Source organism: Acinetobacter sp. Brlt_5, from assembly GCF_051949055.1.
Classification (GTDB): Bacteria; Pseudomonadota; Gammaproteobacteria; order Pseudomonadales; family Moraxellaceae; genus Acinetobacter; species Acinetobacter indicus.
In genome coordinates this window covers 1-57671 of sequence record NZ_JAYJLP010000010.1, presented here as the reverse complement: position 1 = coordinate 57671, position 57671 = coordinate 1, and the positions used below count along the sequence as shown (strand labels likewise).

Annotated in this window: 47 protein-coding genes and 1 pseudogene; 30 read left to right on the top strand and 18 right to left on the bottom strand. The window is 46.1% G+C overall.

Annotated elements, in window-relative coordinates; genetic code table 11:
* The first annotated feature begins 278 nt into the window (after positions 1 to 278).
* The 6 genes from rpoD (at position 279) to VF685_RS08375 (ending at position 6840) form a co-directional block, all read left to right on the top strand.
* A complete protein-coding gene (rpoD, locus tag VF685_RS08400) occupies positions 279 to 2165 on the top strand; it encodes an RNA polymerase sigma factor RpoD (protein WP_163142590.1) in 1887 nt (628 codons plus the stop codon).
* Between the two features lie 113 nt (positions 2166 to 2278).
* On the top strand, positions 2279 to 2572 hold the full coding sequence (locus tag VF685_RS08395) for a YbeD family protein (RefSeq protein ID WP_019837061.1): 294 nt from the start codon (positions 2279 to 2281) through the stop codon (positions 2570 to 2572).
* Between the two features lie 139 nt (positions 2573 to 2711).
* Positions 2712 to 3371 carry a lipoyl(octanoyl) transferase LipB gene (lipB, locus tag VF685_RS08390; protein WP_163142595.1) on the top strand — a complete coding sequence of 220 codons (660 nt, stop codon included), beginning with the start codon at positions 2712 to 2714 and terminating at the stop codon, positions 3369 to 3371.
* An 81-nt stretch (positions 3372 to 3452) separates the two neighbouring features.
* Entirely contained in the window at positions 3453 to 3986 is a 534-nt protein-coding gene (locus VF685_RS08385) for a hypothetical protein (RefSeq protein ID WP_005176124.1), read from the top strand.
* A gap of 1 nt (position 3987) precedes the next feature.
* On the top strand, positions 3988 to 5172 hold the full coding sequence (locus tag VF685_RS08380; protein ID WP_005176121.1) for an iron-containing alcohol dehydrogenase: 1185 nt from the start codon (positions 3988 to 3990) through the stop codon (positions 5170 to 5172).
* Positions 5173 to 5442: 270 nt separating this feature from the next.
* Positions 5443 to 6840 (top strand): APC family permease, encoded by a 1398-nt coding sequence (locus VF685_RS08375; RefSeq protein WP_005176119.1) that lies wholly within the window; start codon positions 5443 to 5445, stop codon positions 6838 to 6840.
* Positions 6841 to 6995: 155 nt separating this feature from the next.
* Here VF685_RS08375 and VF685_RS08370 read toward each other — a convergent pair whose 3' ends face one another.
* The 7 genes from VF685_RS08370 to rplU all read right to left on the bottom strand — a co-directional run bounded on the left by VF685_RS08370 (position 6996) and on the right by rplU (position 13562).
* Positions 6996 to 7475, bottom strand: coding sequence for a tRNA (cytidine(34)-2'-O)-methyltransferase (locus VF685_RS08370; protein WP_005176117.1), 480 nt, complete (start codon positions 7473 to 7475; stop codon positions 6996 to 6998).
* 241 nt (positions 7476 to 7716) lie between these two features.
* Positions 7717 to 9099 carry a siroheme synthase CysG gene (gene cysG / locus VF685_RS08365; protein ID WP_005176113.1) on the bottom strand — a complete coding sequence of 461 codons (1383 nt, stop codon included), beginning with the start codon at positions 9097 to 9099 and terminating at the stop codon, positions 7717 to 7719.
* Between the two features lie 81 nt (positions 9100 to 9180).
* A complete protein-coding gene (gene serS / locus VF685_RS08360; RefSeq protein ID WP_016659896.1) occupies positions 9181 to 10452 on the bottom strand; it encodes a serine--tRNA ligase in 1272 nt (423 codons plus the stop codon).
* 119 nt (positions 10453 to 10571) lie between these two features.
* Positions 10572 to 11486, bottom strand: coding sequence for an RsiV family protein (locus VF685_RS08355; RefSeq protein WP_440203606.1), 915 nt, complete (start codon positions 11484 to 11486; stop codon positions 10572 to 10574).
* Positions 11487 to 12068: 582 nt separating this feature from the next.
* Complete coding sequence (lolA, locus tag VF685_RS08350) at positions 12069 to 12761, bottom strand: outer membrane lipoprotein chaperone LolA (protein WP_286384968.1); 693 nt, start codon at positions 12759 to 12761, stop codon at positions 12069 to 12071.
* Positions 12762 to 12979: 218 nt separating this feature from the next.
* A complete protein-coding gene (gene rpmA, locus VF685_RS08345) occupies positions 12980 to 13231 on the bottom strand; it encodes a 50S ribosomal protein L27 (RefSeq protein WP_005176106.1) in 252 nt (83 codons plus the stop codon).
* A gap of 19 nt (positions 13232 to 13250) precedes the next feature.
* Positions 13251 to 13562 carry a 50S ribosomal protein L21 gene (rplU, locus tag VF685_RS08340; protein ID WP_005176105.1) on the bottom strand — a complete coding sequence of 104 codons (312 nt, stop codon included), beginning with the start codon at positions 13560 to 13562 and terminating at the stop codon, positions 13251 to 13253.
* Positions 13563 to 14005: 443 nt separating this feature from the next.
* Here rplU and sdsA point away from each other — a divergent pair, with 443 nt between their 5' ends.
* The 6 genes from sdsA (at position 14006) to adeK (ending at position 23765) form a co-directional block, all read left to right on the top strand.
* Positions 14006 to 14983 carry an All-trans-nonaprenyl-diphosphate synthase gene (sdsA, locus tag VF685_RS08335; RefSeq protein ID WP_127799648.1) on the top strand — a complete coding sequence of 326 codons (978 nt, stop codon included), beginning with the start codon at positions 14006 to 14008 and terminating at the stop codon, positions 14981 to 14983.
* An 18-nt stretch (positions 14984 to 15001) separates the two neighbouring features.
* The gene (locus VF685_RS08330; RefSeq protein ID WP_160241549.1) at positions 15002 to 17053 is read left to right on the top strand and encodes a site-specific recombinase; all 2052 of its coding nucleotides are present in this window, start codon (positions 15002 to 15004) and stop codon (positions 17051 to 17053) included.
* Positions 17054 to 17205: 152 nt separating this feature from the next.
* Entirely contained in the window at positions 17206 to 17820 is a 615-nt protein-coding gene (locus tag VF685_RS08325; protein ID WP_005176089.1) for a phosphatase PAP2 family protein, read from the top strand.
* Positions 17821 to 17849: 29 nt separating this feature from the next.
* Positions 17850 to 19115, top strand: coding sequence for an efflux RND transporter periplasmic adaptor subunit (locus tag VF685_RS08320; protein ID WP_005176086.1), 1266 nt, complete (start codon positions 17850 to 17852; stop codon positions 19113 to 19115).
* A gap of 13 nt (positions 19116 to 19128) precedes the next feature.
* Entirely contained in the window at positions 19129 to 22308 is a 3180-nt protein-coding gene (locus VF685_RS08315) for an efflux RND transporter permease subunit (protein ID WP_016659891.1), read from the top strand.
* Positions 22308 to 23765 (top strand): multidrug efflux RND transporter AdeIJK outer membrane channel subunit AdeK, encoded by a 1458-nt coding sequence (gene adeK / locus VF685_RS08310; protein ID WP_005176082.1) that lies wholly within the window; start codon positions 22308 to 22310, stop codon positions 23763 to 23765. Before VF685_RS08315 ends, adeK begins: the two co-directional genes overlap by 1 nt.
* Here the strand turns inward: adeK and VF685_RS08305 are convergent.
* Positions 23756 to 24064, bottom strand: a complete 309-nt coding sequence (locus VF685_RS08305; protein ID WP_127799654.1) for a hypothetical protein — start codon at positions 24062 to 24064, stop codon at positions 23756 to 23758. The two genes, adeK and VF685_RS08305, sit on opposite strands and share 10 nt — an antisense overlap.
* Positions 24065 to 24067: 3 nt before the next feature.
* On the opposite strand from VF685_RS08305, the gene VF685_RS08300 reads away from it, so the two are divergent.
* Complete coding sequence (locus VF685_RS08300; protein WP_005176080.1) at positions 24068 to 24424, top strand: YbjQ family protein; 357 nt, start codon at positions 24068 to 24070, stop codon at positions 24422 to 24424.
* Positions 24425 to 24427: 3 nt separating this feature from the next.
* On the top strand, positions 24428 to 24862 hold the full coding sequence (locus tag VF685_RS08295; protein ID WP_127799656.1) for a YbjQ family protein: 435 nt from the start codon (positions 24428 to 24430) through the stop codon (positions 24860 to 24862).
* Positions 24863 to 24909: 47 nt separating this feature from the next.
* On the opposite strand, the gene VF685_RS08290 is transcribed toward VF685_RS08295, so the two are convergent.
* Together VF685_RS08290 and VF685_RS08285 are read right to left on the bottom strand one after the other, a co-directional pair.
* Positions 24910 to 25713 (bottom strand): SDR family NAD(P)-dependent oxidoreductase, encoded by an 804-nt coding sequence (locus tag VF685_RS08290; RefSeq protein ID WP_075167550.1) that lies wholly within the window; start codon positions 25711 to 25713, stop codon positions 24910 to 24912.
* A 20-nt stretch (positions 25714 to 25733) separates the two neighbouring features.
* Entirely contained in the window at positions 25734 to 26429 is a 696-nt protein-coding gene (locus tag VF685_RS08285) for a hypothetical protein (RefSeq protein WP_045795821.1), read from the bottom strand.
* A gap of 184 nt (positions 26430 to 26613) precedes the next feature.
* Here VF685_RS08285 and VF685_RS08280 point away from each other — a divergent pair, with 184 nt between their 5' ends.
* The 3 genes from VF685_RS08280 (at position 26614) to VF685_RS08270 (ending at position 31265) form a co-directional block, all read left to right on the top strand.
* Positions 26614 to 29508, top strand: a complete 2895-nt coding sequence (locus VF685_RS08280; protein WP_163146065.1) for a valine--tRNA ligase — start codon at positions 26614 to 26616, stop codon at positions 29506 to 29508.
* Between the two features lie 241 nt (positions 29509 to 29749).
* Positions 29750 to 30574: a PAAR domain-containing protein gene (locus VF685_RS08275; protein ID WP_127799662.1), complete on the top strand. Its 825-nt coding sequence runs from the start codon at positions 29750 to 29752 to the stop codon at positions 30572 to 30574.
* Positions 30575 to 30581: 7 nt separating this feature from the next.
* Complete coding sequence (locus VF685_RS08270; protein WP_127799664.1) at positions 30582 to 31265, top strand: hypothetical protein; 684 nt, start codon at positions 30582 to 30584, stop codon at positions 31263 to 31265.
* A gap of 45 nt (positions 31266 to 31310) precedes the next feature.
* Here VF685_RS08270 and VF685_RS08265 read toward each other — a convergent pair.
* From VF685_RS08265 to VF685_RS08255, 3 genes and pseudogenes are all read right to left on the bottom strand, one after another.
* Positions 31311 to 31415, bottom strand: a pseudogene (locus VF685_RS08265) (DUF559 domain-containing protein); the annotation flags it as partial.
* A gap of 71 nt (positions 31416 to 31486) precedes the next feature.
* Positions 31487 to 32620 carry a molecular chaperone DnaJ gene (locus tag VF685_RS08260; protein WP_168396346.1) on the bottom strand — a complete coding sequence of 378 codons (1134 nt, stop codon included), beginning with the start codon at positions 32618 to 32620 and terminating at the stop codon, positions 31487 to 31489.
* A gap of 93 nt (positions 32621 to 32713) precedes the next feature.
* On the bottom strand, positions 32714 to 33745 hold the full coding sequence (locus VF685_RS08255) for a molecular chaperone DnaJ (protein WP_205779549.1): 1032 nt from the start codon (positions 33743 to 33745) through the stop codon (positions 32714 to 32716).
* Positions 33746 to 33999: 254 nt separating this feature from the next.
* Between VF685_RS08255 and VF685_RS08250 the strand changes: the two genes are divergently transcribed.
* The 5 genes from VF685_RS08250 (at position 34000) to VF685_RS08230 (ending at position 38213) form a co-directional block, all read left to right on the top strand.
* Complete coding sequence (locus VF685_RS08250; protein ID WP_005176055.1) at positions 34000 to 34677, top strand: DUF421 domain-containing protein; 678 nt, start codon at positions 34000 to 34002, stop codon at positions 34675 to 34677.
* 361 nt (positions 34678 to 35038) lie between these two features.
* Positions 35039 to 35983, top strand: coding sequence for a transporter substrate-binding domain-containing protein (locus VF685_RS08245; RefSeq protein ID WP_440203605.1), 945 nt, complete (start codon positions 35039 to 35041; stop codon positions 35981 to 35983).
* 63 nt (positions 35984 to 36046) lie between these two features.
* Entirely contained in the window at positions 36047 to 36790 is a 744-nt protein-coding gene (locus VF685_RS08240; protein ID WP_005176049.1) for an amino acid ABC transporter permease, read from the top strand.
* A complete protein-coding gene (locus VF685_RS08235) occupies positions 36790 to 37473 on the top strand; it encodes an ABC transporter permease subunit (protein ID WP_005176046.1) in 684 nt (227 codons plus the stop codon). The genes VF685_RS08240 and VF685_RS08235 overlap by 1 nt, the downstream gene beginning before the upstream one ends.
* 14 nt (positions 37474 to 37487) lie before the next feature.
* Entirely contained in the window at positions 37488 to 38213 is a 726-nt protein-coding gene (locus tag VF685_RS08230; RefSeq protein ID WP_171457064.1) for an amino acid ABC transporter ATP-binding protein, read from the top strand.
* Positions 38214 to 38278: 65 nt separating this feature from the next.
* Here the strand turns inward: VF685_RS08230 and VF685_RS08225 are convergent, their stop codons facing one another.
* Entirely contained in the window at positions 38279 to 39016 is a 738-nt protein-coding gene (locus VF685_RS08225) for a carbonic anhydrase (RefSeq protein WP_127798721.1), read from the bottom strand.
* A gap of 922 nt (positions 39017 to 39938) precedes the next feature.
* Entirely contained in the window at positions 39939 to 41195 is a 1257-nt protein-coding gene (locus VF685_RS08220; protein WP_168396348.1) for an MFS transporter, read from the bottom strand.
* Positions 41196 to 41348: 153 nt separating this feature from the next.
* On the opposite strand from VF685_RS08220, the gene VF685_RS08215 reads away from it, so the two are divergent.
* The 5 genes from VF685_RS08215 to putP all read left to right on the top strand — a co-directional run bounded on the left by VF685_RS08215 (position 41349) and on the right by putP (position 46109).
* Complete coding sequence (locus VF685_RS08215; protein ID WP_286384970.1) at positions 41349 to 41975, top strand: 1-acyl-sn-glycerol-3-phosphate acyltransferase; 627 nt, start codon at positions 41349 to 41351, stop codon at positions 41973 to 41975.
* A gap of 63 nt (positions 41976 to 42038) precedes the next feature.
* Positions 42039 to 42956: a patatin-like phospholipase family protein gene (locus VF685_RS08210; protein WP_168396349.1), complete on the top strand. Its 918-nt coding sequence runs from the start codon at positions 42039 to 42041 to the stop codon at positions 42954 to 42956.
* Between the two features lie 110 nt (positions 42957 to 43066).
* Positions 43067 to 43546, top strand: a complete 480-nt coding sequence (locus VF685_RS08205; RefSeq protein ID WP_005176030.1) for an NfeD family protein — start codon at positions 43067 to 43069, stop codon at positions 43544 to 43546.
* A gap of 10 nt (positions 43547 to 43556) precedes the next feature.
* Positions 43557 to 44411 carry an SPFH domain-containing protein gene (locus tag VF685_RS08200; RefSeq protein ID WP_005176027.1) on the top strand — a complete coding sequence of 285 codons (855 nt, stop codon included), beginning with the start codon at positions 43557 to 43559 and terminating at the stop codon, positions 44409 to 44411.
* A gap of 204 nt (positions 44412 to 44615) precedes the next feature.
* Positions 44616 to 46109 (top strand): sodium/proline symporter PutP, encoded by a 1494-nt coding sequence (gene putP / locus VF685_RS08195; protein WP_075167564.1) that lies wholly within the window; start codon positions 44616 to 44618, stop codon positions 46107 to 46109.
* Between the two features lie 207 nt (positions 46110 to 46316).
* Here putP and bfmS read toward each other — a convergent pair whose 3' ends face one another.
* Both bfmS and bfmR read right to left on the bottom strand, forming a co-directional pair.
* Positions 46317 to 47972, bottom strand: a complete 1656-nt coding sequence (gene bfmS, locus VF685_RS08190; protein WP_286384972.1) for a sensor histidine kinase BfmS — start codon at positions 47970 to 47972, stop codon at positions 46317 to 46319.
* Positions 47973 to 48005: 33 nt separating this feature from the next.
* Positions 48006 to 48722: a response regulator transcription factor BfmR gene (gene bfmR, locus VF685_RS08185; RefSeq protein WP_005176018.1), complete on the bottom strand. Its 717-nt coding sequence runs from the start codon at positions 48720 to 48722 to the stop codon at positions 48006 to 48008.
* Positions 48723 to 49316: 594 nt separating this feature from the next.
* Here bfmR and VF685_RS08180 point away from each other — a divergent pair.
* From VF685_RS08180 to VF685_RS08170, 3 genes are all read left to right on the top strand, one after another.
* Positions 49317 to 52148 (top strand): ribonucleoside-diphosphate reductase subunit alpha, encoded by a 2832-nt coding sequence (locus tag VF685_RS08180; RefSeq protein WP_075167565.1) that lies wholly within the window; start codon positions 49317 to 49319, stop codon positions 52146 to 52148.
* A 148-nt stretch (positions 52149 to 52296) separates the two neighbouring features.
* Positions 52297 to 52428, top strand: a complete 132-nt coding sequence (locus VF685_RS08175; RefSeq protein WP_075167566.1) for a preprotein translocase subunit YajC — start codon at positions 52297 to 52299, stop codon at positions 52426 to 52428.
* 141 nt (positions 52429 to 52569) lie between these two features.
* On the top strand, positions 52570 to 53853 hold the full coding sequence (locus VF685_RS08170; protein WP_005175999.1) for a ribonucleotide-diphosphate reductase subunit beta: 1284 nt from the start codon (positions 52570 to 52572) through the stop codon (positions 53851 to 53853).
* Between the two features lie 83 nt (positions 53854 to 53936).
* On the opposite strand, the gene VF685_RS08165 is transcribed toward VF685_RS08170, so the two are convergent.
* Positions 53937 to 57632 carry an Ig-like domain-containing protein gene (locus VF685_RS08165; RefSeq protein ID WP_440203604.1) on the bottom strand — a complete coding sequence of 1232 codons (3696 nt, stop codon included), beginning with the start codon at positions 57630 to 57632 and terminating at the stop codon, positions 53937 to 53939.
* Positions 57633 to 57671: the final 39 nt, after the last annotated feature.

The window sequence follows — 57671 nt, the reverse complement described above, 5'->3', positions numbered from 1 at the left end:
CCCGACTATTTTTGGCTTGTATTTCGCGCTAAAATTTGTGTATTTATGAAGACCTTATCTGAATAAGTATAGTTTAAAGCATATGACAAGAATATTTCGCGGACAAAACGGATGCCAGACTTGAAAACCGGGCAAGATGCCCCATATTCCTATTCAGTTTTGCTTTCAAACATTTTTATAAAATCATGCTTGATTGATCAAATCAGAAACTTTTACAGCAAATTGTGCTATCATGCACGGTTTTTCACTGCCACAGATTCAACGAAGAGTAAGCAAAGATGAGCGATATGACTTCCCCTACTTCGCAAGTAGCGGCTCTGATTAGCCGAGGCAAAGAGCAAGGTTACCTAACTTATGCCGAGGTTAACGATCATCTCCCAGACTCAATCACGGAAAGCGAACAGATTGAAGACATCATCCAGATGCTTCAGGACGTGGGCATTCCTGTGCATGAACGTGCACCTGAATCTGATGATGCGATGTTCGAAGACACCACAGAAGCTGCAGATGAAGTCGCTGAAGAAGAAGCAGCGGCAGTACTGGCTTCTGTAGAAAATGAGCCTGGCCGTACCACGGACCCTGTGCGTATGTATATGCGTGAAATGGGGACTGTTGAGCTGTTAACGCGAGAAGGCGAAATTAGTATCGCGAAACGTATTGAAGAAGGCATCCGTGATGTGCTGCATTCAATTGCGTACTGGCCAAATGCCGTTGAAGTGGTTCTACAAGAATACAAAGATTATGAAAATGGCGAACGCCGCCTGGCCGATCTGCTTTCAGGTTACTTAGATCCTGAAACCGATGAAGAAATTCCGGAAGTACAGGAAGATGAAGCCGTGCTCGACGATGAAGAAGAATCGAGCAGCAAGAGCACCAAAGATGTCAAACTTGATGACGACGATGAAGAAGAAGAGTCAGAATCGGATGATGATTCTGAAGCGGATTCTGGTCCGGACCCTGAAATTGCCAAAGTACGTTTTGCCGAGCTGACTGAAGCCTGGAAAAACACCAAAGACGTCATTGCAAAGCATGGCCGTAACAGCAAAGAAGCGGAAGCTGCGTTACAGGCTCTGGCCAGCGTGTTCATGATGTTCAAATTTGCGCCGCGCCTGTTTGATATTATTTCAGAAATGATTCGTGGCACGCATGACCAGATTCGTGCAGCAGAACGTGAAGTGATGCGTTATGCAGTACGTCGTGGCCGTATGGACCGTACCCAGTTCCGTACGACTTTCCCGGGTCAGGAATCTAATCCGGCATGGTTAGACGAACAGATTGCCAAAGCTCCTGCAGAGATGAAAGGCTACCTGGAAAAAGTGCGTCCTGACGTACTGGCCTTCCAGCAAAAAATTGCCGACATCGAAAAAGAGTTGGGTCTGAATGTTAAAGACATTAAAGACATTGCCAAACGTATGGCGGTGGGTGAAGCCAAAGCACGTCGCGCCAAGAAAGAAATGGTCGAAGCCAACTTGCGTCTGGTGATCTCGATTGCCAAGAAATACACCAACCGCGGCTTGCAGTTCCTGGATCTGATTCAGGAAGGTAACATCGGTCTGATGAAAGCGGTAGACAAGTTTGAATACCGTCGTGGTTACAAGTTCTCGACTTATGCGACTTGGTGGATTCGTCAGGCGATCACACGTTCGATTGCCGATCAGGCACGTACCATCCGTATTCCGGTACACATGATTGAAACCATTAACAAGATTAACCGTGTTTCTCGTCAGTTGTTGCAGGAAATGGGCCGCGAACCGACACCGGAAGAACTCGGTGAACGTCTGGAAATGGACGAAGTGAAGGTACGTAAAGTCCTGAAAATTGCCAAAGAACCGATTTCCATGGAAACGCCAATTGGTGATGATGAAGATTCGCATTTGGGTGACTTTATTGAAGACAGCAACATCACCTCTCCAGTCGATGCAGCGACTTCAGAAGGCTTAAAAGAAGCAACACGCGAAGTGCTTGAAAACTTGACTGAACGTGAAGCCAAAGTTCTGAAAATGCGTTTTGGTATTGATATGCCAACCGATCATACTTTGGAAGAAGTTGGGAAGCAGTTTGATGTGACCCGTGAACGTATCCGTCAGATTGAAGCCAAAGCCTTACGTAAACTTCGTCACCCTTCTCGTTCTGAACACTTACGCTCGTTCTTGGAAAATGACTAAGATTGCTGCATAAATGAGCTATTGAAATTTTTAAATTCAGCCTCATTTATTCAACAAGACAAAAAACGCCTGCCCTATGCAGGCGTTTGATATAGAGATAGAGACACACGCTTATGACGTTATTCAACCGTACCCCATCTCGTGAACTACAAGAGCATCTTTGGGTGTTTCCAATGGATTACCCAATTAAACTCATTGGTGACGCGGGTGATGAACTGCGTATTGCTGTGGTTGAAATTTTAGTGAAGCACTTCCCTGAGTTTGATGCACAAAGCATCAGCATTACCCCATCACGCACAGGCAAGTATCATTCAATTACAGCACAATTGCGTTTTGAAGAATTGGAACAAGTGCATGCCATTTATGCAGATTTGGCAGCTTGCCCACTGATTAAAACCGCGCTTTAAGTTTCAAAAAAACACGCTTCATGCGTGTTTTTTTATGGCGTGCCGTGCAAGCGCAGTAATTTAAAGCAGGCACACTCCTATTCCTATTCTGAATCATTATAATTCACATCAGCAGATTTCATTTTTAAGGACGCAGCCTGTGACCGATGCGCTTCAAAAACCGACCCTCATTATTCGCCAGTATTCGCAATTAACACCGTATCAAGACCGCTTTTTAGAGATGAAGCAGTTGACTGAACAGCGTGATGCCAATACCCCCGATGAGCTCTGGATTTTGCAGCATCATGAGGTGCTGACCCAAGGTCAGGCCGGCAAGGCAGAACATATTCTGATTCCCAGCCATATTCCGGTGGTACAAACCGACCGCGGAGGACAGGTGACTTGGCATGGTCCGGGCCAGCTGGTGGCGTATTTCCTGTTTGACCTGAACCGTTTGGGCTGGAATGTCCGCACACTGGTGTCGTATGCCGAAAACCTGATGATTGCGCTGCTCAAAAAATATAGCATTGAAGCTTATGCCAAAGCAGATGCGCCGGGTGTATATGTCGCGGAGCGTAAAATTGGCTCATTGGGCTTTAAAATCCGCAAAGGCCGTAGTTACCATGGCTTGGCGCTGAATATTGACTGCGATTTAAGCGGTTTTCAAACCATTAACCCCTGTGGGTATGCCGGTCTGGAAATGGTGCGCATTCAGGATTTAGTCCCAGACTATCCATCGTTTGAAACTTTATGCCGAGATATCATTGAAACTTTAGAGCACAGTGGTTACTTTAGTGAGGTTCAAACCATTCAAGCCTAAATGACTTTACTTTTGAATAAGAAATAAATTAGAGTATTTACTCTAAACCCAATAATAGATGTTAACAAAGGGACTCAGCGAGTGATTTCAAGCAAAACCGTGAAGCCCGCTTTGCAACAGGCCTATGTCAAACTCATGATGGATGTGATTGGCAGAGGTCTGGTGATGGCAAGCCAGGTCGATCAAGAAATAAAACAGGAAGTTGCAAAGTTTCCCGCAAATTTTATCCTGTCCATGAAAGTGTTTCCCAATGGACCTGCGTTCATTGCCCGGGTGACTGAAGATCATCAGCTCGAACTGCTGCCTGAACTGGATGGCAAACCCGATCTGGTCATTACCTTCAAGCATCTAACCCATGCCTTTTTGGTGTTCTCGTTTCAGGAAAGTACGGCACAGGCCTTTGCTCATGACCGCATGATTGCCGATGGTGACCTGTCTTATGCGATTCGTCTGGTGCGTTGCCTGAACAAAATGGAAGCCCTGATTTTACCTAAACTGCTGGCAGAGCTGGCTGTCAAACAATACCCATCCGAACTTAGCTTAAAAGAAAAACTCAGCGGAGCTGCCCATATTTACCTGAAAGTGGCTCAGTCCTATTTCCAACGGAGTGCATAACATGGCGAAGCCTTATTACGAATTTTTTTGTCCAGTCAAAGTCATTGCCGGCAATGCCGCACTGGAACACATTCCGTTTGAATTGGTGACTTTAGGCGCGAAACGCCCGCTGATCATTACCGATAAAGGGGTACGTGGTAACAACCTGCTGGCCCCGGTTGAAGCGGCTTTTGAATCAACCGATGCTGAAATTGGCTATATTTTTGATGATGTGCCACAGGATTCAAGTCTGGACACGGTACGTAAAGCCGCGCAGCTGTATCGTGACCACAACTGTGATGCCATTATTGCTGTCGGTGGTGGTTCGGTGATTGATACCTCCAAAGCCACCAATATTCTGGTAACGGAAGGCGGCGATGACCTGCTGAAATATTCAGGTGCGCACAACCTGCCAAAACCATTAAAGCCCTTCTTCGTGATTCCGACCACATCAGGCACCGGTTCAGAAGTCACCATGGTCGCTGTGGTGTCAGATACTGAAAAGAATGTCAAAATGCCATTCGCTTCTTATTACCTGATGCCACATGCCGCGATTCTGGACCCGCGCATGACCCAGACCCTGCCACCGCATTTAACGGCAATGACAGCTATGGATGCCATGACCCATGCGGTTGAAGCTTATAGCTGCATGGCCTCGAATCCGATTTCGGATGCCTATGCCACCGCCGCAATCAAGAAAATCAGCAATAACCTGTTTAAAGTGCTGGACAATCCAAGCGATGCCTATGGCCGTCTGGAACTGGCACAGGCCTCGACCATGGCTGGTATTGCCTTCTCCAATTCGATGGTGGGTCTGGTACATTCCCTCGGGCATGCCTTAGGTGCAGTGGCTCATCTGCCGCATGGACTGTGCATGAACCTGTTCTTACCCTATGTGCTGGAATACAACAAAGATGTCAATGGCGACAAAATTGCCGAACTGCTGCTGCCATTGGCCGGCCCGGATATTTATGCCCAGACTCCGGCGCATCTGCGTGCCGATAAAGCCATTGCTACCCTGCTGACCATGCGCGACCGTCTGTATGCCATGACCAAATTGCCACGCACCTTGAGTGAAACCGGCAAGGTTACAGAAGCACAGCTAGATGAAGTGGCCGAAAAAGCCCTAAACGATGGCTCGATCATTTACAACCCGAAAGAAGCCAGTCTGGAAGATTTGAAATCTATCTTAAAAAAGGCTTGGTAATTTCCAGCAAATAGGCGAATATAGCCAAAATTTCTAGAAGCCTGATGTTTTTTTAAGCATCAGGCTTTTACTATACCCAAGAAAAAGTTCTTATTTATTCAGATGATTGGCATATTTTCTGCTAAAAATTTCTGAAAAAGTTACTGACAAAAGCAACCATTTTGGAGTAGATTGGCGGACTTTTGTTTTATTGATAGGGGGGATCGTTCGTCTCAAACGATCCTTAGGAACATGACTGATCCTTGATCAACGATTAAGAGGATAACGCCGTTGACAAATATCTCTGGGACTCAATCGGCAGCTAAACTGCAAAAAACGCTAGGGCTCTGGCACATCATTATTATTGGTTTAGCATATATTCAGCCAATGACCTTATTTGACACTTTCGGTTTAGTATCGGAAGAAAGTCATTTTCATGTACCCACCTCGTATATTTTTGCCTTGGTTGCAATCTTGCTGACCTCGTTAAGCTATGGTCACATGATTCGCCGCTACCCATCTTCGGGTTCTGCCTATACTTATGCGCAGAAATCCATTCACCCCAATGTTGGCTTTATGGTGGGCTGGTCATCCTGGCTCGACTACCTGCTGTCGCCAATGGTGAATATTATTCTGGCCGTGATTTATCTGGAAGCGCTGTTCCCGGATGTTAATCATTGGGTCTGGGTCATTGTACTGACCGCGTTTATGACCGGCATCAACCTGCGTGGTGCGCGTTTTGTCGCCAACTTCAACAGTCTGATCGTATTTATCCAGCTTCTGGTCATCGCGATCTTTACCTGGATGGTATTTACCAAACTGCAGGCCGGTTTTAATGCCGATGGCCCGATTAGTGCCGAACAGCGTTATCAGCTCTGGAGCCTGGAACCATTCTGGAATGAGCTGACCTCAGTCGGTGCGCTGATTACCGGTGCTACCTTACTGTGCTTCTCCTTCACCGGTTTTGACTCGTTAAGCTCGCTGGCAGAAGAAACCAAAGATACCGAAAAGACCCTGCCAAAAGCGATTTTCCTGACTGCGTTAATTGCCGGGATCATCTTTATTGTCAGCACCTACTTCATGCAGATTTACTTCCCGAATGAACCGGGCAGCTACTTCAAAAATATTGCTGAAACTCAGCCAGAAATTCTGATGCTGGTGGGTGGTTCACTGTTCCAGTCCTATGTACTGACCTTTGCAATTGTAACGGTGATGGCTTCGGGTATTTCTGCACATGCTGGTGTATCCCGCTTAATGTACGTGATGGGCCGTGATGGCGTGATTAACAAGAAAATCTTTGGTCATATCAGCCCTCGTAACTTCACACCGTCTTATAACATTCTGATTGTGGGTGCGGTGGCCTTAACTGCGGGCTTTATGGATCTGGATTTCGTGATTTCCCTGATCAGCTTTGGTGCCCTGACTGCATTCAGTTTCGTTAACCTGTCAGTCATTTCACGCTATGCGCTACGTGATGGCCGTACCCGCAATGTTAAAGACATTCTGAACTTTGTGGTGGTGCCGCTCTGTGGTTTTATCGCGGTGTTTGCACTGTGGCTTGAAGTTGATGAAACATCATTGAAATATGGTTTATGGTGGGCAATGGCCGGTATTTTATACCTGGGTTATAAAACCAAAGGCTTTAAACACCCTGCGCCACAACACAATGAATTTGACGATAAACTCTAAGTTTAAGTCATTTAAAAAGGTGCTTCGGCACCTTTTTTTGTTTCTACGTTTCAGGTCAGGTTTTGACGGCTTGATCCTGCTCACTGAAAAATAATTCATCATAAAAAAACCAAGATCAGTGATCTTGGTTTTTTTATTCATCTTGATGGTCTGCCCTAGCTTAAAGGCTGAAAACCCTGCTGACGCCAGGCTTCATAAACAATAACTGCTGTGGCATTTGACAGGTTCAGACTGCGGGAGTTTTCTGCCATCGGCAAGCGAATCCAGTGCTCTTGTGGGAACATCAAACGCACATGCTCAGGCAAACCGCGGGTTTCTGGTCCCATCAACAAGGCCACAGGACGGTTTAAATCCGAAGTATGCGGGGTTTCTGTACCCTTGGTGGTTAATGGATACACCGCATCCACGCCTATGCCTTTGCTGGCCAAATTGGCCAGACAGTCTTCAATTGAATCCCACAGTTGCATCCGTGCCCATTCGTGGTAATCCAGACCGGCACGTTTCAGCTTTTTATCATCCAGCTCAAAACCCAGGGGCTTGACCAGATGTAACTGAGCACCGGTATTGGCACAAAGCCGGATAATATTACCGGTATTGGCAGGAATTTCAGGCTCATATAACACAACGTGGATCACTTTTTACTCACTATCTGGTTGATTTAAGCAATTAAACTTTCTTGATGGGACAAGGATGCTGTCAGGGTTAAAGCGCTATGCGGTATTGCCCTTTTGTATCTCAGGCAACCATGATTCATCATGGCCACCGCTTGACTCAGGCGCAGCCTTCACCTTGCGCTCGGGCAACGCAGTGCGTTGCTTTATCCTCTTTACTCAGGCGCAGCCTTCGCCTTGCGCTCGGGCAACACGTTGTGTTGCTTTATCCTCGCTCATGCCATTGCAGTTGTTCGCGCAGCTTCACCACTTCACCAATAATGGTCAGAGTGGGTGCCTGAATTTGATGTTCAGTAACTTTAGATGCAATATCCGCCAAAGTCCCGACCACCACTTTCTGCTCCGGTGTGGTGCCTTTAGACACCAAGGCCACTGGCATATCCGGACGCTGGCCATGGGCAATCAGTTTCTGGCAGATTTTTTCCAGTCCCACCAGTCCCATATACAGCACCAGAGTCTGGTTTTCATAGACCAGCTCGCTCCACGGCAGTTCCGGTGAACCTTCTTTTAAATGCCCGGTCAGGAAACGTACGCTTTGCGCATAGTTGCGATGGGTTAAAGGAATACCAGCATAAGCTGAACAGCCCGATGCTGCGGTAATGCCCGGCACCACCTGAAAAGCCACGCCTGCAGCAAACAGCTCTTCAATTTCTTCACCGCCACGGCCAAAAATAAACGGATCACCGCCTTTTAAACGACAAACACGTTTACCTTCCTGCGCATACTTGACCAGCAAGGCATTAATGCCCTCTTGTGGCACAGCATGGTTGGAACGTGCTTTCCCAACATAAATTTTTTCAGCATCACGGCGGCACAGCTCCATAATCGGATCAGACACCAGACGGTCGTAAATCACCACATCGGCCTGCTGCATCAAGCGTAGTGCTTTTAAGGTCAACAGTTCTGGATCACCCGGACCGGCACCGACCAGATACACTTCACCTTTTGGCGTGGTCCATTCCTGCAAAGCCTGTTCAATCAAACGATTGGCTTCTTGCAGATTGTCATTAAAGACCTGCTCTTTGAGCGGACTGGCATACAGGTTTTCCCAGAAAATCCGGCGTTCATCCGGATTCTGGATTTTGGCCTTAACCGCAGCACGCCATTGACCGGAAAAACTCACCAGTTTGCCCATGCCGTGCGGAATACTGGTTTCCAATTGGGTGCGAATCTGGCGCGACAACACCGGCGATGCACCATTCGTGGCCACTGAAATCAGCAAAGGCGAACGGTCGACAATAGCCGGCACCATAAAGCGGCAATGTGGCGGATCATCCACACTATTGACCAGCACATTTTCAGCTTCACAGGCCTCAAACACCTGACGGTTGATTGCTGCATCATCAGTGGCGGCGATCACCAGACGATACTGGCGCAGCGGAATTTCAGTATTGAAGGCAGCAGCCTCATAGTGCCCCTGGCTCTGCTGGACCAGTTCCAGTAAAGCGGCATCAATGTCCGGCGCCACCACATCAATAATAGCGCCTGCTTTTTGCAGTAAACCGGCTTTACGGTAGGCAATATGGCCGCCACCGACAATCAGACAGCGTTGCTGTTGCAACTTTAACGAGATTGGAAAAATATCCACACACTACCTCAGTAATTTAGTTCTGATTGTCTTAAGCAAATTTTGTGCACAAATTGGTGCATCCTGTACATCGACCTGAATTTAGTCGATATATTCTGCACCACCCATGTACGGACGTAGCACTTCAGGCACTTCAATTGAGCCATCCGCGCGCTGATAGTTCTCCATCACGGCCAATAAGGTGCGTCCAACCGCCAGACCTGAACCATTCAAAGTATGTACAAATTCAGTTTTCTTCTGGTCAGCACGATAACGCGCTTTCATACGACGCGCCTGGAAATCACCCATGTTGGAACACGAAGAAATTTCACGATAGGTATTCTGACTTGGCACCCACACTTCCAGGTCATAGGTTTTGGTCGCACCAAAGCCCATATCACCACCACACAGGATGATTTTACGGTACGGCAAGCCCAGCGCCTGCAAAATGCCTTCTGCATGACCGGTCAACTCTTCCAGTGCCTGCATAGAATCTTCAGGTTTAACGATTTGCACCATTTCTACTTTATCAAACTGGTGCTGACGGATTAAACCACGCGTATCACGGCCATAAGAACCGGCTTCACTGCGAAAACATGGGGTATGCGCAGCATATTTCAGCGGTAAACGGTCGGCATCAATAATTTCGTCACGGACAAAGTTGGTGACTGGCACTTCCGCGGTTGGAATTAAATAGAACTCTTTTTCGCCCTGCAGCTTAAACAGGTCTTCTTCAAATTTTGGTAATTGACCGGTACCACGTAAAGAATCGGCATTGACCAGGTACGGCACATAGGCTTCGGTATAGCCATTTTTCAGGGTATGCGTATCCAGCATAAACTGGGTTAAAGCACGTTGCAAACGCGCCAATGGCCCTTTTAAAACGCTAAAGCGAGAACCGGTCAGCTTGGTCGCGGTTTCAAATTCTAGACCACCCATCCATTCGCCTAAGTCGGTATGATCTTTAATTTCAAAATCAAATTCGCGCGGTGTGCCCCAGGTCAGGATTTCCACGTTATCGGCTTCATCTTTACCTTCCGGCACAGATTCATGTGGCAGGTTAGGAATAGTCAGTGATTTGGTTTCAATTTCCGCCTGTAATTCATTTAAAGCCACTTCGGCTGCTTTAATTTCATCACCAATGGCTGACATACGTGCCATAATTTCTGAAGCATCACCACCGGCTTTTTTAATCTGACCGACCTGTTTAGCACCGGCATTACGCTCGGCCTGTAGAGCTTCCGTTTTGGACTGGATTTCTTTACGGCGAGCTTCCAATGATGCCCATTCTTCTACATTGAGTTGCACACCACGTTTTGCCAAGGCTAAATTTACAGCCTCAATATTATTTCTGAGTAATTTCGGGTCGATCATAGCCAATCTTTTGTAAAGAAAAAAACTGGCTATAGTGTAAGCGCTTCGGGTTAAAAAATACAGTAATCCGCTTCACGGCTGGGGCTTATTACAGCAATCTGGCGCAGTTTTTTCACAATTTACTGGGCCGGATACTTCGGCAAACTTGGCAGATATTCAGCTTTAATCAGTTTGTCCACCGCATAATACGGCAGCTCCAGTTCCGGCATGCCTTCTGCATAGGAAGCCAGCTCATACAATGGATAGACAAACACCAGACCATTGGCACCATAATAGAAATTGTCACTCAGTCGCAGTTTGTCACGCTGGATGTCGTGCTCATTCAGCCAGTTGTAATTATGGTTAAACAGTTCTTGTACTAGTTTGGCTTCATTATTCGGCAGTAGAATATCCTGCAAGGCCAGACGTTTCTTGCTGTTTAAATCAAAGGTCACAAATTCCTGATGATGCATACCATGCGCCGCCCCGGCCGGATAACTATAGCTTTGCATGCTAAAGGTAGCCAGACGGCCATGCTGGCCAATATAACGTACATAGGTAGAACTCAGGCTAAGACGGTTAGGCTCCTCTGTGCTATTGGCCTCTGATGCTGACGATGCTGACGATGCTGACGATGCTGACGATGCTGACGATGCTGACGATGCTGACGATGCTGACGATGCTGACGATGCTGACGATGCTGACGATGCTGACGATGCTGACGATGCTGACGCAGTAGAAGCGGCATCTTCACTAAATGCAATCGGGTCAGCCTTTTTAATCCGCTGCATAAAATACGCATTGATCCACGGCACATTGGTATTGACCGTCTGAATATCGTATTCGGTACAGCCCTCTTCATCACAGCGCTGCTGCTGTTTCAATTCCACCGGCACCACTTTGGCCTGAATCACGGGAATGGCAGCTGCCTGAGTCTGACTTTGCTCGGCCTCCACCTGAGGTGCGGCATCCTGCTTCGGCTGACAGGCGCTTAACATTAATGCCGTGGTCAGTGCGATGGTCGTGGTGAGCAGATTTGATTTCAGATGTTGCATTGCATTTCCCCTATGTTCATGCTGCAATTTTCAGCAGTTTTCACCCCGCTAAGGCGTTGTATACGCTCAATTTAGCTATTTACCACTATATAAAACTCCTGCTGTTCGATCCTAGAGCAGTTCTGTAACCTGCAATAGAAAATGAAAAATCAACCAAAAACCATCCGCAGCGGTACATACCAAAATTTATAATATTCCATTAAAATTCATAATGATAATTTTAAAATAAAATCAAATCCTGACTGCACCCTAATCGTGCATCTGCGGCCCATTCAACGGGAAAAATAAATTATCCCAAGATTTATCCACAGAAATTGTGGATTCTTTCACAGAGCAAAAGCAGACAGATCAGCCGTGATTCTGGTTAACCCTTATTTTTGGTTAATTTTTAACCATTTTCAGGGAGGGCAATTTTTATTGCCATTTCATGCATGTCCGCATGGCTCAACTCGCTCAATTGACTTTCCGTTCAATCCTACCATTGGACGATTATTCACCTAAAAATAAAGGAGCCATTAAAATGGCTCCTCTATGTTTTTGCTTTCACAGATAAAATCTTTTTTAAGAAATGATCATCATCCCTTATTGATCAATAATATCTGTGCCTTTTGGCGAGGTGAAATTAAAGGTCGAGTTGGCAATGTTCGGGTTCACCTTCACATTGTTAAAACGTACATAGGTGGTTTGACCTAAAGAATCTTCCAGAATCATCAGGCTTGGTGCTTTGTTGGCACCGAAACTGATGGTCAGACTCTGGAAAGCACCGTCATCACTTTTTGGATACAGGGTGTAATAGGTTTTGCCTTTGTTTGGCTGGGTCACCCGGTATGACTGCATAATCTGGTTGGTATTGCCCGATAATAACAGTGCTGGCGTATTGGCAACCTGCTCATCCAGGTTTTGACGCACGGCCTGCTGCAAGTCCGGGTCATAAATCCAGACGGTTTTCCCTGAGGTCACAATGGTCTGTTTGGCCGGACTGGTGGTTTCCCAATAGAATTTACCCGGGCGCGCCACTTTCATTACGCCTTTAAATTCCTGATTCATATGCTGGGCAGTCAGGCCCTTGTTTTTAGGCGCTTTGCCGCTGGTTTTGGTGATCTGCTCAAAGTTAGCGGTCATACTTTTAATATGACTCAATTGTTTGACCAGATTGGCAGTGGCTTGCTGCTCCGATGCTGCCACAGGCGCAGCATACACAGTCGTACTCATCACTGGTGCCAGCGTTGCAGCACCCAATGCCATAGCACACATGGTTTGACGAAGCATTTTCATAGATTCACCTTTTATTGTTGCATATCGCAATGTATTCATGGACTCATCTTAAACCAAATAAAGTGCCTAAATTTAGAGAAAATAAGAAGTTTTGTATGTTTATTAATATCAAATGTTCTTTTTTATCCATCATCATGAAGATCAGGGTTGCTCTCTTTCCCGATGCGACATGCATAAAAAAACCCACAGAAAACTGTGGGTTTTTGTTCTATTGAATCTTATTCAACAGATACGTAGCGACGGCCAAATTGACCTTTCACTTCGAATTTTACTACGCCGTCAGCAGTAGCAAATAAAGTATGGTCACGGCCCATACCTACATTTGCACCAGCGTGGAATTCTGTACCACGTTGACGAACGATGATGTTACCTGCAGTTACAGTTTGACCACCGTAAACTTTAACACCTAACATCTTAGGATTCGAATCACGACCGTTCTTAGTAGAACCACCGGCTTTTTTAGATGCCATGTCTCATTACTCCTAGTGATTAGCCTGAAATACCAGTAATTTTCAACTCGGTGAACCATTGACGGTGACCTTGTTGCTTACGGTAGTGCTTACGACGACGCATTTTGATGATGCGGATTTTGTCGTGACGGCCATGGCCAACCACTTCTGCAGTTACTTTAGCGCCAGCTACAACTGGAGCACCGATTTGAATGCTATCACCGTTTACAAGCATTAATACGTCATCAAACGTAATAGTTGCGCCAGTTTCAGCTTTCAATAATTCAACTTTAAGGGTTTCACCCTCAACTACACGGTGCTGTTTACCACCGCTTTGGATTACTGCGTACATAATGTACTCCAAACATGCCCGTGTCGTCGTGCCGGTAAAGGGATATACCGATCTTAAAACGAACGCCACTGGGGTTATACAAGGGCAGAGATTTTAAGGGATAACGCTTCAAACAACAAGAGATTTAGCCAAAATATTGCATCAGCCGGCTGTTTATTTTATAAACATGCAACGAAAAGCAACAAAAATGTTCAAAACCCTACATTTTTCATTGATCTAATCAAATTGCTTGTTAGAATCGAAAACGCCAGCATGCTGATGCTATCACCGCTGCCTGTCACCGGGAGGCCATTAGCGCCAGCACGAACAGGAAAGCAGACCATTGCCTCGTACTTCATAACGACAACCACAATGGCCGCACCGCAGATTGCAGATTTCCTGTCCAGACGTTTTTCATTGTTACACTATCGTTGTTACTTGACACAATTGAGGTTCTCCTTCACATGACCATCGACTTTAAGCAAGATATTCTCGCGCCTGTTGCTTCCGATTTTGCCGCGATGGATCAGTTTATTAATGAAGGCATTACCTCAAAAGTCGCACTGGTTATGGCGGTCAGCAAGCATGTGGTAGAAGCCGGTGGCAAACGTATGCGTCCGATTATGTGTTTACTGGCAGCCAAAGCCTGCGGTGCAGAAGATCTGGAACAGGCGCGCAGACTGGCGGCGATTATTGAAATGCTGCATACCGCAACCCTGGTGCATGATGATGTGGTCGATGAATCCGGCTTGCGTCGTGGTCGTCCAACCGCCAATGCCACCTGGAATAACCAGACCGCCGTATTGGTCGGTGACTTCCTGATTTCGCGCGCCTTTGACCTGCTGGTCGATTTAAACAACATGACCTTGCTGAAAGATTTCTCGACCGGTACCTGTGAAATTGCCGAAGGTGAAGTACTACAGTTGCAATCACAGCATCAACCGGACACCACCGAACAGACGTATTTAGATATTATTCACGGCAAAACCTCGCGCCTGTTTGAACTGGCCACCGAAGGTGCCGCCATTTTAACCAACAAGCCGGAATACCGTGAACCTTTACGTGTCTTTGCCGGCCATTTTGGCAATGCCTTCCAGATCATTGACGATATTCTGGATTACACCTCAGATGCCGAAACCCTGGGTAAAAATATCGGCGATGACCTGATGGAAGGTAAACCGACCTTGCCTTTAATTGCCGCCCTGAAAAATACCACAGGTGCGCAACATGAAATTATCCGCCGCAGTATTGCTACGGGCGGAACCTCCGACCTGGCGCAGGTTATCGAGATTGTACAGACGTCAGGTGCATTGGATTATTGCCAGCAACGTGCCACGGAAGAAACCGAAGCCGCAATTGCGGCCTTAAATGCCTTGCCAGATACAATCTATCGTCAGGCCTTGGTCAATCTGGCCAAGCTGGCCCTGCACCGAATTCAATAAATAGCTTCATCCTTGCCTATGCATATAAAATTTTATGACCTATTCCTGAACATGCAGGATCAGCTGGAAACCACGCCCGCTGATCTTGACGAGCAACTGCTCATTGAGCTGGTCAACCGTATTCGACCAGCCAACACCGAAAATAGCGAAGAAATACAAGAAAAGTTTCAGGCCTTTTTACATGCCCTGCTGATTACGCCCAATGCCGCCAATACCTTACAAAGTTTTGTGCTCTGCTTAATCAGCCAGTACAAACAGACCAGCCTGTATGCCGATACCGGCATCCTGTCTTTAGATGGTTTCTGGAGCCAGCTGTTTCAGCGCCTAGGGGCGCATTTTTTACCGCTGATTAATGATCAGAGCCAGCTGCAGGACTTGCTGCGCCGCATTTTCCATCAGCGCAGTGATAAATACTGGCTGGATGATATTGAAGATCAGCAGTGGCAGCAGCTGTTTCGCCTGCTGAATCAGGGCCATCGTAATCAGGATGATAAAAAACTGATTCGTCAGGAAATCATTAAAGCCATTACCGTTCTGTCCTATCGGGTCAGCGGAATTGGTTTATATCCGGAATTTATTAATGCCCATCCGGAACTGACCGAATACGAATCACCATTTTTAGTGCAGAACCGTGAAATCAACGATTTCATTGTGCAGTATAAAAACCTGCATCAAAGTGCCGACAAATTTGAAGCGGTAATTCCACCGGATGCCTCACAGGCGCTGGTGATGATTGACCAGTGCCGTAACGTCAGCCATAAAATTCGCCGGGCCACCAAACGGATTGGGGTCAGTGTCAGCCTGACCTATTTGCTGTCCTTACTGGAACAGTGTCTGGACCGGATTGAACTGCTGCTGAACCTGATTGTTGAAGAAGATGATGTGCGTTATAGCGCCATGGGCGAGCTACTGGTCGATATTACCACCGCGCTGTATAGCGAACGCAGTGTCCGCTCCCTGCTGGCTACCAACAGTGAATTGATGGCCTTGCAGGTGACTGAAAATGCCAGTAAAACCGGTGAACATTATGTAAGTACCGACAAGGCCGGCTTTCTGGAAATGTATAAATCGGCTGCCGGGGCCGGGGTGATTATTGCCACCATGGCCACCCTTAAGGTGCTGGCGGCACGTTTAACCTTGGCGCCGCTGATGCAGGCCTTTATTAACAGCATGAACTACTCGCTGGGCTTTATGCTGATTCATGTGCTGCACTTTACTGTGGCCACCAAACAGCCGGCGATGACCGCTGCCGCACTGGCTTCGACCGTACAGCATCGCAAAGGCTCGAAAATGGCGCAAATTGCCGAGCTGGCCGCGCTGATTATCAATATTATCCGGACCCAGTTTATTGCCATTCTGGGCAATATCTCGATTGCCATTCCGGTGGCCGCCCTAATTGCCTTTATGTGGGATGCGGCGTTGCATGAGCCTTTAATGAACCATGCCAAAGCCAGCAAAATGCTGCATGACCTGAATCCGTTTACCTCTCTGGCAATTCCACACGCAGCCATTGCCGGTGTGTGTCTGTTTTTATCGGGCCTGATTGCTGGTTACTTCGATAATATGGCGGTGTATCGCAAAGTCGGACCACGGCTACAGGCGCATGCCAAACTGAAAAAATGGATGAGTCAGGAACGGCTGGACCGTTTTGCCGCCTATATTGAACGGAACTTGGGCGCACTGGCCGGTAATTTCCTGTTCGGGGTTATGCTCGGCAGTATGGGCACAATTGGTTATATTCTGGGTCTGCCTTTAGATATCCGGCATATTGCCTTTGCCTCGGCCAACTTTATTCAGGGTTTGATGAACGTCAACGGTAGTCCGGAAATTGGCCTGATTATTGTGTCTTTCCTGGGTGTACTGTTAATTGGCCTGACCAACTTATTTGTCAGCTTTACCCTCACCATTATTGTGGCCCTGCGCGCACGTCGGGTACGTTTTGAACAGTGGAAGCCATTGGCCAAACTGGTCATGACCCATTTCCTGACCCGGCCCAGTGACTTTTTCTGGCCACCGAAGCAACCTGTTGAAGTTGAAGAACAATCTGGCCCGGCCAAGGGTCATCATTAAGGAATTTGTTAATTTATTTTGTCATGTGTTAAAAAGAATTGAAAAAGAAATTAGCATAATTTATACAGGCTTGAAATGAAGTGTACTGGCGAGTACACTTTAATCCATTACCGGACTGCGCTCGGATCAGCTAAACTAACCAGGATTTCGGCATGCCTAATTTTTTGCTTTATCTCGGTGGTTTGTTGTGTTTTTTCAGCGTGTTAATGCTTTATGTTCCAGCGCTCACTGCCCTTGATTCGGCAATTGTAGACTGGTTCAGCCAGCACCGTAACGAGATGTTGAATTCACTAATGACGGGATTATCTGTCGTTGGTGGCATGCCATTTGTATTATTTTTATCCAGTCTTTGGTGTCTGTATCTGGCCAGGCAGAAGGAATATGCAAATATCGTGCTGGTCAGCATTGGACTGATGGGGAGTTTTGCCACTGCCTGGATACTCAAGTATCTGATTGCAAGAGAGCGCCCGCCAGAAATGTATCATCTGGTCAATAGCTATGGTGCCTCATTTCCCAGCGCACATAGTTTTTATGCCGCAACGCTGGGCTGTCTTGCAATTTATGTGTCAATGCAACATCCCGCACATAAAGCCATTGTAATATGTGCTGTTATGTGGATGTTGCTGATGGGAATTTCAAGAGTGTATCTTGGCGTACATTTTCCCTCAGATGTCCTGTCAGGCTGGAGCATAAGTTTTATCTGGATCACGCTGCTCTATCTGATCTTGATCAAGTACAGCCAGCGCAAACCAATGAATAATTTTTAGATAGATAAAAATCTAATTGAGGTGGAAGAATGATGTCTGCAAAGCTTTGGGCCCCTGCCCTCACTGCTTGCGCATTGGCCACAAGCATCGCGCTTGTGGGTTGTAGCAAAGATCCAAATGATGCGCAGCAAGCTGCAGCCCAGCAGCAAATGCCTCCAACAGAAGTTGGGGTCATTGTTGTACAGCCACAAAGTGTCGAGCAGTCTGTTGAACTTTCCGGCCGTACCACTGCCTTTGAAATTTCTGAAGTTCGCCCGCAAACCAGCGGTGTGGTGCAGAAACGTCTGTTTACCGAAGGCAGCTATGTACGTGAAGGTCAGGCCTTATATGAAATTGATTCACGGACCAACCGTGCATCGGTAGATAGCGCCCGTGCAGCATTGGCACGTCAGCAGGCCAATCTGAACGTCTTACGTGTCAAAGAAGGCCGTTATCGTCAATTGGTGGGCAGCAATGCCATTTCCAAACAGGAATATGATGACATTGTGGCGCAGGTGAAACTGGCAGAAGCAGATGTCGCGGCCACCCGTGCCGAACTGCGCAATGCAGAAATTAACCTGGGTTACTCAACCGTACGTGCGCCAATTTCAGGTCAGACCAACCGTTCTACCGTGACTGCAGGTGCGTTAGTGACTGCCAGCCAGCAGGAACCGCTGGTGACGATTCAGCGTCTGGACCCGATTTATGTGGATATCAACCAGTCAAGTGCTGAACTGCTACGTTTACGCCAGCAACTCAGCAAAGGTGATTTAAACAGCAGCAACAACACCACAGTCAAACTGAAACTGGAAGACGGCAGCTATTATCCGGTTGAAGGCCGTCTGGCGTTCTCCGATGCCAGCGTCAATCCGGATACGGGTACCGTGACTTTACGTGCGGTATTCCCGAATCCAAACCATCTGTTATTGCCTGGCATGTTTGCCACTGCACAAATTGTGCAAGGGGTAATTCCAAATGCCGTGCTGATTCCGCAAGCTGCCATTACCCGTACCCCAACCGGTCAGGCCATGGCGATGCTGGTCAATGCCAAAGGTGTGGTTGAACCACGTCCAGTGACCACAGCCGGTATTCAGGGTAAAGACTGGATTGTGACTGAAGGTCTGCAAACTGGCGATAAAGTTATTGTAGAAGGTATTGCCAAAGTCAAGCCGGAACAGAAAGTGGTAGCCAAACCATATCAACCGCAAGCTGCCGCGCCACAAGGTGCCCAGCAACCTGCTGCATCAGATAAGGCAAAACAACCAGCAGATCAGGCGGATGCTCAGGCTGAACAAAAAGCTACTTCAAATACATAAGGGGTAGACTTCAATGGCTCAATTTTTTATTCATCGCCCGATTTTTGCATGGGTGATTGCACTGGTGATCATGTTGGCGGGTATTCTGACCCTGTCCAATATGCCCATTGCCCAGTATCCGACCATTGCGCCGCCAACGGTCACCATTTCTGCGACTTATCCGGGTGCTTCGGCTGAAACAGTTGAAAACACAGTGACCCAGATTATTGAACAGCAGATGAATGGTCTCGATGGCTTGCGTTATATTTCATCGAACAGTGCCGGTAACGGTTCTGCGTCTATTGCGCTGAACTTTGAACAAGGCGTCGATCCTGACATCGCCCAGGTTCAGGTACAGAACAAATTACAGTCTGCCACCGCCCTGCTGCCGGAAGATGTCCAGCGTCAAGGGGTGAGGGTCACCAAATCAGGCGCCAGCTTCCTGCAAGTTCTGGCCTTCTATTCGCCTGATGGCAGCATGTCAGCAAATGACATCAAAGACTATGTTAACTCCAATATTTCTGAACCCTTAAGCCGTGTGGCGGGGGTCGGTGAAGTTCAGGTGTTTGGTGGTTCCTATGCAATGCGCATCTGGCTGGACCCAGCCAAAATGGCCAGCCTGCAAGTCACCCCAAGTGATATTGCCACAGCCATTCGTACCCAGAATGCCCAGGTCGCTGTCGGTCAGTTAGGTGGTGCACCCGCCATAGAAGGTCAGGTGCTCAACGCAACCGTAACGGCACAAAGCCTGCTGCAAACCCCAGAACAGTTCAGCAATATCTTCCTGAAAAATACTGCTTCAGGTGCACAGGTGCGTCTGGGTGATGTAGCTCGTGTAGAACTCGGTGCAGACAACTATCAGTTTGATTCCAAATTCAACGGCAAACCTGCCGGTGGTGTTGCGATTAAACTGGCAACTGGTGCCAACGCGCTGGATACCGCCCAAGCCGTTGAAGAGCGCTTAAAGCTGTTACGTCCAAACTACCCGCAAGGGATGGTCGATCAGCTGGCCTTTGACACCACACCATTTATTGAATTGTCGATTAAGAGTGTTGTTAAAACCTTAATTGAAGCGATTATTCTGGTATTCCTGGTGATGTTCCTGTTCCTGCAGAACTGGCGCGCCACTATTATTCCAACCATGGCCGTACCGGTGGTGGTCTTGGGGACCTTTGCCGTCATCAACATGTTCGGCTTCTCGATTAACACCCTGACCATGTTTGCGATGGTTCTGGCGATTGGTTTGCTGGTCGATGACGCGATTGTCGTGGTGGAAAACGTGGAACGTGTCATGGTCGAAGAACATCTCGACCCTGTGGCAGCCACTGAAAAGTCAATGAAACAGATTTCTGGCGCGTTAATCGGGATTACCTCGGTGCTGTCTGCGGTATTCGTACCAATGGCATTCTTCGGTGGTACGACCGGGGTGATTTATCGTCAGTTCTCGGTGACCCTGGTCACGGCAATGGTACTGTCGCTGATTGTAGCCTTAACCTTTACCCCTGCCCTGTGTGCGACCATGCTGAAACAGCATGATCCGAACAAGCCAGAAAGCAACGGTCTGTTTGCGCGTTTCTTCCGCTGGTTTAACCGCAGCTTTGACAAGCTGTCGGTGAAATATCAGGGCGGTGTGAACCGTATGACCCACAGCAAGATTTTCTCCGGAATTATTTACGGTGCAGTGCTGGTTGTGATTGTGCTGTTATTCCAGAAACTGCCATCTTCATTCCTACCGGATGAAGACCAAGGTGTGGTGATGACACTGGTGCAATTGCCACCAAATGCCAGTCTGGAACGGACTGACAAAGTCGTCAGCACCATGACCAACTACTTCCTGGAAAATGAGAAAGAGCATGTCGAGTCTGTGTTTAGTGTGGCCGGCTTCTCCTTCACCGGGGTTGGACAAAACGCAGGTCTGGCCTTCATTAAGCTGAAAGACTGGTCAGAACGTACTTCGCCAGAATCTCAGGTCGGTGCGATTATCCAGCGTGGTATGGCACTGAACATGATTGTTAAAGATGCTTCTTACATCATGCCACTGCAATTGCCTGCCATGCCTGAACTGGGCGTGAGTGCCGGCTTTAACCTGCAGCTGAAAGATGCCAGCGGTCAGGGTCATGAAAAACTGACCATGGCACGTAACATCATTTTAGGTGAAGCAGCCAAAGATCCACGTCTGGCCGGGGTTCGTCCAAATGGTCAGGAAGATACACCACAGTACCGCGTGATTGTGGACCATGCGCAGGCCGGTGCCTTGGGCGTGAGTATTGCTGAAATTAACAGCACCATGGGCATGGCCTGGGGTGGTTCGTACATCAATGACTTTATCGACCGCGGTCGTGTCAAGAAAGTCTATGTTCAGGGTGAAGCAGGCTCACGTATGATGCCGGAAGACCTCGATCAATGGTATGTACGTAATAACCGCGGCGAAATGGTACCATTCTCGGCCTTTGCAACCGGTGAATGGACTTATGGTTCACCACGTTTAGAGCGTTATAACGGCGTATCCTCCATGAACATTCAGGGTACACCAGCGCCTGGCGTCAGCTCGGGTGATGCGATGGTGGCCATGGAAGAAATTATTGCCAAGCTGCCAGACATGGGCTTGCAAGGTTTCGACTATGAATGGACCGGTCTGTCACTGGAAGAACGTGAATCGGGTGATCAGGCACCATTCCTGTATGCCCTGTCATTGTTAATTGTCTTCCTGTGTCTGGCAGCGCTGTATGAAAGCTGGTCAATTCCGTTCTCGGTATTACTGGTCGTACCATTAGGTATTGTCGGTGCCCTGTTCCTGACCTTCAGCGGGATGGTGCTGTTCCAGAACCCGAACCTGTCCAATAACATCTACTTCCAGGTGGCGATTATTGCGGTGATTGGTCTGTCTGCGAAAAACGCGATCCTGATTGTCGAATTCGCCAAAGAGTTGCAGGAAAAAGGTGAAGACCTGTTTGAAGCCACTTTACATGCGGCAAAAATGCGTTTACGTCCAATTATCATGACCACTTTAGCCTTCGGTTTTGGTGTACTTCCGCTGGCCCTGTCTTCAGGTGCCGGTGCAGGTAGCCAGCACTCGGTCGGTTATGGTGTTCTGGGCGGCGTAATCAGTTCGACCTTGTTGGGTATCTTCTTTATCCCGGTATTCTACGTGTGGATTCGAAGTATCTTTAAATACAAACCAAAACAACAAAATCATCAGGAGCATGTATCGTGATGCAAAACTTATGGTCTCTTACAGGCCGTGGTATTGCGGTTTCTGCCCTTGCGCTTGCTTTGACAGCCTGTCAGAGTATGCGCGGGCCAGAGCCGGTTGCTCAGGCGAATATTCCGAGCAGCTATAGCAATGCTTCCGGAAGCTCTGTTGCAGAACAGGGTTATAAAGATTTCTTTGCCGATCAGCGCCTGCTACAGGTGCTGGATCTGGCCTTAACCAATAACCGTGATTTACGTACTGCGGCGCTGAACATCCAGCGTGCCCAGCAACAGTACCAGATTACTGAAAATAACCAGTTACCGACCATTGGCGCCAGTGGCAGCGTGTTACGTCAGGACACCATGAGCAATCAGGGTCGTGGCCCAAGCACCTCCTATAACGTAGGTTTAGGGGTCACCGCCTATGAGCTGGATTTCTGGGGTCGGGTCCGCAGCCTGCGTGACAATGCACTGGATAATTTCCTGGCCACCCAAAGTGCCCGTGATGCCACGCAAATTGCCCTGATTGGTCAGGTGTCTCAGGCCTGGCTCAGCTATTCCTTTGCCAATGCCAACCTGAAACTGGCCGAGCAAACTTTAAAGGCCCAGCTTGAATCGTATAACCTGAACAAAAAACGTTTTGACGTTGGCATCGACAGTGAACTTCCGGTACGTCAGGCGCAAATTTCAGTCGAAACCGCACGTAATGATGTGGCCAACTATAAGACTCAGGTGGCGCAGGCACAGAACCTGCTGAATCTGCTGGTGGGTCAACCGGTTCCGGCCAATCTGCTGCCGGCACAGCGTATTACCCGCATTACCTCCAATACTGCAATTGGTGCCGGCTTACCAAGTGATCTGCTGGTAAACCGTCCCGATGTTCGTGCAGCGGAATACCGTCTGTCTGCCGCAGGTGCCAATATTGCCGCAGCGCGTGCCCGTCTGTTCCCGACCATCAGCCTGACCGGTTCAGCCGGTTATGCCTCGGCCGATTTAAGTGACCTGTTCAAATCAGGCAACTTTGTCTGGTCAATTGGTCCAAGTCTGGATATTCCAATCTTTGACTGGGGCACACGTCAGGCCAATATCCGCATTTCAGAAACCGATCAGCAGATTGCGCTATCAGATTATGAAAAGTCGATTCAGACCGCTTTCCGTGAAGTGAATGATGCCTTGGCAGTGCGTGAAAATATTGGTGACCGGATTGCCGCACAGCGCCGTCTGGTGGAAGCCACCAATACCACCTATCGTCTGTCGGAAGCCCGTTTCCGTGCCGGCATTGACAGCTATCTAACCGTACTGGATGCACAGCGTGCCTCTTATGCGGCCGAGCAAGGGCTATTATTGCTGGAACAGGCCAATTTGAACAATCAGGTGGAACTGTATAAAACCTTAGGTGGCGGCCTGAAAGCTAACACTTCAGATCAAGTGACCCAGCAGCCGTCTGTGGCAGAACAACGCCGCGCTGCTCAGCAATAAGATTGTCTGAGTTGTAGCCTCAAGCAGCAGGGTGATTTCATTCTTATCGCTTGATAATCAAGCCAGTGAGCCCCGCGCTGACTGGCTTTTTCTTTGCCTGATGATGTGCCTGGATCATCCATTAAATAAAAGTAGCTCGATAGAGTGATGAGCAAAGCAAAGAAATCCTGTTTTGCTTGTAGTGACTCGCCAAAGGACTGGATACACATCTGCCCGTATAAAACTGTAAAAGAGATGTTTTGATTGCATTTTGCCCGCAGTTTTTCTATCTTCATCAGCAATCTATTGTTATTGGTCATCACATGTTACTGAGTAATTTGGAATCTGTACCCGGACACACCATTCGCCAGCAAATTGATGTGGTATATGGCAGCACGGTACGCAGCAAGCATGTCGGCCGTGACCTGCTGGCCGGATTGAAAAATATTGTCGGTGGTGAGCTGACAGCCTATACCGAACTGCTGGAAGAATCGCGTCAGGAAGCCATGAACAGGATGATCGACAAAGCGCGCAGCATGGGGGCCAATGCGATTGTCGGAATCCGTTTTTCCACCTCCAACATTGCCCAAGGTGCATCTGAACTTTTTGTTTATGGCACGGCGGTGATTGTCGATCCAATCATGCCAAAACTGCCTGATCCCTTCCCTGCACAGGACTAAGTCATGGATGGATTGCTTCTGCAGCTGCTGATTTTTGCGGTACTGTTTGCCGTTGGCTTTGGTTTTGGCCGTTATAACGAACGCAAGCATTTTCAATATCTGGCCGAACAGGAACAGCAACTGACCTATATCCAGCTCGACAGTAGCCGCTTTAAAAGCACTGACCTACCCGGCCAACTGGTCAGCAGCAATGTAGTGATTTCACATGATTACTTTAAATATGCGATTGCCAATGTACAGAATTTACTCGGTGGCCGCCTGACCAGTTATGAAAGTGTGGTGGAACGTGCGCGCCGCGAAGCAATTGTACGCTTAAAGCTGGAAGCCGAGAAAATGGGCGCCACCCAGATTTTAGGCCTGCGTTTAAGCACCACCGAACTGGGGATGCAAGGTGGGATGGTGGAAGTGTTTGCGTATGGGACGGCCATCAAGAAATAAGCTGATGGCCTGATCTGTCTTCATCTCGTCAAATGCTCTGGAACGTATTACTTCACCTTCATTTTACGGATCATTTTATACAGCGTACTTGGCGATAAACGCGACACCCAAACCCCCAGTTTTTCCTTGGCGCCACCAACCACAATATATTCCTCTCCCGCCAGCAAGGCACTGACCGTGGTCTGAGCAAACAGGTCCGGCTCCAGACCATTTTCAATTGCTTCATCCTGATGGCCCTGCGGTTTGCCTTCGCCATTTAAGGCATTAAAGGACACATTGGTTTTGACAAAGCCGGGGAAAATTACCGAAACTTTGACACCCTCTTGCGCCACTTCCGCACGCAAACTGTTGGCCCACATATGAATTGCGGCTTTGGCCGCCGAATAAGAGGCACGGTACTGGGTGCCGAGCAAACCGGCGACACTAGAGACAAAGGCAATCCGTCCCGATTTCTGGGCAATAAAGGTCGGTAACACGGTTTTGGTCAGGAACACCTGCGAGAAATAATCGACTTCCATAATGGCACGTTCTGTCTGCATGGTGGTGTCCTGAATCAGCGCGCGCTGGCTGAGACCGGCATTGTTAATCAGCCAGTCTATCCGGCCTTTGGCCGCTAACACCTGCGCATAAGCATGCCGTACCTGTGATTCATCGGTAATATCGGCACAAACTGACACATGGCGTTCCGGGTTCAGTAAAGTCACGCGCACCTTTTCCAGTTCTTCATAACGGCGTGCGGTCAGAATGACGTCGGCACCTTGCAAGGCACATTCTTTGGCCAAGGCTTTGCCCAATCCGGAAGATGCCCCGGTAATCCACACCACTTTTCCTGTTAAATCCTGCTTGGCCATGAATCTGTCCCTCTATACGTTCATTTGTTGTGATGAATATCAGTGTAACCGCGCTCTGGCTGCGGGTCATTGCCCACAAAGCCCAGAAAATGATTGAAATACTGTTCCGTTACACGGGTATCAAACTGGGTGCCGAGTTTTTCCAGCCGCTTATAGCCAAGCTGGGTAGTCAACTGAATCACCCCGGTCAGGGTTTTATCGACCATAAAATTAAACTTCAGCATTTTCTTTGGCTCGCGGACCAGACTGGTCACGCCCTGATCGACAATCTGGGTAAAAGCCCGAAAGGCCGGCTGAATATAAGCACTATTGCCCTGCCGGATTTGTTCGACACAACCCAAGGTTTCTTTAATCAGCACATTATCGACCGGATAGGCCACATAGGCCTGCCCCTCTTTTTCATAGGTTTTCTGTTGCAGATAATTCACCATCGGCACCAGACGGTCATTGCCAAAAAATGACACCGACCATGGCATATATTTTTGCACGGTATCCATCACCTGCTGCACAATCTTTTCCGATTCACGGTCGGGCGAGCTGCTGGTCCGGGCAATTTCACCAAACACCTGATCGACAATTTCACAGGAAATATGTGACAGCACCTCGCCTAAAGGCTTGGCCAGACTGTGCGGATTACCCTGGTTAAACTGTTGATGTAACTGCTGAAAACGCTGATAGGTAGCTGGGCTTAATTTTAGTGCGATTGAATAGGTCATTGTTGTTCTCGCTTTTTTTCGTCGTTGTTCTGCGAACTTTGCGCATTGTTATTTGCCTACATCATACGACGAGTAAGTGCAGATGCCAATTGCTTAAACAAGCCAATGATTCAGGCTGCCTAAGTCGCCATTTTTTTTGCTACAATAGATGCAATTTTTTATCTACTTTTGATCTGTTCGAACTATGACTGATTCAGCGCAAAATATTGCTACAACTTACGATCCGACCGAGATCGAGAAAAAATGGTACCAAACGTGGGAAGAGCGCGGTTACTTCAAACCGTCTGAAAAAGGCGAGTCTTTCTGTATCATGATTCCGCCACCAAACGTCACCGGTAGCTTGCACATGGGTCATGGTTTTAACAATGCCATCATGGATGCCTTAACCCGTTATAACCGTATGTCAGGTAAAAATACCTTATGGCAACCGGGGACTGACCACGCCGGTATTGCAACACAAATGGTGGTAGAGCGTCAGCTCGGTGCACAAGGCATTAGCCGTCATGATTTAGGCCGTGAAAAGTTCATTGAAAAAGTATGGGAATGGAAAGAACAATCTGGCGGTAACATTACCCGTCAAATCCGTCGTTTAGGTTCTTCTGTGGACTGGTCACGTGAACGCTTCACCATGGATGAAGGTTTATCCAACGCAGTGAAAGAAGTGTTTGTGAAACTGCACGAAGAAGGTTTGATTTACCGCGGTAAACGCCTGGTCAACTGGGATCCTAAATTACAAACTGCCCTTTCTGACCTAGAAGTTGAGTCTGATAAAGAAGAACAAGGTTCACTTTGGCACTTCAAATATTTCTTTGAAGATAAGTCACTTCGCACTCACGATGGTAAAGATCACATTGTAGTGGCAACCACGCGTCCTGAAACATTGCTCGGTGATACGGCGGTTGCGGTTGCCCTTGATGATGAACGTTATGCGCACTTGGTCGGTCAAAATATCATCCTGCCAATTACTGGTCGTGCGGTTCCAATCGTTAAAGATGAATATGTCGACAAAGAATTCGGTACCGGCTGTGTAAAAATTACCCCTGCGCATGACTTCAATGACTATGAAGTGGGTAAACGCTGCGAATTGCCAATCATCAACATCTTCAACAAAAATGCTGAAGTGTTGGCTGAGTTTGAATACATCGCGAAAGCGGGCGAGCAAATTTCTAAAACCATTCCTGCCCCTGTAGACTACATTGGTTTAGAGCGTTTTGAAGCACGTAAAAAGTTAGTCGAACAAGCAGAAGCTGAAGACTGGTTAGACCAAATTCAACCATACACCTTGAAACCACCTCGCGGTGACCGTTCAGGTGTCATCGTTGAACCGTTATTGACGGATCAATGGTATGTAAAAATTGCACCGCTTGCGAAACCTGCTATTGAAGCGGTTCAAGACGGTCGTATCAAATTCGTGCCTGAGCAGTACAGCAACATGTACATGGCGTGGATGAATAATATTCAAGACTGGTGTATCTCGCGTCAATTGTGGTGGGGTCACCGTATCCCTGCTTGGTACGATGCAGAAGGTAATGTTTACGTGGGTCGTAACGAAGAAGAAGTTCGTGCGAAAAACGGTATTGCCCCTGAAGTTGAATTGAACCAAGACGAAGACGTATTGGATACATGGTTCTCTTCTGGTCTTTGGACATTCTCAACTTTAGGTTGGACAGGTGACGAAGCGAAAGACAAAGAAAACTATTTCTTAAATACTTTCCACCCGACTGATGTATTGGTGACAGGTTTTGACATCATCTTCTTCTGGGTTGCTCGTATGATCATGCTTACGATGCACTTCATGAAAAATGAAGATGGCACGCCACAAGTACCATTCAAAACTGTGTATGTACACGGTTTGGTACGTGATGGCGAAGGTCAGAAGATGTCTAAATCTAAGGGTAACGTGCTTGACCCATTAGATTTGATTGATGGTGTTGATCTTGAAACTTTAGTACAAAAACGTACCACAGGTTTGATGAACCCGAAACAAGCGGCGAAGATTGAAAAATCGACCCGTAAAGAATTCCCTGAAGGGATTCAGTCTTACGGTACAGATGCGGTTCGTTTCACATTCTGTGCGCTTGCCAACACCGGTCGTGACATCAAGTTCGACATGAAGCGTGTTGAAGGTTACCGTAACTTCGCCAACAAAATCTGGAACGCAACCCGTTTCGTAATGATGAACTGCGAAGATCAAGTAATTGGTCAAGACGTTCGTCAAGACCTTTGGGAATTGCCTGAGCAGTGGATTGTCAGCCGTCTACAAAAAGCGGAAGCTGCGGTTCAACAAGCCTTTGCGACCTATCGTTTAGACTTGGCTGCACAAGCGATTTACGAGTTCATTTGGAATGAATACTGTGACTGGTATGTTGAATTAACCAAACCGGTTCTGAACGATGAAAATGTGTCTGAAGAGCGTAAAGCTGAAGTACGTCGTGTATTGCTCGCGGTCATGGAAGCGTCTTTACGTTTGGCTCATCCGTTGATGCCTTACCTGACTGAAGAAATCTGGCAAACCCTTGCGCCGAAACTGAACATTGTTGGCGAAACGATTATGTTGGCGCAATACCCTGTTGCTGACCAAGCGCTTATCAATGACCAAGCCGAAGCAGATATGCAATGGCTTCAAGGTTTGATTGGTGCGGTACGTAACATTCGTGGTGAAATGGGCCTAGGGAATGCTCGCTTATTGCCTGTTCTTCTTCAAAACACCACTGATGCAGAAAAAGCGCAGATTGCTCGTATTGAACCATTGTTTAAAGCTTTGGCGAAAGTTGAAAGCATTACGTTCCTTGCAGATGCTGAACAACCGCCATTGTCTTCATCAAGTGTTGTCGGTCATGTATCTGTATTCGTTCCAATGAAGGGCTTAATTGACCCTAAAGCGGAATTGGGTCGTCTACAAAAAGACTTAGACAAGGTTCAAAAACAGCATGACCAAATTGCAACTAAACTTGCAAATGAAGGTTTTGTGGCAAAAGCACCTGCCGCTGTGGTTGAAGGCGAGAAAGTAAAACTTGCTGAATTTGCTAATCAGTTAGCGAAGATTAAAGCGAATATGGAGCAAATTGCAGCGCTTTGATTTAAGGGTTATGATTTAATCTAAAGAAAGGGAAGCGCAATGTAGCTTCCCTTTTTATTAAAATAAATTAATTACTTTTATTCTAGTTTGATAAAACTATGCTCAGTTAGACATGATTGATCTTCAATCATTCGATAAATTAAATCTTGTAACTTACAAGTTACAAATATACATCATAATAACAATCCTTTTACAGATAACATTAATTTTGTCAATAGTTTAATCAAATCTGAGTTATTAAATGCAAGCAACAATAACAATAGGTGATAAAACAACTCATGGTGGAGTGGTAACCGAAGTTGATAATACTTTTGTAGTTCAAGGTAAACCTGCTCATCTTCAAGGTATGAAACACTACTGCCCTAAATGCAAAACAATGGTTTCAGCTATAGCAGCTAATAGTTTGGTACTCATTAATGGTAAAGCAATGATTGTGGCCGGTGATAAAACTACCTGTGGAGCCACTTTTATTCCTGGACAAAACTTAGCTGGAAAGGCTCAAGGAGCAGGGTCAAGTTCAATTAGTAATAGTTTGGTTAGTTCAGGCTCATCTAACTTAATTAATGATAATCTTTATAGCAATTTAAATAGTCAAAAAGATAAAACTAAAATATTCTATGTTGAAAGAAACCAAACCAATGTATTCATAAGTCACAGAGCTATCATCATGCCATTTGATGAGGGAGTTCAAGGGCTTTCTGGAGCTGTTAGTTATTTTCTTAATTATGTTTTAACTGGTAGAGATCTCTTTATAAGTGTAATGATGGATCCCAATCCAATTATACATAGTGCTAAAATTTACCCCTACGGAAAAGCAACAATTAAAAGACAAGGTGAAAATTTCGGAACAACTAGACTTCAAGTAGGTTCAGGTGTTTGGGATACTGAGAAAGGAAAGATTCCATTAGGTAGTTGTACTATAAAGCTACCAGAGCCTAATATTAGCTTAGTTGAGGTTGAGCTTGAGCTAGGTTATACCGCTCGACCTAATGACAGTGTGGGATTTGTAACCCCTATCCCTCCATACAAAAAATATACGTTCACTCTAACTTCTTTTGCTAGATAAATACCCTATGAAAAAAATTCTTATTCCAGTATTAGTATCTTTTACAACACTAGGCTTAGCAACCGCATGTAACAGCTCAACTAACAATGCAGTAGAGAATTCTAAGAATACAGATATAACAGCGGAATTGAATATTGAAAGCAAAAAAGTAATAGAAGAGTACAACTCGCTTATTTTAGAATTTCAAAATTCAGATGATGAGAAAAAAACCACTCAAAAGCTTAAATCTTTAATTCCTAGACTTGAGCAAATTAATAGTGATAAAGAGCGTAATCGTATTCTGATTAATACATATTTACGCATTGGAGAAATTGATCGAGCTTATGAGTTCATAGAAGAAATTCTAAGCAAAGACAAACGACCAAATTTGAAAAATTTTCAATGCATGCTTATGGAGTCTTTGAACAAATCACCTTCTTTAATACAAGATTGTTATTTAGCAGCGGCGTCTCTTTATAAAAATAAATTAGATAAGTTAGATCCATCAGAAGCTATGTACACTAAGATATTATGGGGATATAACGTAAATATGTTGCACGCAGGTAATAGAGAATATATCAATCAACTTAAAAAAATTGTGAATGACCAAAAAAGTGAGCAAGATAAAATGATGTACGAGAGCCTATTTGAACTAGAGACAAATATTGAACAACGACAACAGCTATTAACTACTATAGCTTCAAGTATATAATTTTATCACTCTTATATAAGCACTTGATAAGTTGTATCACATAAGACGATGAAATTTAAGATTCATAAATCGCTTGGCGCGTAGAAGTTGCCACATTAAATGTTCTGCATCGGTGGCAGTGTGACGCATGGATTTGGCGAAGGCGAATAATCAGCGGGTTAAAGTGCATAAAAAAGCATCGTCAAAATGACGATGCTCTGAATGACAATCAATGCTAAAAATTACTCAAATGACCAACTAAATGCTCTGCTTTTCAGTAAAATTTTTAAGTAATCAAAATCCTTATAATCATTTAAACGCTTTTCATCTCTTAACAGTTTTGCTTGAATATCTGCTAAATCGCGTTGATATTTTTTTATCAAATCAACAGGTTTAAAACGCTGTTTGTAAAAACCAGAGCCGATCCAATCAAATGAATAAATAATATCATCTATTTCAAATTGCAATTTCTCTACTTGCTCTTCCAACAATAAATTATAAGATTTCAAATGCTCATTCGCGATTTTTGTTGCCTGTTCCTGATCACCTTGCGCTGTAAAAACACGCAATTTCAAAAGAGTAAGCAAATCTTTTTCCTCTAATGCAGCATTTGCTTGCTGTAATAATTCGGTTTTTTCAATGCGCTTTTGTTCATCTTGCTCTCGATCAGGGTGAATTAAGGCAGCAATTTTTGAATAAATGCTTTTTAGAGATTGCCCTGCCATTTTTTTCGCTTCTTCAAGCTGTGTTTGCTTCTTTAAAATTTTCTTTTTTTCCTTTTCAGCAAACTTTTGATATTCATCACGCTCATCTTCATTAAGCTGATTTTGAATAAAATTTGCTTCTTCTCGATCTAATTTATCTTTTACTTTTTCCATAAACGCGTCGAGATTATTGAGATCCAAATCAAAGTCAAGCCAAGCTACGGGTACCCCGATTTGGTCTGCTATCATTTCTTTTATGGCTTGTTTTTGCATCATTTCATCAGCATCAGCACTTTCTTCTATCAGCTCATAATGTTGAGCAATGATAAGCGTCAACTCATGTTGTTGTTCAGAAAGATTCGGATTATTAAGCAGCTGACTCGCTAAAATTGAAATTTTTTCATCTAAACGCACTAAATATGTTTTTGCGATTTTATGCGTATTTTTATATTGCCAAAGCGTCTCTAATTGAGCGAACAAAACGTGGTGCCACTGACGATATAAAGGTAATAGCTCATCTCTTGCATCCTCTTGAACTTGTTTTTGCGCTTGTTGCCAGTCCGCCAATACCATTTGTAATTGCTCAATTTTCTCAAGCAATCGATTAAACTTTTTTTGTTGTGCCGATAATTTTTCACTTGTTTGATAAATGCTTAAATCTAAATTGCTCATTCACTGACTTCAACGCTAATCTCAATTTCTGTAATATTTTAGCATAATGAATAGTATACAAACTTTTTGCTTAGTTCAAAAAAACTATATTCTTTACAAAACCCCATGCTCCAACAACATCCCTAGCCCACTCTGTTTCCCCATAAAACTCAGCCGTTGCTTCTCCGCTTTTAACTGATGCTTCATGTTCGAAACATCCGCATCAATCTGTTTATACAACTGCTCAATATTGAGTTGCCCTTTGGACTTTTGCACCGCAATTTTGGCTTTATTTGACCATACAAGCGAGTTAATCAATTCCTGCATCTGCTGTTTTAAGGACTGGCTTTGTGCTTCTAACGCCTGTTGGTAAAACTTGAATTGTTCTGTGCTTAAACCTTTGTTTGAACCGTTTTTACTTTGCTCAACTTCAAGCTGAAGTTTCAGTAAAAAGAATAAATCTTCCTGTTCGTATGCTTCATTGGCACGTTGTAAAAGCTCGGTCTTTTCCTCTTTTTTAGCTTCATCGGACTCACGATCAGGGTGAATGATGGAAGCAATCTTGAGATACACAGTTTTGAGTGATTGATTCACCATCTTTTCAGCTTGCGCTTGTTTTTCTTGCTGACGTTTTAACTTGGCTTGCTCACGTGCTTGTTGGTATTGATCATTATTCCAATCTTCAAATACATCATCGGCTTGGACTGTTTCAGTTTCAGGCTCATCAAAAGTGTCTATATTTTTATTCTTGTTTTTTTTCTTGCTGTATTCATCTGCCTGCTGATAATAGACATGCATTTTTTCCACTTCATCTAACTGCTTTTGACTCAGCAAATGTGAACCTTGTAGTAACCGCGCTAAAGTTTGGATTTTATCTTCCACCAATGCTGTATTTGATTTCGTGAAACTATAACTACTTAGACCATTCCAAAGTGTCTTCATCTGTTCATACAAAGTGCTATATAACTCACGATACGCAGGCATCAGCGCCTTTTGACTATAGGCACGAATGTCATCTTGGGCATGTTGCCATGCAAGCAATAACTGTTTCTGCTGTTCAATCTCATCAATTAAACGGTTCAGCTTCTGATGCTGTGGTAAGACTTCAAGCACCATGTTTGGCGTGGTTTTCAGCGCAAAAGGCATAGGGAAGATAAAGCAAAAGAGAAATTATACCTGATTTATGTGAAAGTATTTTTTGACTCATCTCAGTAAAACTGAAGCAAAGCAAAATCCTGAGCAAATAAGCCTTAACATTACGTGGCTTCAGATCAGGTAATTTTTTGAATTAACCAAGTCACTCAAATCATTGCTGTTCATTACGCAACTATAAACATTCAGCCGCCGCAATTCATGCATAGTATCAACAAAGACCAACAGATTATAAAAAGGACATTCACATGGATTGGGCCAGTATTTTTATTCATGACACCACCTGGGCTTTTGCTGCTGAAATTAGCGTGCGTGCCATCCTCATGTTCAGCATGATCATTATCTTTTTACGTCTGACTGGAAAACGTGGTGTGCGCCAGCTGTCAATTTTTGAACTGGCGATTATTCTATCGCTGGGTTCAATTGCCGGCGACCCGATGTTCACCGAAGATCTGCCGCTGATTCAGGCCCTGCTAATCATGAGCATCGTGATTTTCCTGTATCGTCTGGTGACCTGGTTAATGATGAAATACCAACCCTTTGAAGATCTGCTGGAAGGCAAGTCACTGTATATTGTCGAAGATGGTGAGCTGGTCTTAGAAAAGATTAAACGCGGTAAAATGTCGCATGATGAATTCTTTGCCGAAATGCGCCAGCAAGGGGTCGAACATCTGGGACAGGTACGGGTCGGTTTACTCGAAAATGATGGCAAGTTTAGCATCCTGTTTTTCTCCAATGATCAGGTGCGGTACGGTTTACCCCTGTTTCCCAAAGCCTGTCAGGAAATCACCGACGTTAAACCGCATACCCATTACGCCTGCGTATACTGTGGCTATACCGATTTTTTGCAAAGTGCCGAGCAGATCTGCCCGCGTTGTGACAGCTGTCACTGGACTGAAGCCATCAATACCCTGCGGGTAGATTAATCGCGTGATTTAAATCTCTGTGCCGGTTCATCCACCTTCGCCCAACCGTTTTATCTCAACTTTGGTCATATCTTGGTCTTTAATGGCCCAAGACTGGCACAGTTCCTGCTGTATTTTATTCATGCTTTTTGCTGCTATTTATCTAAAAAGTGGTTATTTCATAACGATTTATCATTAACAAAACGGTTAAAAATTTCGCTTGAGCAATGCTGGAAATCTCGCTTAAGATGAAGCTATGCCGTTGTGCAGAGATAATTAAAACAATCTCATTTGCTTCATTACCTGATAAATCAGTTCCAGGATTGGAATTGCCATGAATAACAGCAAATGACCAATAATCAATACAAAAGGAGTTTTGTACATGACCTCTAAACGCACCCTCACCTCCCTGTTTTGTGCCAGCGCATTCATGCTTGGCCTCAGTGCTTGTAGTGACAATAAAGCTCCAGCTGATGCCAATAGCAACACCAATGCCGCTGCCTCGAGTTCAGGCACCTTAGAGAAAATCAAAAAGTCCGGCACCATTGTGCTGGGTTATCGTGACTCATCCATTCCCTTCTCCTATATTGCCGATACGCCAAATCAGCCAGTCGGTTATGCACATGATCTGCAACTAAAAGTAGTGGAAGCGCAAAAACAGAAACTGGAGATGCCAGATCTGAAAATCCGCTACAACCTGGTCACCAGCCAGAACCGGATTCCACTGGTTTCTAACGGGACTGTCGATTTAGAGTGTGGCTCGACCACCAACAATCAGGAACGCCAGCAGCAAGTCGCTTTCTCGGTCGGTTTCTTCCAGGTGGGTTCACGTTTACTGACGGCCAAAGATTCCGGCATTCAGGATTTTGCTGACTTAAAAGGCAAAAAACTGGTCACCACCGCTGGCACCACCTCTGAACGTTATATCCGCCAGCATGAAAAAGAACTCGGTATTGGCGAAATTATTTCAGCCAAAGACCATGCCGAATCGTTCCTGATGCTACAAAGTGGCCGTGCCGCTGCCTTTATGATGGATGATATTCTGCTGGCCGGTGAAAAATCCAAAGCCACCGATCCAGACAAATGGGTAATTGTCGGCACGGCACCAATTCAGGAAATTTACGGCTGTATGCTGCGTAAAGGCGATACTGAATTTAAACAGGTGGTGGATGATGCCATTAAAGCCACCTATAGCTCGGGTGAAATCAACCAGATGTATAACAAATGGTTCCAGCAGCCAATTCCACCGAAGAACATCAACCTGAACTTTGAAATGTCCGATCAGCTGAAAGACCTGATTGCCAATCCGCACGATCGTGATCAGTAACACTCCAACATAAACCGGCTCAGGTAAACACGGATGCTTTACCTGAGTTTTTGAGGAGGACGTATGAATTATAGTTGGAACTGGGGTGTCCTGTTTCAGTCTACCGGCATTGGCGACAGTACCTATCTGCACTGGATTCTCGCCGGTCTGGGCTGGCTGCTGGTGATTGCCATTGTGGCCTGGAGTATTGCCATGCTACTGGGCAGCATTTTGGGGATTATGCGAACCCTGCCCAGCAAAACCGCCCGCACGATTGGCACCGCCTATGTCACCATTTTCCGTAATGTACCGCTGCTGATCCAGCTGTTCATCTGGTTCTATGTGGTGCCCAATTTCCTGCCAGCGCCCATCAAAAGCTGGTGGATGAATGATCTAGGCGCGCATACTTCAGCGCTGATTTCAGCCAGTATCGGGCTGGGACTGTTTACCGCGGCACGGGTCTGTGAACAGGTGCGCACCGGTATTGAAGCCCTGCCACGTGGACAGATCAATGCCGGCTATGCCATGGGTTTTAGTACCGCGCAGTTATATCGCTATGTAATTTTGCCGCAGTCATTTCGCACCATTTTGCCGCCGTTAAGCTCGGAGCTGACCAACTGCGTTAAAAACACCTCAGTCGCCTCTCTGGTCGGGGTGGCTGAAATTATCTCGCAAATGAAAACCATCAGTGAGTACACGCAAAACACCATTGAAATTTATACCATTGTCACCGTTATTTTTATTGTGATTAATATTTGCCTGATTCAGGGCATGAACCTGCTGGAAAAACGTTTACGTGTTCCCGGCCTGATTGCAGGAGAAAAATAATGGAATGGCTCACTGCATTTTTAAATGATTTACAACTGTCCGGGCCGGCGCTCTGGCATGGTTTTACCATTACCTTAAAAGTGCTGGTCATGGCGACCATTGGCGGTATTCTAATTGGCACCCTGCTGGCGTTAATGCGCCTGTCTTCTATTCGCGTACTGAATCTGTTTGCACAAGGCTATGTCAATCTGTTCCGCTCGATTCCCTTGCTGCTGGTGCTAATGTGGTTCTATTTTGCAGTACCGTTTTTCTACACCGCCCTCACCGGGAATTACCTGACCATTGATACCGCGCTGGTGTCGAGTATCGTGGCCTTTATGCTATTTGAGGCGGCCTACTTTTCTGAAATTGTCCGTGCCGGGATTCAGTCCATTCCCAAAGGTCAGACTGCGGCTGCCTATGCGCTGGGCATGACTTATGGCCAGTCGATGCGGCTGATTATTTTGCCGCAGGCCTTTCGCAAAATGACCCCGCTGCTGTTACAGCAGACCATCATCCTGTTTCAGGACTCCACCATGGTTTATGCCATTGGCCTGCTGGATTTCTTCCGTACCAATTATGTCCGCGGCGATTTAATGGCACTGCTGACCCAATATATTCTATTTGCCGGGCTGGTGTATTTTAGCGTGAGTTTAATCGCCACCTATGCAGTGAAAAAACTACAAAGGAGGCTGACGGTATGACCGAACCCAAGATTATGATTGACCTCCAGAATGTCAGCAAATGGTATAAGGATTTTCAAGTCCTGGCCGATTGCAGCACCCAGATTCGTCAAGGGGAAGTGGTGGTAGTATGTGGACCATCGGGTTCGGGAAAATCGACCTTGATTAAAACCGTAAATGGTCTGGAGCCGTTTCAAAAAGGCCAGATTCTGGTTGATGGGATTTCAATTAGCGATCCGAAAACCAATCTGAACAAACTGCGCAGTCGCGTCGGCATGGTGTTCCAGCATTTCGAGCTGTTTCCGCATTTAAGCATTACCGAAAACCTGACCATTGCCCAGATCAAAGTACTGGGCCGCTCGGAAACTGAAGCCAAACAGAAAGGGCTGGCCTATCTGGATCGGGTTGGTTTAAGTTCGCAGGCGAACAAATTTCCGGCGCAACTCTCTGGTGGGCAGCAGCAGCGGGTTGCCATTGCCCGCGCCTTAAGTATGGACCCGATTGCCATGCTGTTTGATGAACCAACCTCGGCGCTGGACCCGGAAATGATTACCGAAGTACTGGACGTAATGGTCGAGCTGGCGCGTGAAGGCATGACCATGATGTGTGTGACCCATGAAATGGGCTTTGCCCGCCAGGTCGCCAACCGGGTGATTTTTATGGATCAGGGTAAAATTGTCGAAGACTGCACCAAAGATGAATTCTTTAATACCCAGCGCGGTGAACGTGCCCAGCAGTTCCTAGATAAAATCCTGCATTAATCCGTACAACCAAACATCCCAAATTAAGAAGCAGATCAGATGATCTGCTTTTTTTTCGTATTCGATTACTCCAGCACCAGACGCGCATTGGTCGGCTGTACCGGCCAGTTATTCGGATGTTCCATCAGCTGTGAAAAAGCCTGAATCTGCTGTCTCGAGGCCTGCTGAATCTGTTTGAAGACAATCCAGCGCACGCCTTCGGTACACGGCGGCGTGGTTAAAGAGCCGTTAAAACGATAATAATCCCGTTGCTCCGGTAAAAATGCCGCGGCTACATCCTGATGGTTTAAAATAATGGCCTCACCGGGTTGCTGCGGTAATTCCTGCCACAGCTGTTTCAGCTTCGGATTTTCCTGACCTTCCTGAAACATAATTGCCAGCACCGCCAGTTCACCCGCAGGTGTGGCATGTACCAGATGCATCTCCATCGCAAAACTTTGCCCCTGAATGGTGTTTTCACTTGGACTATGCAAATGGAACTGCTTGAGCTCAAAGACTTTCTGGTCCAGTTCCAAATGATTCCCCTGTTCAAAATTGACCTGAACCGTGCGCTGGTTATTCACAATGGTTTTAGCCTTGGCCGCATAGTTCAGTTTTAACGGCGGCAACTGTGCCGGTGTGGTCTGGGCAATATTAATGGGCGCCTGATTCATGCCCGCGCAGGCCTGATATTCCGGTTTTAACTGGCTCCATTTATCCGGCGCAGTCTGTGCCGCATAGCTCCAGTCAAAATGACTGCCCTCGGCAGCAAAAGCCATATTCATACTCAAAAGTGCAGTCGCTGCAAAAATACTCCGTTTCATTCTTCAACCTTGAAAACACATCATCAAAAGAGCCTTGATCATCCGTAACCTGCGCCGGCAGGACAAAACCAAATCTTCCAACTGCTTATTGCTTTTGTATCTGATTAAAGCGGTTTTTGAGCGTTATAATTCAGCCTGATGGCCTGATAATGACTTGTCCGGTGCATCGACTTATCAAGTTGTACTGATCAATCACGACGTTGCCGCCCAAACCCACCTTGGTTTCCAGTTCGATGATGATGCTTTTTTATAAGTCCGGTACTAACAGTTTTCTGGCTGCTGGATCAGCGACTTATAAAACTGATGACGCTTTGCTTAAATCAACCGGCAACAACATGAGGTATTGAAGAAGTAGATCAGCGATTCTGCTGGCGCTGGCCGATTTTTTAGCTCAGCTTTAGCATGGAATTTTCGCGGTCTTACTAGGTATGTTAAGTTTTCTACCGGGATGGATTGGCCTCGAATTTTAGCTGCACCAGCATGAAGCATGATTGACGTTGTGATTTAGCCAACGCCACTTGTCATTGACGAGTTGATCACAGGATTCATCACTAAAAATGGAATATCTAAACCAAACCAGCTGATGAGTATCTTGCTTATTCAAAAGTCAGTCTTTCTGATCAGGAGCGTCGATCTATGAATTGATTGAACAGGAATTCGACAGTCTGCACGTCAGCGCCTGCATCTGTCTTAAATATGTCATAAACAGCCACTACACTGCTTGTCATCGGGATCGCACACCACTCCCTGCCCATATTCAGGGTCAATTCCAAGAAAGTGCCCTCCTCACTGCATAACATCAGCACAGCCACTATTCATCCAGCAAACGGCTGTGGGTCAAGGTGGAAGGCCATTATTTTTTATAAACCAGTTACGACTCCAGCGATTCCCTCCAGGATCGCTTTTTTTCTTTTTTAAGGATTTATTTGTGCTGAAGCGCCTCATCTTTTGGCAGGCTTCTGGCCCAGACCAGAATCGGAAGCAGACACAGCAGCGCAATCCCGCTAATCATCATTAAATAGCGTGCATAACCAAGCTGATCGCCCAGTATGCCGCTGAGGCTATACAGCCCACCACTGACGGTAGCCATCAGCGCCACCTGAAAGGTAAAATCGGTACCGGCCAGCTGTTTGCGGCTATAGTGCATCACCAAAGTGAGCATCACCACCAGCAGCATCGCCGAAATACCATCTTCCAGCGCATTAATCAGATAAATCAGCCACAATGCTACCGCCTGCTGCTGTTCATACTGATAGGCCAGCCAGCTATAGGCGGCTAAAGCCAGTACTTTCAACACTGAAAACAACACTAAAGCCCGAGCACGTGACATCACCCTGAGCAATAAGCCGGCCACACCTGCACCGAGTAACGCCGCAAACGCCCCTAGCATGGTCACATAAATACCAATCTGGGAAAAACTTAAGCCCAAATCGACCATTAACGGTTTGAGTAGTGGGCCAGATAAACCATCGGCAATTTTAAAACTGAGCAGCACCCATAACCATAGTGCCAAGCTGCGGCTCTGGCGAAAATAACCCAGATACTGGCGCACAACCTGCCAGGAAAAAGGCGTGGTCTTCTGCGCTGTTTTGGCTGTATGTTGCGGTTCACGATACAGTAAAATTGGCAAGGTATTTAAAAATACCAGCAGTGCCAGTATCAGGAACGTGGCCTGCCAGTGCAGCCAGTCCAGGGCCCAGAGCATGGCGCCCCCACCAACAATAAAGCCCAGCCGTGAACCAATCACCTGAAAGGTATTGCCCCAGTGCTGCTGCTGGCCAGTTAAAATATTCACTGCCAGCCCGTCGGTGGCAATATCCTGCGTGGCTCCGACCAGATTCATCAGCAACAGTCCGACAAAAAAGCCAAACAAATACAGCGGTTCATTCAGGGCCTGAATCGGGATAAATGATAGCCCGATTAACACCACGACACTCAGCAACTGAGTCGGAATAATCCAGGAACGGTAATGGCCCTGGGCGCTCCGGCCAAAACGGTCCACCCACGGCGCCCAGAAAATTTTAATCGACCAGGGCAGCATTAACAGACCAAAACCGCCAATATGTGCCAGTGATACCCCTTGTGCCCGTAAAATCACAGGCAAGGCATGGGTCATAAAGCCTACCGGCAGACCTTGCGCCCAGTACAGGGAAAACAGCAACAGATAAAGATTCGGCATAGCAGCGGACATTCCTTTTTATTTCAGGCCAAGCGGATGACTCTAGGCAAAACTGCTCAAAAGAAAGCGTATTTTGCTCTGCTTACCCATTGAATAAAGTCGCAATATTTTGTAAAACTTGGCTGAGTTTCAGTAGGATAATACATAAAAACAATGACCAAGCAATTTCCTGTTTTACCTGATCAGGTGCCTGGCCGCGGCAGCGCCCTGAGCCGAGGCTTGTTTAAATCGCTCTTTTTGGCCCAAGGCTGGCAGCTGAAAGGCGAATTTCCCAACCTTCCCAAAGCAGTGGCGATTATTTCCCCGCATACCTCCAATATTGATGCCTGGCATGGCTTCGCTGCTCTGCTCGGACTGGGTCTGAAAGTCACCATTTTTGGCAAACATACCCTGTTTAATACACCGTTAAAACCGCTGCTGGAATGGATTGGGGTGGTACCGGTAATTCGCCATGCGTCGCAAGGCCATACCCAGCAGATTATTGAAATTATCCGGCAACGTGAACAGATCTGGGTCGGGATGGCGCCGGAAGGCACGCGCAAACAGGCCGAGCAGATTCGCAGCGGTTTTTATCATATTGCCTATGGCGCACAAATTCCGATTGTGATGTTCTCTTTTGATTATGCGCATAAGACCATTCATATTCTTGGTGTGTTTTATCCGACCGGGCATTATGAACAGGATTTAGACGCGATTTATCAGCATTATGAAGGCAAGTTTTCTGCCAAAAATCCGCACTGGCTGGCCAAGCCGTTACAAAAACGCTGGCCCAAAGACTAGCCAAAACCGTATTTTTTTGCTGAGATGTGCGCATATTTTGTTGAATTAATCTCCTATCGAATCATGAAATTACTGCAATTTTCGACCGCTGGCCTATTGCTACTGGCACTATCCGGCTGTGATCGGGCGGTACAAACGCCAGTGACTCCGACGCCCATTCAGGCGCGTGAACCGGTGGTGGCCATTGCCTTAGGCGGCGGCGGTGCCAAAGGTTTTGCCCATATTGGCGTACTGAAAGTTTTAGAATCACACGGCATTAAACCGAAAATTGTGACCGGCACCAGTGCCGGCAGTTTTGTCGGCAGTCTTTACGCCAGTGGTAAATCACCGTATCAGTTACAGCAACTGGCCCTGAACTTTAAAGAATCTGATATTCGCGATTTAACTCTGAACCGTCAGGGCTTTGTGCTGGGCCAGAAACTGCAGGACTATGTCAATCAGCAGGTCGGTAACAAAGCCATTCAGCAGTTCCCGATTCGTTTTGCTGCGGTCGCCACCCGTCTGGACAATGGCCGTAAAGCCGAGTTTATTAAAGGCAATGCCGGTCAGGCGGTACGTGCCTCCTGCAGTATTCCAAATGTGTTTGTCCCCGCAACTATTGGCGGCACCAAATATGTCGATGGCGGTCTGGTCAGCCCGATTCCGGTCAAAACTGCCAAAGATATGGGCGCTGATCTGGTCATTGCTGTAGATATTTCCGCGCGTCCGACCGGCAATACGCCCATGAATATGTGGGGCCTGCTCGATCAGACCATCAACATTATGGGCCAGCAGAGTATTCATGAAGAGCTACGTCAGGCCAATGTGGTGATTCAGCCTAAAGTTGGTCATATTGGCACACTGGATTTAAAAGCCAGCAACCAGACCATTTTAGAAGGTGAAAAAGCTGCCCAGCTGAAAATCCGCGCCATTGAAAAAGCCATCAGCGATTTTAAAAAATCTCCGGCCGCTTTGGCACCACCACCCAAAGCCAAATTTTAACATCGGGGATTTTTTCATATCCAAGTCGGTTGTCATCTGCTACATTGAACAGCATACAGATTGATCTATATCAATGATTCTTTTTACAATCATTCGCGACGAGTCGATGTATGGAATTTGTTCTTGAACCTTGGCACTGGTTTGTTTTAGGCATTTTGCTGATTCTTTCCGAGCTGCTGCTGCCGGCTTTTGCTGCGCTCTGGTTTGGCGTGGGCGCGCTGATGGTGGGCGTTTTATATCTGCTGTTCCCGATGATGGGCACCACCACGCAGCTGGTGATGTGGATCATTTTATCGGTGCTGTGTACCCTGCTCTGGTTTAAATTTATTAAACCACTGTCGATTGATAAAACCAAAGCCGGCCTGTCACGGGAAGCCACCATCGGCCAGATTGGTATGGTCATCCAGACCAATCTGGAGCATGACGAAGTGAAAGTCCGTTTTCCGATGCCGGTGCTCGGTTCTGATGAATGGAACTGCCGCACTCTAAGTCCGGTGCAGGTCGGTGATCGTGTGCGTGTGGTCGATATTCTTGGCAATGATCTGGTTGTGCAGTTGCATAGCCTGCAGAATGACAACGAAAAACAGTGAGTAATATAAAATGAATGCTGGCTCCATTATTGTTTTAGCCCTGCTGGCCTTTGTGGCCATCACCATTTTTAAAGGGGTGCGTATTGTTCCACAAGGCTATAAATGGATTGTGCAACGTTTGGGTAAATACCACACCACCCTAAGTCCGGGTCTGAACTTCGTAATTCCCTATGTCGATGAAGTGGCCTATAAAGTCACCACCAAAGACATTGTGCTGGACATTCCGTCTCAGGAAGTCATCAGCCGCGATAACGCCGTCCTGCTGATGAACGCGGTGGCCTACATTAACCTGACCACGCCAGAAAAAGCGGTGTACGGGATTGAAAACTATTCTTGGGCCATTCAGAACCTGGTACAAACCTCGTTGCGTTCTATTGTGGGTGAAATGGATCTGGATGATGCGCTGTCCTCACGTGACCATATTAAGGCACGTTTAAAAGCCTCGATTTCAGATGATATTGCGGACTGGGGTATTACCCTTAAAACCGTTGAAATTCAAGATATTAAACCATCCAACACAATGCAGTCAGCAATGGAAGAACAGGCGGCAGCAGAACGTCAGCGTCGTGCCACCGTAACCAAAGCCGATGGTGAAAAACAGGCAGCCATTCTGGAAGCCGAAGGCCGTCTTGAAGCTTCACGCCGTGATGCCGAAGCACAAGTGGTACTGGCCGAAGCTTCGCAACGTGCCATTGAAATGGTCACGACAGCAGTCGGCGATAAAGAAATTCCGGTGGCCTATCTGCTTGGTGAACAATATGTAAAAGCCATGCAGGATATGTCGAAATCGCCAAATGCCAAGACCGTGGTATTACCGGCCGATATTCTGAATACCATTCGTGGGGTCATGGGCCGACAAAACTAAGCGCCTTTTTAGCCAAAAATAGACAGCCTGGATGCTGTCTATTTTTATTGCCTGAAAGAAAAATCAGTATTTCATGCAAAATTATGGTTAAATTTCGCCTTCATTTTTTAATCTTTCAGGACTTGTGAGTATCCATCAAGAATTTGCATGGAACGCATTGAGGCCATAAGTCCTTTACTGTCCAACATACTATATGGATACCGTATGAGCTCCCTAAATCCGACCTTAATCACCTTTCTGTTTTATATTGTCGCCATGATCGCGATTGGTCTGATGGCCTATCGCGCAACCACCAACTTTTCAGACTATATTCTGGGTGGCCGCCGTTTAGGCAGCTTTGTCACGGCCCTGTCTGCTGGCGCATCGGATATGAGTGGCTGGTTATTAATGGGTTTACCGGGAGCAATTTATCTGTCCGGTTTATCTGAGGTGTGGATTGCCATTGGTCTGATTATTGGTGCCTGGCTAAACTGGTTACTGGTCGCAGGCCGCTTACGGGTACATACCGAAGTGCAGCACAATGCCCTGACCTTACCGGATTATTTCTCCAATCGCTTTAATGACCAGAAAAAAGTGCTGCGTATTGTATCGGCCTTTGTGATTCTGATTTTCTTTGCGATTTACTGTGCCTCTGGCATGGTGGCCGGTGCGCGCTTGTTCGAAAGTATGTTTGAAATGTCGTATAGCACGGCCTTATGGATCAGTGCCATTGCCACCATCAGCTATGTTTTTATTGGCGGCTTCTTGGCGGTGTCCTGGACAGACACCATTCAGGCTGGCCTGATGATCTTTGCCTTAATCCTGACGCCTATTGTCACCCTGCTGACCTTTTCTGATTTATCTCAAGTGACGCTGGCACTGGAAGCTGCGCGTCCGCAAGCCATGAATCTGGTCGGTGATTTAAGTATTGTTGCGATTATCTCGTTACTGGCCTGGGGCCTGGGTTATTTCGGTCAGCCGCACATTCTGGTGCGCTTCATGGCGGCAGATTCGGTGAAGTCGATTCCGAATGCACGCCGCATTGGCATGACCTGGATGATCCTGTGTTTAGGTGGTGCGGTGGCGGCCGGTTTCTTTGGTATTGCCTACTTCCAGCAACATCCGGAACTGGCCGGGGTGGTGAATGCCAACCCTGAAACCGTGTTTATGGAACTGACCAAAATCCTGTTTAACCCGTGGGTGGCTGGTATTGTCTTGGCGGCAATTCTGGCTGCGGTGATGAGTACCCTAAGCTGTCAGCTGCTGGTGTGTTCAAGTACCCTGACTGAAGACTTCTATAAATCATTCCTGCGTAAATCTGCCTCACAAAAAGAGCTGGTCTGGGTTGGCCGTTTAATGGTGTTACTGATTGCCCTGCTGGCAATCTGGATGGCCGGTAATCCGGAATCGAAAGTTCTTGGCCTGGTGGCTTATGCCTGGGCAGGTTTTGGTGCCGCCTTTGGTCCACTGATTATTTTGTCTTTATTCTGGAAACGCATGACTTTAAATGGCGCGCTAGCCGGCATGATCGTGGGTGCGGTGATGGTGATTCTCTGGAAAAATGTCTGGGGCGATACCGGTATCTATGAAATTATTCCGGGCTTTGTCTGCTCGTTTATTGCCATTATTGTGGTGAGCTTGCTGGGCAAAGCGCCAAGCAGCAGCATTACTGAGCGTTTTGATGAAGCAGACCGCTTGTACAAACAACAGACTCAATAATTGCTCCATGCAAAAACAAAATAGCCAGTGACATCACTGGCTATTTTTTTAGCAACTTAATTGATCAATTCAAAGACTGGACAGTAAGAGAGTACGCGGACCATTTTGGATGGTGACAATGGCTGACAATCTCTGACCCAACTCTCCCACCAAAGAACAGCAAACGCCCCTTGCTGCTGTTCTTTAGCTGAATCTTTGAAGCAGCGTTTAAGATTCCAGCCCTTCTTTATTACCCTGCTTTTTACGCGACTTGCTAAAGCGCTGCGCCGGCCAGGACATAATAAAACGTGCACCGCCCAAAGTGGTGCTCTGATCCACCTCAATCTTGCCGCCAAACCAGTAGGCAATCCGGCTGACAATCGACAGGCCGAGACCATACCCCCCAGAGGCACGGGTACGGCTATCATCTAAACGGGCAAAGGCTTCAAATACGCGGCTCCGGTCTTCTTCTGGAATGCCCGGCCCATCATCTTCCACACAGACATAAGCCACGCCTTGTGCAGTCACGCCACCGCTGACCAGTACCTTGTGGTCACAATAACGCACCGCATTCCCGACCAAGTTCTGCACCACGCGGTGTAAATAACGGCGCTCGGCATCGACTTCCAGACTGGTCGACATGGTTTGCAGCTGGATGTCCTTACCGGTTTTCAGCGCATTAGTTTCATTGACCACCTGATCCAGCACATCAAACAGCACCACTTTTTCAATTTCTAACGATGGCATGCCCTGCTCCAGTTTGGCATAGGTCATGATCTCGTCAATCAGGGTATTCAGCGCTTCAATGTCTTTATCAATCATGTCCAGCTGCTGAATCCGGTATTCATAATCATCTTCTTCGGCCAGCATTTCCATCCCGAAACGAATCCGCGCCACCGGGGTACGCAGTTCATGCGATACCGCGCGCATCAGCTCGCGCTGGGCTTCAATCAGACGCTGGATATGATCGGACATGCTGTTATAGCTGGAGGCCAGACTAGCCATTTCATCTGAACCGTCAATGGGTAAACGCAGGTTTAAATCGCCGGTTTTCATACGGTTCAAGGCGAAATTTACTTCACGGATTTTGCGCTGCATCGGCAGAATCAGGCCATAAATGCCCAGACTCAGAATAAACAGACTCAGCAAGGTAATCCCGGCCGCCAGCTGGAATGGCATCCAGTTAAACAGCGGAACCGGACCAAGTACCAGCACCTCGGACGGCGAATTCGGCATTGGCGAAATAATGGAGATGGTGGTGCCACGTACGCTGGCATTATCCCGATACAGGATAATGCTGTGGTCCAGCCTTAAACGGCCAATTTGCTCGGAGTCGAGCGGTAAATCGGCAATGTTCTGAATGTCGATAGGATAAGAAAACTGATCCTGGATACGGGCCAGATATTCTTTTTCCTGTCCCGGGAAATAGACCAGATAATCCAGAATAAAGATCGGCAGTGCCTTCATTTGCCGTTCGGTAATTTCATCGGCCTTGATATACAGATAATGTTCCGGGTCATTTCTCAGGCCCATAATAATATAGGCTGTGGTCGTTTCTGCATCGTAACGTACCGCAGCCCTGCGCTCTTTGATCCGTTTCAGTTCGGCCCGTGACAGCTCGACCTTATCGGCAGCAATATAATAGATGGGCAGTTCCAGCAAATCCGAGGCATCTGAAATCCAGTCCTGCTTTTGCTGCTCATTGGGTTGTCGCGCCACCCCTTCACTAATGATATAGGCCATACCATCGGTCAGGGATTCACGATATTCTTGCGCGCGCTGATAGTTAATGATCTGAACCAGCAAATAGCCTAACACGGCCACCAATGCCACCAGAATTACCAATCCTGCATAAATCCGCAAGAATATGCTGTGTTTGAACACGAAAAACAGTCCTATCTCAGATACGCGCGACGATTATATACCATTCGTTTCTTTGACAAATAAGTATCCTTTGCTGCGTACAGTTTTAATACGCTTTGGATTTTCCGGGTCATCGCCAATTTTTGGACGGATGCGCGAAATACGTACGTCAATTGAACGGTCCTGACCGTCATATTCAATCCCGCGCAGGCGCTCGAAAATATCTTCACGCGACAGGATACGGCCAGCATTCGAAGCCAGTAACCAGAGCAGGTCATATTCTGCACTGGTGAAATCAACCAGTTCACCATTCAAGGTTACCGAGCGGCCACCATTGTCGATGACCAGGTCATCAAATTCGATACGCTGTGCCACTTCATCTTCAGGGGCTTTGTCAGTACGGCGCAGCAAGGCACGAATACGCGCCAGCAGAACACGTGGCTGAACCGGCTTGGCGACATAGTCATCTGCACCCATTTCCAGACCCAGAACCTGGTCCATATCTTCGGTACGTGCAGTGAGCATCAGAATCGGTTGATGATAATGTGGACGAACCTCACGGCAAATGGTCAAACCGTCTGCACCCGGCAGCATCACATCCAGCACCACTAAATCTGGTTGCTCCGCGATAATACGGCGGATGGCGCGGTTACCATCTGGCTCGACGCCCACTTCCAGTCCGTTACGGATCAGGTATTCCTGAGTTAAACGTGCCAGACGCTCATCATCTTCAACAATTAAAATTTTTGGTAACTTTTCTTCTTGGCTCATGAACTGCCCCTTTATTTGATTAAACGTATTCTATCCTTTTAAAATCCGAGAGATACGTCGAAATATATTCTGCAATATACACACGTTTACATTGTAAACAAGATGCTATTCACTAAACTGATACATCAAAGTAGCTTTTTGTTATATTTTTATTAATTATTGAATTCCTTATACTTTTCTCTTTTTAACTGAATTCCATGAATTCAACAACATAAATCTTTTTAAAATGTACAATTTTTTTGCAGCTTTTGGCCATTGATCAGAATGTGACTGACTGTTCAAAGAGATTTTTAGTTATCCACAAGTTTATCTATAAGCAGATTATGCCGGCTTTGTTATGCTATGCCCTTGTCCGATAAGGTTTATAGCCGAATGGAAAAATCGGGGATTTTTTTGCAAAAGATTTTATCCAAAAAACGCCAAAAATTTTAAAGAAAAGTCAATATTGATCTACCCTAAAATTTCCCGTATCTTGTGTTCAATTCAATTTTAAACCACTAAGTCTTGTGTTTATTCCTAAAACACTGTGGCCTATTTTTGCCCGGTTCAATGGTCTATAAACATAACAATAGATGACAATGGAGCTATGCTGACATGAGCGTAATCACATCCACACCCGGTCAACTTCAGGTGATTAAACGCACCGGTGAAGTGGCCCCTTTCGATGCAGAAAAAATCTCTGTAGCGATTGGTAAAGCTTTCCTAGCGGTTGAAGGTCAGCAAAGCGCCGATTCCAGCCGTATTCATGACCGTATCGAACAACTGACTGAAATGGTTCTGAACACGTTTAAGCGTCGTTTACCATCAGGCGGCACCATTCACATTGAAGAAATTCAGGACCAGGTTGAGCTTGCGCTTATGCGTACTGGCGAACAGAAAGTTGCACGTGCTTATGTCATCTATCGCGAACAACGTTCTGAAGCACGTAAGCAGATGGGTGCCAACCATCACCCGACCTTACAGATCACTGACAGCCAGGGCCAGTTAAAGCCACTGGATTTAAGTGCATTGACAGCAACCGTTACCACTGCGGCTGAAGGTCTTGAAGGCATTGATGTTCAGGCCATTGTCGATGAAACCGTGAAAAACCTGTACAACGGCGTAAAAGAGTCAGACATCTCAACCACCATGATGATGGCGACGCGTACCCGTATTGAACAGGAACCAAACTATACTTATGTTACTGCACGCCTGCTGTGTAATGACTTAGTGGCAACAGGCCTGGAGTTCCTGGGTCTGCCGGTAGAAACCCCTGAAGGCGAAGCCCTGGAAACCTTCCTGAAAAAAGGTATCGAGCTGGAGCTGCTGTCAGAAGACCTGCTGAACTTTGATCTGGCAAAACTGGCCGCTGCCATTCAGCCAGAACGTTCTAACCAGTTTACGTATCTTGGTTTACAGACGTTATTCGACCGTTACTTCATCCATAAAGATGGTATCCGTTTCGAATTGCCACAGTTATTCTTCATGCGCGTTTCTATGGGGCTGGCGCTGAACGAAGACAACAAAGAAGAACGTGCAATTGAGTTCTATAACTTGTTGTCGAGCTTCGACTACATGGCTTCTACGCCTACCCTGTTTAACTCAGGTACGCTACGTCCGCAGTTATCTAGCTGTTACCTCACCACCATTGGTGATGACCTGTACGATATTTATGGCGCAATGCGTGATAACGCAATGCTGTCTAAATGGGCAGGCGGTTTAGGTAATGACTGGACTCCAGTTCGTGCCCTGAACTCTTACATCAAAGGGACCAACGGTAAATCACAAGGTGTGGTACCATTCCTGAAAGTCGCAAACGATACTGCGGTTGCGGTGAACCAGGGTGGTAAGCGTAAAGGTGCGGTCTGTGCCTATCTTGAAACCTGGCACTTAGACATTGAAGAATTCCTGGAACTGCGTAAGAACACCGGTGATGACCGTCGTCGTACCCATGACATGAACACAGCCAACTGGGTTCCTGACTTATTCATGCAACGTGTGTTTGAAGATGCAGAATGGACCCTGTTCACGCCATCTGAAACACCAGACCTGCATGATCTGACTGGCCAGGCCTTCACTGAGCGCTATACGCATTACGAAGCGGTGGCGAAAGAACAGAACCTGCTGCACAAGAAAGTACGTGCCAAAGACTTATGGCGCAAAATGCTGTCGATGCTGTTCGAAACCGGCCATCCGTGGATTACATTCAAAGACGTATGTAACCTGCGTTCACCACAACAACACGTGGGCGTGGTGCACTCATCTAACCTGTGTACAGAAATTACCCTGAACACCAGCAAAGATGAAATCGCGGTCTGTAACCTGGGTTCAATTAACCTGGTACAGCACGTTCAAGGTGGCAAGCTGGATCATGAAAAACTGGCACGTACCATCAAAACTGCGGTACGTATGCTCGACAACGTGATTGACATCAACTACTACGCGGTACCACAGGCGAAAAACTCGAACCTGCGTCACCGTCCGGTAGGTATGGGGATCATGGGCTTCCAAGATGCACTGTACGAAATGGGCATCGCCTACGGTTCTGATGCAGCAGTTGATTTTGCTGATGAATCAATGGAAGTGATTTCTTACTACGCAATTCAAACCTCAAGTGATCTGGCGGTTGAGCGTGGTACCTATGAAACATTCAAAGGTTCATTATGGGATCAGGGTATTTTACCAATCGACTCTTTAGAGCTGGTAGCGAAAACCCGTCCTGAGCGCATGTTTGAAGTTGATCGTACCCAACGTCTGGACTGGGACACTTTACGTGCCAAAGTTCAAAAAGACGGTATGCGTAACTCGAACGTGATGGCCATTGCACCAACAGCAACTATTTCTAACATCTGTGGCGTGTCTCAATCGATTGAGCCAACCTTCCAGAACCTGTATGTGAAATCAAATCTGTCTGGTGAGTTCACTGTGATCAACCCTTACCTGGTACGTGCATTGAAAGAACGCGGCCTATGGGATGCGGTAATGGTCAACGACCTGAAACACTTCGAAGGTTCAGTACAAAAGATTTCGCGTATTCCTGAAGAGCTGAAAGCCATCTTCGCGACTGCGTTTGAAGTTGAGCCGCGCTGGATTGTGGATGCTGCATCTCGTCGTCAGAAATGGATTGATCAGGCACAGTCACTGAACCTTTACATCTCTGGTGCAAATGGTAAAAAACTGGACATCACTTATAAGATGGCTTGGTTACGTGGTCTGAAAACGACGTATTATCTACGTGCTTTAGGTGCAACATCGGCTGAGAAATCAACCATTAACACGGGCGCACTGAATGCAGTAAAACCAACCACAGTTGCGGCGCCGGTTGCAGCAGTGGCACAGGAAACTGCACCTGCAGCAGCTCCAGCAGCGGAAGAAGGTTTTGAACAGGCGGCACCAGTGCCAATGGCATGTTCAATTGACAACCCAGATTGTGAGGCTTGTCAGTAAGCTTCGCTTGATAAAAGTCCCCCTAAATCCCCCTTTTCCAAAGGGGGACTTCCCAAAATCAGATTCGATATGCGGGAAGCCCGTTCTTTATTAAAGGAGGGGTTTGGGGCGGATTCCAAAGTATTTGAAAATAACACAGGAAAAGACCATGCCTCCTATGACTCATAACTATATGTTAGGACTCGCGGTTCTGGTCTTTTCCTTTATTTTCTTTTACACGCCGATGGTCTATGCCTTTTTGGCCATTCGCAAACAGAAGCGAAAGCAAAATAAGTCTTGAGGATCGTGTTCTACGTACATTTTTAGAACAAGCATCGGCAAAACTTAATTTTGCTTTCACAAATTAAGCGTATAGTAAGACATCTCCCCTTCGTCGTGAGATGTCCAATAAAAGATATAAAGCAACGAAGAGAGAATTGATATGTCTATCCTAAGTTGGGACGATTTCGAAGATGATTCGCAAAAACCGGCTGCTCCTGAACACCAGCCTACGCCCGTCGAACCGCAAAAAGCGGCTAATCCGCAAGTGGTACCTGCTGCAGAGCAACCACAGACGCATGTGGCAGCTGCACAACCCGCTGCAACCCCTCGAAGCGGATCAGCAAATTCAACCGATTCGCTGGCAAGAGCATCTGCTTCCCTAGAACAGCTTGACGTGGCGCCTGGCCTGGAAGAGCTGGAAATGGGTGCAGGACGTGTACAGGTTGATGACAAACGTATGATCAACTGCCGCGCAGACTTAAACCAGCTGGTACCGTTCAAATACGAATGGGCTTGGCAAAAATATCTGGATGGTTGTGCCAACCACTGGATGCCACAAGAAATCAACATGAACCACGACATCGCGTTGTGGAAGTCTGAAAATGGCTTGACTGAAGATGAACGTACCATCGTGATGCGTTCTCTGGGCTTCTTCTCGACTGCTGACTCACTGGTGGCCAATAACCTGGTTCTGGCGATCTACCGTCACATCACTAACCCGGAATGCCGTCAGTACATCTTGCGTCAATCGTTTGAAGAAGCGATTCACACGCATGCTTATCAGTACTGTATCGAATCTTTAGGCATGGATGAAGGCGAAGTCTTCAACATGTACCGTGAAGTACCATCAGTCGCACGTAAAGCAGCTTGGGGCCTGAAATACACCCAATCTTTAAGCGACCCGACTTTCAAAACCGGTACCCCTGAAAACGACCAGATTTTGCTGCGTAACCTGATTGCATTCTACTGCGTACTTGAAGGTATTTTCTTCTACTGCGGTTTCACGCAAATCCTGTCAATGGGCCGTCGTAACAAGATGAATGGTGTGGCGGAACAGTTCCAGTACATCCTGCGTGATGAATCAATGCACTTGAACTTCGGTATCGACATGATCAACCAGATCAAGATCGAGAACCCGCACTTGTGGACCGCCGAGTTCCAGCAAGAAGTGATTCAAATGATTCTTGAAGGCACCATGCTTGAGATTGAATATGCGCGTGACACCATGCCACGTGGCGTATTGGGCATGAACGCTGGCATGATGGAAGAATATCTGAAGTTCATCTGTAACCGCCGTTTAAGCCAGTTGGGCTTACCTGAGCAGTTTAGCGGTGTGACCAACCCGTTTGCCTGGATGTCTGAGATGATGGACCTGCGTAAAGAGAAGAATTTCTTCGAGACGCGTGTAACGGATTATCAGACGGGCGGTGCGTTGAGCTGGTAAGCGAAAGATTTAAAAAATCCCGCTCTTGAGCGGGATTTTTTTGCAATCTAAAGGAGGATTCAAAAATCCTCCTGATTCATAATTTAAATTTGGTTGTACTTAATTAAATCATCCAACACCAAATTAGATGCCGTCGTATTTTCAAGTATAATCAAATCCGTTTTTGCATATGTAGTATCTGTCGCAGAACCATCCCGATCAATCGTAACGACGGTATGCTCTCCACGTTGCTCTAGGGTCACAAAATTTCCTAAAGTTTCGCTTGTAACACTTTGTTCACCAAGTAGTGCTGAGATATCAATACTATCCCCTTCAGTAGCATTAAAGTCGGTCCAGGTATCTGTTCCATTTCCGCCGGTTGCATCTGTTTCTGCACCTTCAAGTACATTATAAATAACAGTATCTGCTACGCCTCCATAGCTTGAATAACTATCATCATAACGGCTGCCTGTAATTGAAGCGCCTATTCCAATATTCAGGTTCGCAGTATCAGATAAACCACCCACATCATTTACAGTATAAGTAAAGCTCTCTGTTTGACCAATACCGCTACCATCTCGCGTTGTGTAAGTGTATTTACCACTCGCATCAACATTTAATATTCCATAAGTACCAGTAATATTTACAGAATCCTGATTCTGCAGCAAAACATCATTCTGATAGATATGTCCATTTTCAAAGCGATATGTCTCTGCTCCTTGTTGAATGGTGAAAGTCGCTACATTAGAAACAATATCTTCTTCCAGTAAATTACCCTCTTCACTATATATACCCTCTATAGTTGTAAAGTCATTTAATGAAGTTTCAATCACTGAAAGTGTCGTATCAACTGTAAACTCACCATTATTTGCAGGCGTTGCCCCGAACGCGCCTGTATTAGTGGTTATATTTTCCACATTAACATTAAGGATATATTCGCCCGCAATTAAATCGTTAAGTGGAATACTTACCGTATAATAGCCATCCACTACTTGGGTACTGTCAGTTAAAGTTAATATACCGGTTGTCACTTCACCACTTTGACCGATAATTGTGTAGGTCGCAGTAACCTCGCCCCAATCCTCAGTTACAGAAGTATTCAATGCTGTACCTAGTAATTCAGCCGTAATAGTTAATGTTCCATTAGCTACAGTATTTTCTGTAATGTTAAAGCTTTCTGAAAGTGTATAAGTATTTGTCCAAGTTGTATTAGTAACCACTGACCCTGTAATCGGTCCATTAGTTCCTGTAGCCTGAGCATCGACAACTTGTACTTTTGGTAATAACTCACTGACACTATTTGTTTGCGCGATCTTAACCGTTGCATCGTCATCAACTGCATCTATAGTAATCACACCATCGGCTTGAAGATCATTTTCATCCCAATCAATAGTTGATCCTTCAGCATCAGTACGGATATTGAGATAAGCTTGTGAAGTATTACCAGCTGCATCAGCTACTGTATAAGTGAATGTATCAACTTTACCCACATCATTAATATTCCCATTACTTACATAGCGATAAGAACCATCAGCTTGCATATACAAAATACCGTAATTACCAGATATCGCGGTTTCTGTATTATCTGTAGCAATTGGTGTATTCACAGCATGTGTAGTTTCAGCAGAAATGACTTGTGTCACTGTCAGACCTTCACCAATATCTGCTACATCTGTATCTACACCATTCCCTAAAATATTACCTGTTGCATCTGCTGTTGAGTACTGAGTTGATGTTTCTATACTAATATTCACACCACTAAGAAGCCCTACATCAGCAATTGCTCTTAATAATTGACTTAGAGCTCCATCTCCTGACGGACTCGAGAAAGCAATCGTATAATTGCCTTCTGGTATATCAGTAAATTCAATATTTTCTGCTGTCATTACCGTGGTCAATAATGCTGGTGTTAACTGAAGAGCATTTTCAACTGTTGTAACAATCTCACCTGTATCAAGATTCACCAACATCAAATCAGCAGAAAGAGTTTGACCAAGTAATGCCCCTATTGAGTTAACTAATGCGCTAAGATCTATACCTGTTGTACCATTTACATCTATCAAAACATCTTGAGTGGTATCAGGAGCAACAGTAAAATTAAAGCCACCTGCACTTAAGTCAATCTCTGCTAATTCTGATAATACATTTGCACTAGCTAGTCCAAAAATAAAACCACTGTCGGTCAGATTATTTTCGATAACCGTGTCAAGTACATTCACATTATTTAAATCGTCATTGGCAAATAGAACTGCCTCAACAACTAAACTGTCTGTAATTGTGCTTTCATTGCCTGCTGCATCAATAGCTTGCACAGTAACGTTATAACTACCATCAGCTAACTCTGGAAGCTGACCATCGGCAAGTGTCCATGTACCATCACCATTATTCACTGCGGTATAATTAATACTATCCACAGTCACAACAACTGTTGCTGTCGGATCATCAATTGTACCTTGTAAAGTTGGCGTACTATCACCCGTTGTATTTGTCACAAGAGCTGTTATTGGTGCTTGGGCATCAACGCTTGTACTTGCGGCTTGAGAAGGGTTACCAGCAGCATCAATTGCTATAACATTAAGTACTGCCCCATCTGTTAAGCCTGGATTTGTAATTGACCACAAACCATCAGCTCTTACGACTGTTCTGCCAATTTCATTGTTGTTGTCATCAGTTACAACCACTGTTGAGCCCGCTTCTGCCGTACCTGTAATATCTCCTGTAGCACTTACAGGATTAATCACAGGAGCATCCGGTGCATAATCATCCAAAATATTAATAGTTAAAGTTGCGCTATCAGTCGTTACTCCATCCGCACCTAATATTGTATAAGTAAATACTTCTGATTTTCCGATAGATTCAAAATCACCATTTCCAATATATTCATATGAACCATCAGCGAAAATTGTTAAAACCCCATACTCTCCGTTAATGCTTACACCGCCCGTAGTCACCTCTTGCGGTGCACCGTCTCCAAATTGAATATGAGTAACTGTTGCTAGCTCAGGATTTTCATCATTGGTTAAAACATTATTATCGACAGAGTAATTTTCAAATGTCGTTGAAGTCACTTGGGTAGTAATGCTAGTTTCCTGCAATAAAGTCAGGGTATTTGAAAGTAGTGCGGTTGCTGCTGCATCAACAATCGTATCTAACAAACCGGTTACACTGAAGCCAAGTAAAGAAATTGCATCAGCATTACTTAATAAACTGTCGTTTAATGCACCAACAAGTTCATCTACAGGTAGGCCATTCACTAATGTAAGTACAGGCGGTAAGATAACCTCTGTGACTAATGCTGCAATAGCACCACCACCTAAAGCATTATTTACAGCATCAAGAACAACTTGTTGATTATCGGCACCTAATAACACGCCTGCATCACCGAGTTCTTGAAGTGAAATACCACCACCATCAGTATCAAGTAGATTAGTTAAGGCGCCTGCATCATTACTCACTACAACACGATAAGTACCTGCTGGCAAATCAGATACTGTTGCAGTTAAGGTATTATCTCCTGTAATCCCTAATATCCCCAGCCCAGCTACATCACCAACTAATTCAGAGTCTTGGGTGACTGCTGAATACACAATATTGCCATTTTCATCTAAAACATCAACACGATAAGCATCTGCCACTGCAAGTAATGATGTTTGTGAAATTGAAATTGCAAGGCTATTTGTAGAGCCAGAAAGTACCACTTCTGTTCCGGCATCCGCACCGCCAGTTGATTCAAGTAAATTAATCACTTGAACATTCTCATCAACAACAGCTGGCTCGGTTGTTGTGATTTCATTACCCATATCTAGATTTACATTGTCATCTAGAGCAATCTTGACTGG

Bases quoted from the DNA above. Each gene is read 5' to 3' on its own strand.
- VF685_RS08220 (WP_168396348.1), bottom strand. From the start codon at position 41,195: ATGCCGAATCTTTATCTGTTGCTGTTTTCCCTGTACTGGGCGCAAGGT.
- VF685_RS08290 (WP_075167550.1), bottom strand. From the start codon at position 25,713: ATGGCCAAGCAGGATTTAACAGGAAAAGTGGTGTGGATTACCGGGGCA.
- sdsA (WP_127799648.1), top strand. From the start codon at position 14,006: ATGACCATCGACTTTAAGCAAGATATTCTCGCGCCTGTTGCTTCCGAT.
- VF685_RS08275 (WP_127799662.1), top strand. From the start codon at position 29,750: ATGCAAGCAACAATAACAATAGGTGATAAAACAACTCATGGTGGAGTG.
- VF685_RS08205 (WP_005176030.1), top strand. From the start codon at position 43,067: ATGGAATTTGTTCTTGAACCTTGGCACTGGTTTGTTTTAGGCATTTTG.
- VF685_RS08165 (WP_440203604.1), bottom strand. From the start codon at position 57,632: ATGGGTAATGAAATCACAACAACCGAGCCAGCTGTTGTTGATGAGAAT.
- putP (WP_075167564.1), top strand. From the start codon at position 44,616: ATGAGCTCCCTAAATCCGACCTTAATCACCTTTCTGTTTTATATTGTC.
- VF685_RS08330 (WP_160241549.1), top strand. From the start codon at position 15,002: ATGCATATAAAATTTTATGACCTATTCCTGAACATGCAGGATCAGCTG.
- VF685_RS08215 (WP_286384970.1), top strand. From the start codon at position 41,349: ATGACCAAGCAATTTCCTGTTTTACCTGATCAGGTGCCTGGCCGCGGC.
- rpoD (WP_163142590.1), top strand. From the start codon at position 279: ATGAGCGATATGACTTCCCCTACTTCGCAAGTAGCGGCTCTGATTAGC.
- serS (WP_016659896.1), bottom strand. From the start codon at position 10,452: ATGATCGACCCGAAATTACTCAGAAATAATATTGAGGCTGTAAATTTA.
- VF685_RS08180 (WP_075167565.1), top strand. From the start codon at position 49,317: ATGAGCGTAATCACATCCACACCCGGTCAACTTCAGGTGATTAAACGC.
- VF685_RS08315 (WP_016659891.1), top strand. From the start codon at position 19,129: ATGGCTCAATTTTTTATTCATCGCCCGATTTTTGCATGGGTGATTGCA.
- VF685_RS08250 (WP_005176055.1), top strand. From the start codon at position 34,000: ATGGATTGGGCCAGTATTTTTATTCATGACACCACCTGGGCTTTTGCT.
- VF685_RS08225 (WP_127798721.1), bottom strand. From the start codon at position 39,016: ATGAAACGGAGTATTTTTGCAGCGACTGCACTTTTGAGTATGAATATG.
- VF685_RS08170 (WP_005175999.1), top strand. From the start codon at position 52,570: ATGTCTATCCTAAGTTGGGACGATTTCGAAGATGATTCGCAAAAACCG.
- VF685_RS08255 (WP_205779549.1), bottom strand. From the start codon at position 33,745: ATGCCTTTTGCGCTGAAAACCACGCCAAACATGGTGCTTGAAGTCTTA.
- VF685_RS08285 (WP_045795821.1), bottom strand. From the start codon at position 26,429: ATGACCTATTCAATCGCACTAAAATTAAGCCCAGCTACCTATCAGCGT.
- VF685_RS08395 (WP_019837061.1), top strand. From the start codon at position 2,279: ATGACGTTATTCAACCGTACCCCATCTCGTGAACTACAAGAGCATCTT.
- VF685_RS08280 (WP_163146065.1), top strand. From the start codon at position 26,614: ATGACTGATTCAGCGCAAAATATTGCTACAACTTACGATCCGACCGAG.
- VF685_RS08380 (WP_005176121.1), top strand. From the start codon at position 3,988: ATGGCGAAGCCTTATTACGAATTTTTTTGTCCAGTCAAAGTCATTGCC.
- VF685_RS08210 (WP_168396349.1), top strand. From the start codon at position 42,039: ATGAAATTACTGCAATTTTCGACCGCTGGCCTATTGCTACTGGCACTA.
- bfmR (WP_005176018.1), bottom strand. From the start codon at position 48,722: ATGAGCCAAGAAGAAAAGTTACCAAAAATTTTAATTGTTGAAGATGAT.
- adeK (WP_005176082.1), top strand. From the start codon at position 22,308: ATGCAAAACTTATGGTCTCTTACAGGCCGTGGTATTGCGGTTTCTGCC.
- VF685_RS08175 (WP_075167566.1), top strand. From the start codon at position 52,297: ATGCCTCCTATGACTCATAACTATATGTTAGGACTCGCGGTTCTGGTC.
- VF685_RS08230 (WP_171457064.1), top strand. From the start codon at position 37,488: ATGATTGACCTCCAGAATGTCAGCAAATGGTATAAGGATTTTCAAGTC.
- VF685_RS08245 (WP_440203605.1), top strand. From the start codon at position 35,039: ATGACCTCTAAACGCACCCTCACCTCCCTGTTTTGTGCCAGCGCATTC.
- VF685_RS08305 (WP_127799654.1), bottom strand. From the start codon at position 24,064: ATGACCAATAACAATAGATTGCTGATGAAGATAGAAAAACTGCGGGCA.
- VF685_RS08355 (WP_440203606.1), bottom strand. From the start codon at position 11,486: ATGCAACATCTGAAATCAAATCTGCTCACCACGACCATCGCACTGACC.
- VF685_RS08260 (WP_168396346.1), bottom strand. From the start codon at position 32,620: ATGAGCAATTTAGATTTAAGCATTTATCAAACAAGTGAAAAATTATCG.
- VF685_RS08200 (WP_005176027.1), top strand. From the start codon at position 43,557: ATGAATGCTGGCTCCATTATTGTTTTAGCCCTGCTGGCCTTTGTGGCC.
- VF685_RS08325 (WP_005176089.1), top strand. From the start codon at position 17,206: ATGCCTAATTTTTTGCTTTATCTCGGTGGTTTGTTGTGTTTTTTCAGC.
- VF685_RS08235 (WP_005176046.1), top strand. From the start codon at position 36,790: ATGGAATGGCTCACTGCATTTTTAAATGATTTACAACTGTCCGGGCCG.
- lolA (WP_286384968.1), bottom strand. From the start codon at position 12,761: ATGAAAATGCTTCGTCAAACCATGTGTGCTATGGCATTGGGTGCTGCA.
- rpmA (WP_005176106.1), bottom strand. From the start codon at position 13,231: ATGGCATCTAAAAAAGCCGGTGGTTCTACTAAGAACGGTCGTGATTCG.
- VF685_RS08240 (WP_005176049.1), top strand. From the start codon at position 36,047: ATGAATTATAGTTGGAACTGGGGTGTCCTGTTTCAGTCTACCGGCATT.
- VF685_RS08295 (WP_127799656.1), top strand. From the start codon at position 24,428: ATGGATGGATTGCTTCTGCAGCTGCTGATTTTTGCGGTACTGTTTGCC.
- VF685_RS08320 (WP_005176086.1), top strand. From the start codon at position 17,850: ATGATGTCTGCAAAGCTTTGGGCCCCTGCCCTCACTGCTTGCGCATTG.
- rplU (WP_005176105.1), bottom strand. From the start codon at position 13,562: ATGTACGCAGTAATCCAAAGCGGTGGTAAACAGCACCGTGTAGTTGAG.
- VF685_RS08270 (WP_127799664.1), top strand. From the start codon at position 30,582: ATGAAAAAAATTCTTATTCCAGTATTAGTATCTTTTACAACACTAGGC.
- VF685_RS08300 (WP_005176080.1), top strand. From the start codon at position 24,068: ATGTTACTGAGTAATTTGGAATCTGTACCCGGACACACCATTCGCCAG.